We start from the raw sequence: 54,751 nt of genomic DNA, 5'->3' as shown, positions 1-54,751 counted from the left end.
CTGCCTCGACCTCTGCGGCCTCTACGTCGCCCAGAAGTACTGTCCGCACTGCACCGCGCCCCACTCGCGCATCCCGGTCCACGGCCCGGCGGCCACCGCCGCGCGCATGGCAAGTGCCTACGGACTCGGCGAACCCGAGGGCATGACAGGGGAGTTCGACTTCCGCACGATGACCGACCGCGAGCCGTTCGAGGTCGGCCCGTTCACCATCACGCCGTTCCGGGTCAACCACCCGGTCGAGGCGTTCGGGGTGCGGGTCGAGGCCGACGGCAAGGTCCTGGCCTACACCGGCGACACCGACACCTGCGACGCCCTCCTGCCGCTCTGCCGCGACGCAGACCTGGTGCTCGCCGACTCCGCCTTCGTCGAGGGCCGCGACGACGCGAGCGGCATCCACCTGACCGGGCGTCGCGCGGCCCGGGCTGCGGTGGACGCGGGCGGGGTGCGCCGGCTCATGCTCACCCACCTTCCCCCGTGGAACGACCCGGACGTATGCCGTGCCCAGGCCGCGCAGGTCTGGCCCGGCGAGGTGGAGCTCGCGGCGCCGGACACGTCATACCAGCTCTGACCCCCGTCGCGCCGTCGCCCTAACCTTGGACGCATGACTCGACACGACGGCCGCGCGGCCGACCAGCTCCGCGACATCCGCATCACCCGCAACTGGCTCGACCACGCCGAGGGGAGCGTGCTCGTGGAGTTCGGTCGCACCCGTGTGCTGTGTGCCGCCTCGTTCACCGAGGGTGTGCCGCGTTGGCGCAAGGGCAGTGGCCAGGGATGGGTGACCGCGGAGTACGCCATGCTGCCCCGCGCCACCAACACCCGATCGGACCGCGAGTCGGTCAAGGGCCGGATCGGCGGCCGCACGCACGAGATCTCCCGGCTCGTCGGGAGGAGCCTGCGCGCGGTCATCGACACCAAGGCACTGGGGGAGAACACGATCGTGCTCGACTGCGACGTGCTGCAGGCCGATGGTGGCACGCGCACCGCCGCCATCACCGGGGCCTATGTCGCCCTCGCCGACGCGATCGAGACCGGGCGCGCCAACGGCGCGATCTCCCAGGCCGCGCAACCGCTGACCGGATCGGTGGCCGCCGTCAGCGTCGGGGTGGTCGCCGGGACGCCGGTGCTCGACCTGGACTACCCCGAGGACTCCACCGCCGACACCGACATGAATGTCGTCATGACCGGCGACGGCAGGTTCGTCGAGGTGCAGGGCACCGCCGAGGCGGAGCCCTTCGATCGCGAGGCCCTGGGCGCGCTGCTCGACCTCGCGGCGACCGGCTGTGCCCGGCTCACGCAGCTGCAGCAGGCATCGCTCGGCGAGGGGCGGTCGTGACCCGCGTCGTCCTGGCGACCCGCAACGCGCACAAGGTCGAGGAGCTCGACGCGATCCTGCGCGACCTCGTCGGGGAGCTCGGTCTCGAGGTGGTGGGCGTGACCGCCTTCCCCGACGTGGAGGACGTCGTCGAGTCGGGCGTCACCTTCGCCGAGAACGCCACCCTCAAGGCCGTGGCCGTGGCCCGGGAGACCGGCCTGCCGGCGATCGCCGACGACTCCGGCCTGGCCGTGGACGTGCTCGGCGGTTGCCCAGGGGTCTTCAGCGCGCGGTGGTCGGGCACCTCCGGCGCGGACAAGGACCGCCGCAACAACGAGCTGCTGCTCGCGCAGCTGTCGGACGTGCCGGACGAGCACCGGGCGGCCGGGTTCGTCTGCGCTGCCGCGCTGGCGCTCCCGGACGGCAGCGTGCGCGTGCGCGAGGGCCGGATCCCGGGCCGCCTCGGCCGCGAACCCCGTGGGTCGGGAGGCTTCGGTTACGACCCCTTGCTGATCGTGGACGGCGGTGACCGCACCCTGGCCGAGTTCTCGCCGGAGGAGAAGAACGCGGTCTCCCACCGCGGCAACGCCTTCCGTGCGCTCGCCGAGGACCTGCGCGAACTGTTCGGCGCAGATGCCTCCCGAGAAGGCGGTCGATGAGGGGTCCTCGGCCTCCTGCCGTCGGCTCGACAGTGTGGGTGCGCGCGGCGGCCTGTTCCCGGACGAGCTGGAGCGTGGGATCCTGAGGGGGTGAAGCGCTCCTGGGCACCTGCGCTCGCTGGCGTGGTCGCGGGCGTGGTCACGGTCGGTGCCGCCACCTTGCTGGCGGGGGTGCTGTCGAGACTGGCGACGTCGAGCAGCACCGCCTCGCCGGTGGTGGCCGTCGGCGGCGCGTTCGTGGACCGGACTCCGCCCTGGCTGAAGGACTTCGCCGTCAACGCCTTCGGCACCCGCGACAAGCTGGCCCTCTTCGTCGGCATGGGTCTGGTGCTCGCGATCCTCTGCGCCCTGATCGGATGGTGGGGCGCGCGACGACCGGTCGCGGGACTGGTCGCCTTCGCCCTGCTCGGTGCGGTCGGCGCCGCAGCCGTGCTCAGTCGGCCCGGCTCGGCCGGTGGCGACGTCATCCCGACCGTCGTGGGGACGCTGCTCGGCCTCTGGACACTCAGCACGCTCTGGGGCCGAGCGGGGACGCGCGCCGACGTGGTCTCCCGTGGCGGCGCCGGGCAGTCGCTGCTCGACCGCCGGGGGTTCCTCGCGATGGGAGGTGTGCTGGCGGCGCTGGGCGTGGTGGCGACAGCCGCCGGCCAGCGGTTCGGCGGACGCACCCAGCAGGTCCTCGCCGCCAGGGAGAAGCTCCGCGTCCCGCGCGTCGCACACCCGGTCAGGGTGCCGTCGTCAGCCCAGCTGTCGGTGCCCGGGATCAGTCCGTATGTCGTGTCGGGACAGGACTTCTACCGCATCGACACCGCGCTGGTCGTCCCGCAGGTCGATCCGGCCACGTGGCGGATCCGCGTGCACGGGATGGTGCGCCGGGAGGTCACCCTGACCTGGGACCAGCTGCTCGCCAAGCCGATGCAGCAGCAGCTGACGACCCTCACCTGCGTCTCCAACGAGGTGGGTGGGGACCTGGTCGGCAACGCGGTCTGGACCGGCTGGCCGGTCCGCGAGATCCTGGCCGAAGCCGGGGTCGAGCCAGGCGCGGACATGGTGCTGTCCCGCAGCGAGGACGGGTGGACCGCGGGCACGCCGCTCACCGCGCTCACCGACGACCGCAACGCCCTGCTCGCCGTCGGGATGAACGGTCGGCCGCTGCCGCTCGAGCACGGCTTCCCGGTGCGTCTGGTCGTGCCCGGCCTCTACGGCTACGTCTCGGCCACCAAGTGGGTGGTCGACCTCAAGCTGACGACCTTCGCGCGGGACATGGGCTACTGGACCGACAAGGGCTGGTCGGCCCGTGGCCCGATCAAGACGGCCTCGCGCATCGACGTGCCGCGCAGCGGCGCCACCGTGGACGCCGGCACGGTCGCGGTCGCCGGAGTGGCGTGGGCGCAGCATCGTGGCATCGACAAGGTCGAGGTCCGGGTCGACGACGGACCCTGGCGGCAGGCCAGGCTCGCGGCCGAGCCGTCGATCGACGCCTGGCGCCAGTGGGTCCTGCCCTGGGAGGCCACCCACGGCAGCCACACCCTCTCGGTGCGTGCCACGGACGGCGACGGCAACCTCCAGACCTCGGCGCACGCGATACCGGCGCCCAACGGGGCCAGCGGCTGGCACACCGTCACCGTCACGGTGCGCTGAACCGCAGCTTCACCGATCCCCGCCCGCGCCAGATCGCCCAGTCACTCGTCCGGTCTGACGCGACCGCGGGCAGCCTTGGTCTGGGAGCGGATCCGCTTGGCCTGCAGGCGTCTTCGTTGCGAACTGCGCGTCGGCCTGGTGGCGCGGCGTGCGGGCGGTGGAGGAGCGAGCGCCTCGCGCATCAGCGAGGCGAGCCGTTGCCGCGCAGCGACCCGGTTCTGGTGCTGGGAGCGGTGCTCGCTCGCGATGATCAGGACCACACCATCCGGGAAGCGGTCGCCCAGCCTGACCAGGGCGCGGGCCCGTTGCCGGTCGTCCAGTGCGGTGGACTCGCCCACGGCATACCGCAGCTGCACCTTGGTGTCGCTGGTGTTGACCTTCTGGCCGCCGGGTCCGGAGGACCGGGCGAACTGTTCCTCGAGCTCGGTGGCGGGCAGGACGAGCCCGTGGGGCAGGCCCGGGCCGGCGCGGACGGCCAGGTCGTCTCCCGGCCGGCCCACCGCCGTGCGCTTGGCAGGAATCATGATGTCCACCCTCGTCACCCGTGCGGAAGAAGGGACTCGAACCCTCACGCCCGAAGGCACAGGAACCTAAATCCTGCGTGTCTACCAGTTCCACCACTTCCGCGCGGACCCGATGCTACGCAGGTGCGGCGCCTCGCGTGGTGGGCACCCGGCATACCGGCCTCCATCCTCGCCGCTGTCGGCTCCAAGGCCGTATGGCGGCGGCGTCCGCTCAGGCGTCCAGCTTCAGGGCCTTGCGCAGCGAGGCGACGTGGCCGGTCGCCTTGACGTTGTAGCGGGCGAGCTCCACCGTGCCGTCGGTGCCGACGACGATGGTCGAGCGGATGACGCCGGTGACCTTCTTGCCGTAGAGGGTCTTCTCGCCGAAGGCGCCGTAGGAGTTCATCACGGCCTTGTCCGTGTCGGAGAGCAGGGGATAGGTCAGCCCCTCCTTCTCCTCGAACTTCTTCAGCTTCTCCGGCTTGTCCGGGCTGATGCCCACGACGTCGAAGCCTTCGCTCCGCAGCCGGTCCAGGCTGTCGCGGAAGTCGCACGCCTCCTTGGTGCACCCCGGCGTCATCGCCGCCGGGTAGAAGAAGATGATCAGCCGCCGGCCGGCGTAGTCCGACAGCGACACGGCGCGGCCGTCCTGGTCGTTCAGCGTGAAGGCTGGGGCGGGCTGTCCCGTGTCGAGGCGCGGCATGGTTCCTCCATAGGGTGTGGGGCCGGATGGTGTTCTCGCTGCGTGATGACACCGTCTAGTGTGCGTTATGGTCGCACCAGCCTCTTGAAGGGACCCGAGACATGGCCAAGGACAGTGAGCAGGGCACCAGGTCCGTGAGCGAGATCGAGTCCGACATCGCGGCGGCCCGCCAGCGACTGGCGGGCACGGTGGACGAGCTCGCGTTCCGGGCCCAGCCCAAGGAGATCGCGCGGCGGCAGAAGGAGGCCGCACGGCTCAAGCTCGACGAGGCGACCCGTGCGCCGGACGGCGAGCTGCGCACCGAGCGGATCAGCGCCATCCTCGGGGCCGTCTCCGCAGTGCTGGTCGGGATGGGTCTGTTGCGTCGTCGGCGTGGCTGACTCCCGCGGCACGGCAGGTGAACGCCTGCCGATCCGGATGCTGCACGACCGGGTGCTGGTCTCCCTCGAGGACGAGGCGGGTGAGCGCCGGTCGGGCGGCGGCATCGTCATACCGGCGACCGCGAGCGTCGGCAAGCGCCTGGCGTGGGCGCAGGTGGTGGCCACCGGCCAGAACGTCCGCCAGGTGCAGGTGGGTGACCGCGTGCTCTTCGACCCCGAGGACCGTGGCGAGGTGGAGCTGCACAGCAAGGAATACGTCCTGCTCCGCGAGCGGGACATCCACGCCGTCGCGGCCCCGCGCGTCGACGACGGCCAGACGGGCCTCTACCTCTGAGGGGATGGTTGCCCCAGACCCTCGGCCTGCCCGGGCCCGGCCTTGGCTCGCCGACTCCGTGCGCAGCGCCGCCGGGGATCAGCCCACCGTGGGCAACGACTCCGGAGGTCAGCCGACCTGGGCCCGCGCGGCAGTGAAGGCCTCCACACACCTGCGCACGTCGTCCTCGCTGTGGGCCGCCGACATCTGCACCCGGATGCGGGCCTTCCCGACCGGGACGACGGGGAACGAGAACGCGATCACGTAGACGCCGTGCTCGAGCATGGCGTCGGCGATCGCGGCGGCCTTGCGGGCACCGTCCTCGCCGGCGAACATCACCGGGATGATCGCGTGGGTGCCCGGCAGCAGCTCGAACCCGGCCTCCGTCATGAGCGTGCGGAAGAGCTCGGCGTTGCGCCGCAGTGCTTCTCGGCCCTCGTCCGAGGTGCGTGCCAGCTCGATCGCCTTGATCGAGCCCGCGGCCACGGTCGGGGCGACGGCGTTGGAGAACAGGTAGGGGCGCGAACGCTGGCGCAGCAGGTCGACGATCTCCTGGTGCGCTGCGACGTAGCCGCCCGATGCGCCGCCGAGGGCCTTGCCGAGGGTGCCGGTGAGGATGTCCACCCGGTCCATGACAGCGAAGTGCTCCGGCGTGCCGCGGCCGCCTTCGCCGACGAAGCCGACGGCGTGCGAATCGTCGACAAGCACCATGGCGCCGAATTCGTCGGCCAGGTCACAGATCTCATCCAGCGGTGCGAAGTAGCCGTCCATCGAGAAGACGCCGTCGGTGACGATGAGCTTGCGCCGCGCGTCGGAGGCGGACTCGAGCTGGGCCCGCAGGTCCGCCATGTCGGCGTTCTTGTAGCGGAGCCGGCGGGCCTTGCACAGCCGGATGCCGTCGATCAGCGAGGCGTGGTTGAGCTCGTCGGAGATGACCACGTCGTCGGCGCCGAGCAGCACCTCGAAGACGCCACCGTTGGCGTCGAAGCAGGACGAGTAGAGGATCGTGTCGTCGGTGCCGAGGAAGTCCGAGATCGCGGACTCGAGCTGCTTGTGCAGTTCCTGCGTCCCGCAGATGAAGCGGACGGACGCCATCCCGAAGCCCCAGTCGTCAAGCGCCGCAGCAGCGGCCGCCTTGACGTCGGGGTTGTCGGCGAGACCGAGGTAGTTGTTGGCACAGAAGTTGAGTGCGTCCGCCTTGGCCGTGGTGATGTGCGCCGACTGTGGCGAGGTCAGCCGCCGCTCGTCCTTGAACAGGCCCGCGTCGCGGATCTCCTGCAAAGTGGTGCCGATCTCGTCCTTCACTGATCCATACATCGGTGCCCTTTCGTCGTCGCTCTGGTCGTATGCCGGGTGCGTGCCGAGGTGGTCAGCTCCAGTCGAGGACGACCTTGCCACACTGCCCGGAACGGGCCGCGTCGAATCCGTCCTGCCACTGCTCGGCGGGGAAGCGGTGGGTGATGACCGACGCGACGGCGTCGCGCAGCCGGTCCGAGGTCTGCAGCATCGAGCTCATGGCATACCACGTGTCATACATCTGCCGGCCGTAGATGCCCTTGATGGTGATCATGTGGGTGATGACGCGGCCCCAGTCGATGGGGAAGGGGTCCTTCGGCAGGCCGAGCATGGCGATCCGTCCGCCGTGGTTCATGTTGGCCAGCATCTCCTCGACGGCCGACGGGTTGCCGGACATCTCGAGGCCGATGTCGAAGCCCTCGCGCATGCCGAGCTCACGCTGGGCCTCGGCCACCCGGCGCTCGGCGACGTTGACCACGAGGTCGGCGCCGGCGCCGCGGGCGAGGTCGAGACGGTAGTCGCTGACGTCGGTGACGACGACCTTGCGGGCGCCGACGTGCCGGGCCACGGCCGCGGACATCACCCCGATCGGGCCGGCGCCGGTGACGAGCACGTCCTCGCCGGCGAGGGGAAAGCTCAAGGTGGTGTGGACCGCGTTGCCCAGCGGGTCGAAGACGGCCCCGAGGTCCGGGTCGAGGTCGTCGGGCTGGACCCACACGTTGCTCGCGGGGATCACGACGAAGTCGGCGAAGGCACCGTCCCGGTTGACGCCGACGCTGTTGGTGCGGATGCACAGGTGGCGGCGCCCGGCCCGGCAGTTGCGACAGGTGCCGCAGACCACGTGTCCCTCGCCGGAGGCCTTCTGGCCGACCTGCACCGAGTCGACGTCCGCCGCCACCTCGACGACCTCGCCGAAGAACTCGTGGCCCAGGACCAGTGGCGGGCGCACCGTGGAGGCGGCCCAGTCGTCCCACTGCTCCAGGTGCAGGTCGGTGCCGCACAGGCCCGCCCGAAGTACCCGGATCTTGACCTCGCCGGGGCCCACCTCCGGCTCGGGCCGATCCACCAGCTCCAGGCCGGGGCCGGCCTCGGGCTTCACGAGTGCTCGCATCGGCGCTTCCTCCAGGGACGAGTGGTCGGGTCTATCGGGTCGATCGGAATGCAGGGATCACGCTACCGTCGCGTGCTGCGCCGGCTCAGGTGGCGCGGCCCCGGTCGAAGTGGACGACCGCGCTGTCGGAGGGCCTGGTGGTCACGGATGCCGGTGACGGACCGCGGGCGCCGCTCGGCGAGAATGGCGCCACGCGCCGGGGCGCGGACCGATGGTACGAACCTGCTGGAGGCAGACCGATGACGCTCGCGCTGACCAACGCCCGAATCGTTCTGCCCGAGGGCGTCGTGGACTCGGTTGCGCTGCGGGTCGACGGCGACCGGATCGTCGAGGTGGCCGACCGTCCGGCACTGGGCGACACGGCATTGGACCTCGGCGGCCGGTGGCTCGTCCCGGGGTTCGTCGACACCCATGTCCACGGTGGTGGCGGCGAGAGCTTCCAGTCCGGTGAGGCCGAAGCGGTCCGCCGGGCCGTGGCCCACCACCGGTTGCGGGGGAGCACCACGGTGGTCGCGAGCCTGGTGTCCCGCCCCGTTGGCGAGATGGTCGAATCTGTCGCTCGGCTGCGCGAACTCGTGACCGACGGTGTCGTCGCCGGTGTGCACCTCGAGGGACCGTTCCTGTCCGAGGGCCGCTGTGGTGCCCATGACCCGGCGCTGCTGCGTGACCCGGACCCCGAGCTGGTGCGGCAGCTGCTCGACGCGGGGCGGGGCGCAGTGCGGATGGTGACGATCGCGCCTGAGCGCGCAGGTGGGATCGCTGCGGTCCGCGCCGTCATCGCAGCCGGCGCGGTGGCAGCTGTCGGCCACACCGACGCGACGTATGCCGTGACGCGCGAAGCAATCGGTGCGGGCGCCACCGTCGCCACGCACCTGTTCAACGGAATGGCTCCCTTGCACCATCGGGAACCGGGCCCGGTCCTTGCCCTGCTCGACGATGAGCGGGTGACCGTCGAGCTGATCCACGACCACGAGCACCTGAATCCCGCAGTCGTGCGGCATGTCTTCGCCGTGGCGGGTGGCCGCACCTCCCTGGTCAGCGACGCCATCTCCGCGGCAGGTCTCAGCGACGGCGACTACCTGCTCGGAGGCCTCGGCGTCGTGGTCCGTGACGGAGCCGCGCGGCTCGCCGAGGGTGGCGTGCTCGCCGGCAGTACGGTCGATGTGCACCGGGCGTTCGTCAATGCCGTGCGTGACGGCATCGCCATTGCGGACGCGGTCGCCTCGGCCGCGTCCACGCCCGCACGCGCACTCGGACTGGACCACGTCGGCTGTCTCACGCCGGGATTCGCAGCCGACGTGCTCGTTCTCGATGACGACCTCGAGATCGTGGCGGTGATGAAGGACGGCGGCTGGTTGGGGGACGCCCCGCAGCGCTTCTAGGCCGGCACAGGGAGGAAGAGCCTCCGGATCGGTGATCCCGCTCGCGGGTGGCGGAGGCCCCGGCCACCGGGCTCGGCGCGCTGGAGGCGGAGACTTTTCCCCTTAGGGGACGCGACCGGTGAGCCTCCGCTGCTGACACGGTCCCGAGGGAGCGGGCGGTGGCACCCCAGGATTCGACCATCCGGGACTTTGGGCCCTGACCACCCCGTGGCCGTGGGGAGATGGTGGGTCTGAGGCATCAGGAGCCCATCCCTTCGGTGGTTCCGTCCAATGAAGGAGCAGGTCATGACAACCTACGGCGACTCACAGGTTCCGTCGCTCGGGACGGACCATCGCGGTTCAACCGTGTTGTCGTTCGACGAATGCTTGCGACGTCTCCGCGAGGTTCCCGTCGGCCGGCTTGGACTTCGTAGCGGCGGTGACATCGTGATGCTGCCGGTCAACCACTTCGTCAGCGGGACGACCGTCTCCTTCCGTACGGACTGGGGCTCCAAGCTCGAGGCCCTTCCGAACGGAGCTCCGGTGTCCTTCGAAGCGGATGACTTCGACGAAGCGTCCCGGACCGGGTGGAGCGTGCTGGTGAAGGGCGTCGTCGAGTGGATCGAGGATGGCACGGAGTCGGAGGCGCTGGATCGGACGGCGCCTGTCAGTTGGCTTCCAGCAACCGCAGACGCGGTCTGGGTCAGGATCTGGCCGGAAGAGGTGACCGGCCGGGAACTGACGCCACCGTCTCGGGCCGTGACCCCTCCGCTGAGGTGACGTATGAGGCGACCGGCACCGAACGCGGACGGCCAACGCGCAACAGGCGTTCCTCGTGATGGAGTGCGCCGTCAGGGACTCGAACCCCGAACCCGCTGATTAAGAGTCAGCTGCTCTGCCAATTGAGCTAACGGCGCGCGAGGCGAAACATTAGCAGGATCGGGCCCCGGTTAAGAAATCGAGGGGTGTGCGCGAACCGTGGATGTCGGGAGCAGGCTGCAGGTGGATCGTCCGGACGCCGCCTGCCCGCCGCCGACGACGCGGTAGGTGACGGTGTAGGTGCCGCCGCCCAGGTGGCGCCGCAGCGGGAGCACGACCCGGCGGCCCTCGACGGACGCCGACCCGCTTGCGACACCTGCCCCCGTGCTGTCGGTCACGGTCACGACCGTCGCGGACGCGACCACGTCCTCGTTGAAGATCAGCACGGCGGTCTGCGGCTCTGCCGTGAGCACAGCACCGGCCGCGGGGGTGAGGCGCACTAGCCGAGGGTGGGCCGAGGCGGACTCGGCCGAGTAGACCATCACCGCCGCGACAGCGAGCAGCACGAGTGCGGCGAACCGGAGCGCGGTGCGGGTGGTGTCCAGGGGCAGGGGGCGAAGGTCCGCAGACATGACCATGAGTGTCCCGATCGCGGATGTGAGGACGCTGAGAGCGGCCCGCGGGCGACGAAGGGGCCCGGTGCTCCCGGGCCCCTCGTTGAGTGGGGTGAGTGACGGGACTTGAACCCGCGACATCCGCGACCACAACGCGGCGCTCTACCAGCTGAGCTACACCCACCATGAATGACGCGCCCCGGCCGGGATGGCCTGCGCGGGACGCGGTCAGCGGCGACCATGCTACCCGGTCGCGGGCCGTGGACCGAACCGGGGCGTCAGGCCTCCACCGGGCCGATCTCGTGACGGTCGCGGATCACCTTGGCGGTGTCGGAGTCCGGGCCCGGCGGCGGCACGAAGACGGCCTCCCGGTAGTAGCGCAGCTCGGCGATGCTCTCCCGGATGTCGGCCAGGGCTCGGTGCCCGCCGGCCTTGCGCGGGGCGGCGAAGTAGGCGCGGGGATACCAGCGCCGGGCCAACTCCTTGATCGAGGAGACGTCGATGATCCGGTAGTGCAGGTAGGACTCGAGCTCGGGCATGTCCCTGGCCAGGAAGCCCCGGTCGGTACCGACGGTGTTGCCGCCGAGCACCGCCTTGCCCGGCTCGGTGACCCACTCGCGGACGTAGTCGAGCACCTGCGCCTCCGCGTCGGCCATGGAGATGCCCTGCTCGAGCTCGGCCAGCAGGCCGCTGTTCGTGTGCATCTCACGGACGAAGTCACCCATCTGCTCGAGGGCCTCGGCGGGCGGCTTGATGATCAGGTCCACGCCGTCGCCGAGCTGGACCAGCTCGTAGTCGGTCACCAGCGCCGCCACCTCGATGAGGGCGTCGGCGCCCAGGTCCAGCCCGGTCATCTCGCAGTCGATCCAGACGATCCGGTCGGTCAGTGCTCGCTCGTTCACGGTCTCAGCCACGGCAGCCACCTTAGAGCCACGTCGGCTACTCTGCGGCCCCATGACCTGGTCTGCGCCCGAAGGGCAGGCTCCTGGCCCATCCGCGGGACCGGCCGGCGCACTGACCCGCGGGCGCAGCCAGGTGCTGCGGACCTGGCTGCGCGTGTCGCTCACCGTGATCGGTTTCGGCGTGTGCGCCGCGGTGCTGGTCGCCGCGATCGGTCACGAGGCCGGTGTGACGGCCACCCTTGTCGGCCTGGTTCTCGCGGTGCTGCCGCTCGGTGTGGTCGTGCCGGCGTTCCTCTGGCTCGACCGGTTCGAGCCCGAACCTCCGCGACTGCTGCTGCTGACCTTCCTGTGGGGCGCGCTGGTCGCCAGCACGGTGGCCCTCGTCGTCAACACCTCGACCATGATGCTGCTCTCGCGGGCGGGAGCGGACGCCATGACGATCGGGGCGATCGCGGTCGCGCCGGTGGTCGAGGAAGTCCTCAAGGCCTCCGCGCTCGTGGTCATCCTCCTCCTGCGGCGGCGCGAGGTGGACAGCGTCGTCGACGGCATCGTCTATGCCGGCATCGCGGCCGCCGGCTTCGCCTTCGCGGAGAACATCCTCTACCTCGCTCGTGCCTTCCACGACTACGGCGGCGATGGGCTGGTCTTCACCTTCCTGCTGCGCGGCGTCATGGGGCCCTTCGCCCATCCGCTGTTCACCTGCTGCACCGGCCTGGCCGTCGGCATCGCGGTCACGACACACCGGAAGGTCCTGCGCGTGCTGGTGCCGGCGGCCGGGCTGATCATCGCCATCGCCCTGCACAGCTTCTGGAACCTCACCGCGGCAGCAGGCGCCTCCGGCTACGTGCTCCTGTATGCCGTGCTGCAGGTGCCGGTCTTCCTCGCCTTCGTGACCGCGGCCATCTTGATCCGCCGGCACGAGGGCCGGGTCATCGGGCGACACCTCGTGCCGTATGCCGATCGCGGCTGGCTGAGCCCGGGAGAGGTCACCATGCTGGCGTCGATGCGCGAGCGGCGCCGAGCGCGCACCTGGGCACGGCTGGGGGGAGGCCGGACGGCGCTCACGGCGATGGAGGCCTTCCAGGACACCGCGAGCGAGCTCGCCCTGCTGCGGCGGAGGATCAACCGAGGGAAGGTCGACGCGTCCATGCTCGCGACCGAGCGTCTCCTGCTGGACCGGCTGATGGCGGGCCGCACCGCCTTCCTGGGGCACACGCCATACTGAGTGCCCGAGCGAGTCGCCGCCGCTACCACCGCAACCGGTCGTCGAGGTGGGCTCCCGCGGCGCGCACCGCGGCGTCGGCGTCACGGGCCGTGAGGGCGGTGACGATCGGTCGGTGGTCGACCCACTCCGCCTGGGCGAGGTCGGGCCCGCTCCACCTCGCGAGGGACTCCTCCACGGCTCCCGCCACGTCGTTGTAGAGCTGCACCAGAAGCGGGTTGTGACTCGCGGCCACGAGCAGCGCGTGGAAGGCCGCGTCGTCGGCCGCCCAGCCCGCGGCGTCGTTGCGGTCCCAGGCCGCGTCGCGGCGTTCGAGCGCCTTGGACAGGCGGGTCAGGTCGGCGCGGGTCCGACGCTGTGTGGCGAGTCGTGCCGCTTCGACCTCCAGGGCCCGTCGCACCTCGGTGACGTGACGCACCTCCGAGTCCGCGAGCAGCCGCCGCACCGGGCCGGACACGCTGCTGGTGGAGACCACGAAGGTGCCGGCGCCGTGCCGGACGTCGAGGACCCCCAGGTGGGCCAGCGCCCGCACCGCCTCTCGGACCGTGTTGCGCCCCACGCCGAGCGCAGCAGCGAGGTCGGCCTCCGCAGGGATGCGCTCGCCGACCTCCCACTCGCCGGACTCGATCAGCCTGCTGAGCTGCTCGATGGTCTGCCCGACCAGGCCGTGACGCTGGGTGGTCTCGAGCGGCATCGGTGTTCCTCCAGACATCCGGTCATCCCATGTCTTGCTACCCTACGTCAGTGCCCGTCCCGACCCCGTTGCCTCGTCGCCGTGTCGCCGCCCGGCCGCGGAAATTGGCCTGGGCCCTGGTCATGACCGTGCTGGTCGCCCTCAACCTGCGCGCCGCGGTCACCAGCCTCGGGCCCGTGCTCCCTCGTGCCAGGACTGAGCTCGGCCTCGGGGCCTCGGCAGCCAGTTTCGCGACGGCCGCCCCGGTGCTCTGTTTTGGCCTCTTCGCCCTCGTCAGCCCCTGGCTCGCCAAACGGCTCGGGCTCGACCGGGCCATGGCGCTGGCGGTGCTTGTCTTGGTGGCCGGCCTGTTCGGTCGTCCGGTGGCCGGCGAAGCGGCACTGCTGGTGGGCACGGTGCTGTGCTGCATCGGTATCGCGGTCGCGAACGTGCTGCTGCCTGCCGTGGTCAAGGAACGGGCCCCGAACCGCATCGGCTTGGTCACGGGCGCCTACACCGCCGCGCTGGCCGGCGGGTCCGCCCTGGCTGCTGCGGTCTCGGCGCCCTTGGCCGACAGCTTCGGCGTGCGCATGTCGCTGTGGGCCTGGACGGCGCCCGCCCTGGTGGCCCTGGTGGTCTGGGTCCCGCACCTGTGGGCCCGGCAGGGGCCCGACGTTACTCCCTCCAGGGCGCGGTCGGACATCCCGGAAGCCGGCACGGCGTCGGTCTGGCGCAGCCCGGTCGGCTGGGCCCTGGCCGGCCTGTTCGGCGCGCAGGCCACCACGGCATACGTGACGATGGGCTGGCTCCCCACGTTGCTGCAGCACCGCGGGATCGGCGAGACCCAGGCGGGGCTGCTGCTCGCCGCGTCCATCCTGGTCAGTGTCCCGGTCTCGGCCGTGGTGCCGACGATGGCGGCGCGGCGCTATTCCCAGGTGGGCCTGATCACCGTACTCACGATGAGCGCCTTCCTGGGCCTGACAGGCCTCACCTTCGCTCCGACGTGGGCCTCCTGGGCGTTTGCCGCCGCACTGGGGATCGGCAACGGCGTCTTCCCGCTGACGCTCACCCTGTTCAACATCCGCGGCCGCAGTCCTTCGGAGACCCAGTCGCTGTCGGCGATGGGGCAGGGCGTCGGCTACCTGCTCGCCGCGGCGGGTCCGTTCGCCTTCGGCGTGGTCGGTTCGATGACCGGCGACTGGCGGTTGCCGATGTTCGGGCTCTTGGTGGTCGTCCTCCTCCAGGTGGCTGCCGGGCTGGTGGCCGGCCGCCCCCGGAGCCGCCCGGCTGCCCCTGGCAACGCAACCGTGGTCCTCGAGGCGGGGGACCGTGCCGGCTCGTGCTGATGAGGCACCTGGCTGGCGGCGAGGATCCGGTTGCGGCGCGCTCGGCGCTGGCCCAGATCAGGGTCAGCTGCGCTGGTGCGGGTCGAGGACGAGCGGACTGCGGGTCAGCAGCACGACGCCCAGGACCATCAGGGCCAGGCCGGCGGCACCGGCGGCGAGCGAACCCGGGTTGGTGCGCAGGCCCTGGCCGAACAACACCGTCGACAACAACAGGCCGGTCACCGGCTCGGCCAAGGTGAGGGCCGGGAGGGACGCGCTGAGATCGGCCGTGCTGAAGGCGTTCTGCGCGAAGGTGAGCCCGATGGCGGCGGCGCCGACCACGCTCCACAGTGGCCAGGAGACGAGCTGGGTGAGGAGTCCCTGCCCGAGCCGGCGGATGAGCTGCTGAGTGAGCACGTCCTGCATACCGAACGTGGCACCGGCGGCCGCCGCCAGCATCAGTGCTCGCACGCGCGCCCGGCGATTGATGGCGAAGGCGACGATGAGACCGACCACTAAGGCGACGGCGCCACCGCCCAGCAGGATCGGCCATGCTCCGACGAGGACCGTGCCCGTCCGGTGCGGCCGATCGAGTCCGAGCAGCAGGGCCAGTCCCGCGATCATGCTGACCGCCCCGATCCAGTCGCCCCGCTGCAGCCGACGACGGCTCCACAGCGCACCGAGGGGCAGGGCGAAGAGCACGTTGGTGGCGAGGAGGGGTTCCACGACGACGAGGCTGCCGAGTCCGAGAGCGGTCGCGCCGAGCAGCTGGCCGCACACCATCGTGGCGATCCCGGCCAGCCACATCGGTCGTCGCAACAGCACCAACAGCAGCCCGGGCCGCAGCGGGGCGCCGCTCGGCACTTCGGCGGCCTGGTGCTGCTGGAGCACGAATCCCAGGGCGAGGAGCATGGCAGCGCCGAGCCCGACCGCGATGACCACCTCAGCCTGCCGATCGTGGGCCATCCGGGCGCCGGTCCTCGCCCAGACCGATGTCCGGTTCCTGCCCCGACGATCCCACCTCGGAGGCGACATCGGAGCGGCTCAAGGTGAAGGTGCCCCAGGCCACCCCGGCGGCCGCGGCGATCTCGAGCACGATCCATCCGCCGCCGCGCACCTGCTCGGCGAACATGGTGACGCCGAGCAGGATGGCCACGACGGGATCCGCGAGGGTGACGCCCGGTTGCACCGCAACCAGGGTCCCGGCCTGCAGGCCCAGCTGCAGCAGAACCATGGCCGCGATCCCCGCCACCGGCACCAGGTAGGTCTCCCACCGGGCGAGGATCGACCAGGTCAACCCCTCGGCGAGGGTGGCGGACATGAACACGGCGGTCAAGGCGAAGCAGACGCCTGATCCGATGCCGAACAGTGCCGCTCCACGGGCGGATCCGACGAGCTGGCCAGCGACGAAGAGCACCACGACCGTCAGAGCGCTGAGACCAGCTCCCAGGGCCCAGCCCAGCCCGCCGACCTTGCCCGGGTGTCCACCACCCGGTTGCAGCGAAAACAGGAACAGGGCCATCCCCGCCGCCATGGCCACGATCGCCGCCCAGTCCCGGCCGCCGAGGCTGCGCCGGAACACCCGCGAGGCGAGCAGCAGCGTGACGGGGAGCTCCAGGGCCATCAGGGGCTGGACGACGGAGACCTCACCCATGGACAGTGCAGCCGCCTGCAGGACGAAGCTGACGACGATGGCACCGATCCCGAGCAGCCATACGGGCTGGCGCAGCAGGTGAAGGAGCGCGGTCGCGCGGCTCTCGTCGGTCCTGGCCTCACGGCGGTTGGCGATCCGCTGCAGCACCGACGACAAGGCGTTGATCGCCGCGGCCAGGACGGCCAGCAGCACGGTCAGCATGAGACCGACCGGCTCGCGTGGGCACACGGCAGTGCCGGCGTTGCCGCCGCACTGCTCCGGATACCCAACGAGTGATCACCGCCTCCGACGACCGGACCGCGTCCGGAAGGTCGTCGATCTCCTCGTGGTTACCCCCGCACGGACCACGAAAACCTCGCACTGCCGTCGACGCCGTGCAGCACCCGGGGCATGACGGTGCTTGGTTAGACTGCTCGGGCCGACGCCGTCGAGGGCGCGGCGACCAGCCCTCGTAGCTCAGCTGGATAGAGCAAGAGCCTTCTAATCTCTAGGTCGCAGGTTCGAGTCCTGCCGGGGGCGCCATCCACAGCACCTTGGCGCGAAATGCTGCCGCCGAGGAGCCGCGGTGATCGACTCAGTGGGTGTGCGGGATCTCGCCGATGGCGCCCAGCATCAGCGTGGAGTGCGCGTAGGCTCCGCCGGCCCGCATCTCGGCGGCGACCCAGACCGCCTCCATGATCTGCTCGGGAGTCGCGCCCTTGGCCTTGGCCAGCTTGCTGTGCCCGGTGATGCAGTAGGGGCACTGCGTCGTGTGCGCGACCGCGACGGCGATCAGCTGCTTGGTCCGTTCGTCCAGCGCGCCCTCGGCGAAGGCCGCCTTGCTGAAGGCGTCCCAGGCCTCGGTGATCTCGGGTGTGAGCTCCCGGCGGCGCTCGGCCACGGCGGGCGTCGCCTTGGGGTAGAGGTCGTCCGCCATCACTTGGCTCCTGCCATGTCGGCGGGCAGGTCGAGGCCATCGAGACTGGCCGGATCGGAGCCGAGTCCGACCGCCAGCCGGTTCCAGCTGTTGATCGCGACGATCGCGAAGGTGAGTGCCGCAACCTCCTCCTGGCTGAACAGCGCAGCCACCGCGTCGTAGGCGGTGTCCGGTGCACCCCGCTCGCTGAGCAGGGTGAGCGTCTCGGCCCACTCCAGGGCGGCCCGTTCTCGCTCGGTGTAGAACGGCGCTTCACGCCAGCCGGCGACGGTGTCCAGCCGCGTCAGGCTCTCCCCGCGCGCACGCGCGTCGCGGTGGTGCATCGCCAGGCAGAACCCGCAGCCGTTGATCTCCGAGACCCTGATCCGGACCAGCTCGGCCAGCGCCGGCTCCAGCGACGTCTTGGCGAGCTCCTGCTCGAGCCGCGTGAGTGCGGCGACCCCCTTGGGAAACTTCTCGGCGTAGTTGACGCGTGTCATCGCGGCTGCCTCTCAGCTGACTCGGTGCGGACCCTCTGGCCCCCGACAACTCCATCCTCCCGCTGAAACTGCTCGCGGGAGAAGTGAAATAGCCCACTCGCCGGGGGCGGTGAGCTATCCGGCGACGCGCTTCTCGATGAGTCGGTCGATGCCGGCGAGGACCGCCTCGAGTCCGAACCGGAACTCGTCCTCGCCGCCGTCGTCGTCCTCGAGCGCTCCGGAGGCGAGTGCCGTCGCCAGGTGGGGAAACCGGTCGGGATCGAGCACCCGACGCGTCCGCGCGGCGTAGCCGAACTCGCCCTGCTTCGCAGCCGGGGTGTCGAAAGCCCCCATCAGCTGGACCTGTCCACGGACGTAGACCTCGGCGAGCAACAGTGACGACAGCTTCTCCTGCTCGCTGAGCCCCGTGCTGTGCAGGGCGGTGAGGCCCTCCTCCAACCAACCAGTCAGGTTGGGTGTCAGCGGCGGCTCGCCGATCGGGATCTGCAGGATCCACGGGTGGCGGACCAGGGCCGCCCGGTTGGCCTCGCACCAGTGGATCAGCCATGGGCGCCACTGCGTGCGCGGCCCACCCGCCGGGGGCGCGCCATACGCCTCGTTGAGCATGGCCAGCACCAGGTCGTCCTTGGAGTCGACGTAGCGGTAGAGCGACATCGTGGTGAAGCCGAGTGCCGTGGCGACCTTGCTCATCGAGAGCGCGGCCAGTCCCTCCTCGTCGGCGATGCGCACCGCCGCCGCACCGATGTCGTGGATGGTCAGCGCGGGTCGTGGCCCACGGCGCTGTCGCTCGTCGATCCCCCACAGCAGGGCCATGCCGCGGGGGAGCAGGTCGTCCTGCGTGCCGTCCATCGTGCCTCCCGGAGCGGGTGTGGAGCTCCACCGTATATGCCGTAGACAGATTCGCGGCACAGTGGTCATACTTCCGTCTACAGCACACACAGTATATGTCGTACGCAGATGAAGGAGACTCCTCATGACCGCCGTGACACCCATGCCATCCCCACCGCCCGGCGCGGGCGCCATCACCAGGGCGGGGCGCCGGGAGTGGATCGCCCTGACCGCGCTGATGCTGCCCCTGCTGCTGGTCTCGATGGACGTGTCGGTGCTCTACTTCGCCGTACCGTTCATCAGCGAGACGCTGGAGCCGACCAGCACCCAGCAGCTGTGGATCTTCGACGTCTACGGCTTCGTCCTGGCCGGCCTGCTCGTCACGATGGGTTCGTTGGGCGACCGCATCGGGCGGCGCCGGCTGCTCCTGATCGGCGCGACCGCCTTCGGCCTCGCCTCCGTCGCCGCCGCGTATGCCCCGAGCGCCGAGGCGCTCATCCTCGCCAGGGCGGTGCTCGGCGTGGCCGGAGCGACCCTGATGCCCTCCACGCTGGCGCTGCTGCGCAACCTCTTCCACGACCCCGGCCAGCGGGCCAGGGCCATTGCGATCTGGACCGCCGTGACGTCGGCCGGCGTGGCGGTCGGCCCGATCCTCAGCGGGATCCTGCTCGAGCACTTCTGGTGGGGCTCGGTCTTCCTCGTCAACACACCGGTGATGGTGATGCTGCTGGTCGTGGCGCCCTTCCTGATCCCCGAGTTCCGGGACCGGGCGGCCGGTCGCTTCGACCTGCTCAGCTCGCTGCTCTCACTCGCGGCCGTGCTGCCCGCCATCTACGGCGTCAAGCAGCTCGCGGCGCACGGGTTCGCGGTGTGGCCGGTCGTGAGCCTGTTGTGCGGGCTCGTGGTGGCGGGGCTCTTCGTGCGCCGGCAGCACGCGGCCACGCACCCGATGTTCGACCTGCGGATCTTCCGGTCGCCCGGCGTCAGCGGTTCCCTGGTGGCCAACCTCACCGCCATGTTCGCTCTGGTCGGCTTCGCCATCTTCACGACGCAGTACCTCCAGTCCGTACTCGGGATGAGTCCCCTGCGGGCCGCGCTGTGGAGCGTCGTGCCCTCCCTCGCCGTCGCGGGCGCGGCGCCGGTCGCGGTGCAGCTCGGCGCGCGGGTCGGGCGCCCCCGGGTGATGAGCGGCGGGTTCGCCGTAGCCGCGGGCGCGTTCGTGGTGCTGAGCCGGGCGCGGGCCGACTCCGGCCTGGTCGTGGTCCTCGTGGGCGCCGGGCTGCTCGCCGTCGGCCTGGTCGCCGTGCTGACCCTCGTCACGGACACGGTGGTCGGCGCCGTCGAGCCGGAGAAGGCGGGTGCGGTCTCCGCTCTCATGGAGACCGCGAGCGAGTTCGGCGGCGCGCTCGGCATGGCGGTGCTCGGCAGCATCGGCGCCGCCGTCTACCGGACCCAGATGGGTGACGCGCTCCCCGCCGGGTTGCCTCCGGGCGCCGCCGACGAGGCGACCCAGACCCTGGCCGGCGCCACCGTCACCGCGGCGCACCTTCCGGGCGGCGCCGGAGACACGGTCCTGGCGGTGGCCCGCGACGCCTTCACCCAGGGCATGTCCGCCGCGGCCCTCGCCGGAGTGCTCCTGATGGCCGCCGCCGCCGTGCTGCTGCCCCGCCTGTTGCGTGGCGTGGGCCACGTTGTGAGGTAAGGCAACCCTATGTCAGACTGCCGGACGGCATACGCCCGTCGCCTCGTCCGAGGCGGACGTCTCGATCTGGTGAGGACGGACCCGTGCTCGGGAACTATCTCGTCGGCCTGCGTGAGGGGCTCGAGGCCTCGCTCGTCGTGGTCATCCTCGTGGCCTACCTGGTCAAGTCCGGACGCGCCCAGCTGCTGCCCCGGATCTGGGGAGGGGTCGCCCTCGCCATCGGGGTCTCGCTGGGCTTCGGGGCGCTGCTCACCTTCGGCCCCCGCGGGCTGACCTTCGAGGCGCAGGAGTTCATCGGCGGGACGCTGTCGATCATCGCGGTCGGATTCGTGACCTGGATGATCTTCTGGATGGCCCGGTCGGCGCGCGGCCTGTCCGGCGAGCTGCGTGGACAGATCGACAAGGCCGCCGACGGTGGCCGGATGGCCCTGGTGCTCGTCGCCCTGCTGGCGGTCGGCCGCGAGGGCCTCGAGACGGCACTGTTTATCTGGGCCGCCACCCAGGCAGCCGCCACCGGAGCCGGGTCGACGACGGCCCCGCTGATCGGCGCGGCCCTCGGCATCGTGACCGCGGTGCTGCTCGGCTTCCTCATCTACCGCGGCGCCCTCAAGCTCAACTTCGGCAAGTTCTTCGCCTGGACCGGGGGCTTCCTCATCCTCGTCGCGGCCGGAGTGCTGTCGTATGGCGTCCACGACCTGCAGGAGGCGCGTTTCCTGCCCGGTCTGCACGACCTGGCGTTCGACGTCAGCGGCACCATCGATCCGAGCTCGTGGATCGGCACCCTGCTCAAGGGCACGCTCAACTTCTCTCCGGCCACGACCTGGCTGGAGGCAGCGGTCTGGGTGCTCTACGTCATACCGGTGATGTTCCTGTTCCTCCGGACGATCCGGCGCACCCCGCCGCCCCGCACCGCCTCGACCGCGCCGAAGCCGGCGTCGACCACCTCCCAAGGAGCCTCCGCATGAAGCGCCGACTCGTGACCTCCTCGCTGGCCCTCGCCGTCGCCGTGCCGCTGATGGCGGCCTGCACCAGCAACAGCCCTTCCTCGGAGGGCGGCAGCACCGACAGCCCTCGCGAGATGGCCGTGACCTCGACCAACGACGCCTGCGACGTGTCGGCGCAGAAGGCGCCGTCGGGCAACCTCGTCTTCAACGTCAAGAACGACGGCAGCAAGGTCACCGAGTTCTACCTGCTCGCCGAGGACGGGCTGCGGATCATCGGCGAGGTGGAGAACATCGGGCCCGGCCTGACCCGCGACCTGGTCGTGAAGGCACCGCCCGGCGACTACTTCACCGCCTGCAAGCCCGGCATGGTCGGCGACGGGATCCGGGACGCCTTCACCGTCACCGACTCCGGTGAGCCGGCGCAGGTCACCGGCAAGGACGCCGAGCTGGTCAAGGCGGCCAACGAGCAGTACGCCAGCTACGTCAAGGACCAGACCGAGCAGCTGCTCGCCAAGACCAGGAAGTTCGTCTCCCTCTATGAGGCGGGCAAGGACGAACAGGCCCGAGCGCTGTATGCCGATGCACGCGTGCACTGGGAGCGGATCGAGCCGGTCGCCGAGTCCTTCGGCGACCTCGACCCCAAGATGGACCTGCGCGAGGCGGACCTCCAGGAGGGCCAGAAGTGGACCGGCTGGCACCGCATCGAGAAGGACCTGTGGCCGCCGAAGTCCGGCTACCAGCCGATGACGGACGCCCAGCGCACAGCCATTGCCGACCAGCTGCTGAAGGACACCAAGGACCTCTACCAGCGCACCCGCACCATCACCTTCACCGCCGACCAGATCGGCAACGGCGCGAAGGGCCTGCTCGACGAGGTGGCCACCGGCAAGGTGACCGGCGAGGAGGAGATCTGGTCGCACACCGACCTGTGGGACTTCCAGGCCAACGTCGACGGCGCCCGCGTCGCCTGGGAGGGACTGCGGCCGCTGCTGAAGAAGGACAACCCGGAGCTCGACCAGCAGATCGACCGGCGCTTCACCGCTCTGCAGGACCTGCTGGACGCGCACCGGAAGGGCGACGGCTTCGTCTCCTACACCGAGCTCGACAAGACCCAGGTCCGGAAGCTGTCCGACGCCGTCAACGCCCTGTCCGAGCCGCTGTCGAAGCTCACCGCCGCCGTCACTCTCTGACCTGCCAACCCTGACCCGCGACCCTGGCCGGCTGACTTTCGAGGAGGTCCCATGGCCCCGTCCACCGAGCACCCCGGGCAGCCGGGACACTCCGGCGACTCACGGGAGCCCGCCGACTCCGGGCAGAGCGCCGGCTCCGGGGCGCGCGACGTGCGGGGGGTGTCGCGCCGTCGCTTCTTCGGGCTCGCCGGCGCCGGTGCGGCGGTCGGCGCCGCGGCGGGCTTCGCGGGAGGGCTCGGCACCGGGCGCGCCACGGCCGACGACCCGCCGACGTCGTCGGTGCCGGACGGCTACCCCTTCCACGGGACCCACCAGGCCGGCATCGTCACCCCGGCACAGGACCGGCTGCACTTCGCGGCGTTCGACGTCACCACCGACTCCCGTGACGACCTCGTCGCGCTGCTGCAGGACTGGACCGCCGCGGCCGCCCGGATGACCGCCGGTCAGCCGGTCGGTGACCAGCCCCTGCCGTATGACGCGCCCCCCAGCGACACCGGCGAGGCCACCGGTCTGCCGCCGTCGCGGCTGACGCTGACCTTCGGCTTCGGTCCGAGCCTGTTCCGCGACGCGGACGGCAGGGACCGGTTCGGCCTGGCACACCGCCAACCCCAGGCGCTGCGCCGGCTGCCGCACTTCCCGGCCGACAACCTGTCGTCCGAGCGCAGCGACGGTGACCTGTGCGTCCAGGCCTGCGCCGACGACCCGCAGGTCGCCGTCCACGCGATCCGCAACCTGGCACGAATCGCGTTCGGCACGGCGGCGATCCGCTGGGCGCAGCTCGGTTTCGGCCGCACGTCGTCCACTTCCCGCAGCCAACAGACGCCCCGCAACCTCTTCGGCTTCAAGGACGGCACGGCCAACCTCAAGGCGGAGGACACCTCGGCGGTCGAGAAGTTCATCTGGGTGGCGGACGGCGACGACCCCCGCGCCGAGTGGATGACGGGCGGCTCCTACCTCGTGGCCCGGCGGATCAACATGGTCATCGAGACCTGGGACCGGTCGTCGCTGCGGGAGCAGGAGAACATCGTCGGCCGCGACCGCGCGGAAGGCGCTCCGCTGTCCGGCGGCACCGAGTTCACCGAGCCGGACTTCTCCCTCAAGGGCAGGGGCGGCACACCGCTGATCCCCCTGGACAGCCACGTGCGTCTTGCCCACCCTAGCCAGAACCACGGGGTGCAGATGCTGCGCCGCGGCTACAACTTCACCGACGGCAACGACGCCCTCGGGCGGCTGGATGCCGGGTTGTTCTTCATCGTCTACGTCCGGGACCCGGACACCCAGTACGTCCCCGTCCAGAACAAGCTGTCGCGCGACGACGCGATGATGGAATACCTCCAGCACACCGGCTCAGCGCTGTTCGCGGTGCCGCCCGGCGTGCGCAGGGGCGGTTACGTCGGGGAGCCCCTCTTCGCTTGAGCCCCGCTCGCCTGCGTCGCCCGGCGGGTCAAGTTGAGCGAACGGCCCCGGACAGGGCAGGCTGCACCGTGTGACCGACACCGCGCAGGACAGTCGACTGCTGCACGCGGTCCAGTCCCTGCGCGGCGCCGTCGAGGCGGCCCGGCTGCCGCTGGACGTGCCCGGCGCGACCGACGCGCGCCGCTCGCAGTCGAGCCTGCTGCGCCAGCTCGACGACTACGTCATCCCCAGGCTGGCTGCCCTCGATGCGCCGTTGCTCGCGGTCGTGGGCGGGTCAACCGGAGCGGGCAAGTCGACGCTCGTGAACTCGATCGTGGGCCACGTGGTCAGTCGCAGCGGGGTGCTGCGTCCGACCACCCGCGCCTCGGTGCTGGTCCACCACCCCGAGGACGAGCGCTGGTTCACGGGCACCCGGGTGCTCCCCGGACTCGGCCGGCTCACGGGCGCCGAGGGGCCGGACGACGACCCGTCGTCGGTCCGGCTCGTGGCCTCCGACGCCCTGCCGCCCGGGCTGGCCCTGCTCGATGCCCCCGACATCGACTCCGTGGTCGAGGCAAACCGCGACCTGGCCCGGCAGCTCCTGTCGGCTGCCGACCTGTGGCTGTTCGTCACCACCGCGGCGCGCTACGCCGACGCGGTGCCGTGGGACCTGCTGCGCGAGGCGTCCGACCGGGGCACCTCGGTGGCGATCGTGCTCGATCGGGTGCCGCCGGAGGCGATGGAGGAGGTCAGGGGTCACCTCGCGTCGATGCTGGCCGAACAGGGCCTGGGCACGGCACCGGTCTTCACCGTGGTCGAGACCGCGCTGGTCAACGGGTTGCTTCCCGAGACCGAGATCGGACGGCTCCGCTCGTGGCTGCAGTCGCTCGCGCAGGACGCCAAGGCCCGTGCCACGGTGATCAAGCGCACGCTCACCGGCGCCCTCGACTCGCTCGGCGACCGCGCCGGCCTGCTCGCGGCGGCAACCGCTCAGCAGGAGAACGCGATCGAGGGACTCCGGGCCAGCGCGGCCACCGCGTATGCCGATGCGCTCGCCGGCGTCTCGGAGGGTATGAGCGACGGTTCGCTGTTGCGGGGAGAGGTGCTCGCCCGATGGCAGGAGTTCGTCGGGACGGGGGAGTTCCTGCGCCAGATCGAGGCCGGCGTGAGCAAGCTCCGGGACCGCGTCACCGCCTTCTTCCGGGGTCGTCAGGTGCCCTCGGAGGACCTTGGCGAGGCGCTCCAGACCGGTGCGGCCGCGCTGCTGGTCTCGCACTCCCAGGGCGCCGCCAGCGCCGCGGCCCGCCGGTGGCGCAGCCTGCCGGGAGGGCCGGCCCTGCTCGAGCGCCACCCCGAGCTGGCGAAGACGACACCCGGCAGCGACGCGGCCGTGGAGCGCTTGGTGCGCGACTGGCAGGGCGGCGTCCTCGAGCTGGTGCGCAGCGAGGCGGGCGGCCGACGCAACACGGCACGCGTCCTCGCCTTCGGCGTCAACGGCATCGCGGTCATGCTGATGCTGCTCACGTTCAGCGCGACCGCCGGCCTGAGTGGGGCCGAGATCGGGATCGCGGGTGGCTCGGCGGTCCTGGCCCAGCGGCTGCTCGAGGCCGTGTTCGGCGACCAGGCGGTGCGCGAGCTCGCGGCCAAGGCGCGCCGCGACCTCCTGGCCCGGACCGAGGCGCTGTATGCGCAGGAGCGCTCCCGCTTCGACGCGGCGCTGGACGATGTGCGGGTCGACCCCGAGGCCGCGGCCCGGCTCTCCTCGGCCGCGCGCGCGGTGGAGACGGCGCGATGAGCACGTTGCTGAGGGGCCGCCGCAGCCAGGAGGCGACCTCGCGTGAGGGCCTCGAGCGGCGCGCCGCCGGGCTCACCGCTGCGCTCGAGGTGGGAGGGGACCGACTCGATCCGCGGGCGGCGGCGCAGGCCACGGAGGTTGTCGAGCGGGTCGGCGAGCGCACTTCGATCGTCGGCAGCCACACCGTGGTCGCGCTGGCCGGTGCGACCGGCAGCGGCAAGTCCAGCCTCTTCAACATGCTGGTGGGAGAACCAGTCTCAGCGATCGGTGCACGACGCCCCACCACGTCGACGCCGACCGCCGCGATCTGGGGAGACGAGTCGGCCCAGGCCCTGCTCGACTGGCTGAAGGTCGGACGACGGCACCACGTGCCGGCCCGAGAGGGGGTCGACGCCGCCCAGGGCGAGCTCGACCTCGACGGTCTCGTGCTGCTCGACCTGCCCGACTTCGACTCGCGTGAGTCCGCGCACCGCGTCGAGGCGGATCGGGTCCTCGGACTGGTCGATGTCTTCGTCTGGGTCACCGACCCACAGAAGTATGCCGACGCCCGCCTGCACGACGAATACCTCACCGCGCTGGCCGGCCATGACGCCGTGACCCTCGTGGTGCTCAACCAGGCCGACCGCCTTTCGGTCGACGACGCGGAGGCGTGCGCGGCCGACCTCAAGCGGCTGCTCGCCGCCGACGGCGTCAAGGACGTCGAGGTCTTCCTGACCTCCGCCACCACCAGTGCGGGAGTCGTCAGCCTGGAGCACCGGATCAGCACGGTGGTCAAGGGCCACCACGCCGCCGAGCAACGGCTGGTGGCCGATGTCCGTGCGTCGGCGGAGCGGCTCCGCGAAGGGGTGGCCGAGCAGGAGGTGCGCCTCGGGAACCGAGCCGACCAGAGGCTGGTCGAGGCACTGGGTCGAGCGGCGGGCATACCCACGGTCCTTGCGGCGGTGGAGCGCGACTACCGCCGTTCGGCCACTGCTCACACGGGCTGGCCGTTCACGCGGTGGGCGAGGGGGCTGCGGCCCGACCCGCTGAAGCGGTTGCGGCTGGACCGGTCGCGGGACAGGAAGGCCACCGTGAGCGCCACGGACGTGCGACTGGTGCTCGGGCGGTCGTCCCTGCCGCCGGCGTCACCGGCTGCCCGATCAGCCGTCGACCTCGCGACCCGCGACCTCGGTGACCGCGCCGGCGAGGGGTTGCCGGACCGGTGGGCGGAGGCGGCGCAGGAGGCGGCCTCGCCCCCCGACGACCGGATGGCGGACGCGCTCGACCAGGCCGTCATGCAGACCTCCCTGCGGGGGCGGACCCCGTGGTGGTGGAGCATCGTCGGCCTCCTGCAGTGGCTGCTCGCGGCGGTCGCCGTCGCCGGGCTGGTGTGGTTGCTCGTGCTGATGGCCATGGGCTGGTTGCAGCTGCCCGAGGTCGACACCCCGCAGTGGGGCCCGTTGCCCTATCCGTTGCTCATGCTCGCCGGGGGAGTCCTGATCGGGCTGGCGCTCGCGGCGCTCGGCCGGGTGCTCGGACGGGTCGGCGGCCGGCGCAGACGTCGGCTCATCGAGAAGCGGCTGCACGAGGCGATCGACACGGTCGCCCGAGAGCGCATCGTCGCTCCGGTGCAGCAGGTGCTCACCGACCATCGCGAGACCCGCGAGCAGCTCCAGATCGCCCGCGGCTGACCCGGCTGTGTTGTGGGCGACACGTCGCCCTGACGGACAGCCGGGAGCCTCGGCGTGCACGTCCCACCACGATCCACAGCGGCTGCCGACCGGCCCCACCGTCCACACCCGCTCCCTGCCGCCTTCCCGGCTGCCCGCGACCGGCTCATGGTGGTCGCGACCCGTCAACCGGCGGGCGACCGACCCAAGAGGTGGACGAGATGAACGAGATCTACGTGACCGTCAACGGCAACGTCGTGGGCGACCCGCAGGTGCGAGCGACCCGAGCCGGCGTGCCGTTCGTGACCTTCCGGCTGGCATCCAATGTGCGCCGGCTCAACCGCGAGACGGGGGAGTACGTCGATGCCGAGACCAACTTCGTGAGCGTGTCGGCCTTCCGGTCGCTCGGCATCAACCTGGCCAACTCGATCAAGAAGGGCGACCCGCTGGTCGTCTACGGTCGCCTGCGGGTCAACCAGTGGGACAACGGGGAGCGGAGCGGCACGTCCGTGGAGGTCGAGGCCTACAGCGCCGGCTTCGACCTCACCCGGGGAGAGGCGAGCTTCGAGAAGGTGGCGCGACCGCAGCTGCGCAGCGCCGGCCAGCTCGGCGACCCCGCGGTGCAGGAGGCGCGTGAGCAGGTCGAGGGGCTTGCGGGCACCGGTGGAGGCGACCACGTGCCGGAGGGTGGGGGCCACGGGCAGACCGACGGTGTCGATCCTGTGGGAGGACTGGAGATGCCTGAACCCGTCGGCGCCTGACCCTGACGGGTTCGTGCCGCCGCGACGGATTTAGCCAGACCGGTCCGGGCCGATAACCTGAGAGGCATGGCCGAGTTCATTTACACCATGTCCAAGGCGCGCAAGGCGCACGGCGACAAGGTCATCCTCGATGACGTGACGATGTCGTTCTACCCCGGCGCCAAGATCGGCGTGGTCGGCCCGAACGGGGCCGGCAAGTCGACGATCCTGAAGATCATGGCGGGCCTCGACCAGCCGTCCAACGGGGAGGCGCGGCTCTCGCCCGGCTACACCGTCGGGATCCTGCTCCAGGAGCCCCCGCTCAACGAGGACAAGACCGTCCTCGGCAACGTCGAGGAGGGCCTCGGCCAGATCAAGGCCGACGTCGACCGGTTCAACGCGATCTCCGCCGAGATGGCCGAGCCCGACGCCGACTTCGACACGTTGATGGCCGAGATGGGCAAGCTGCAGGAGAAGATCGATGCAGCCGACGCCTGGGACCTCGACTCCCAGCTCGAGCAGGCGATGGACGCCTTGCGCTGCCCGCCGCCGGACGCCGACGTCACGGTGCTCTCCGGCGGTGAGCGCCGGCGAGTCGCCCTGTGCAAGCTGCTGCTGTCCAAGCCCGACCTGCTGTTGCTCGACGAGCCGACCAACCACCTCGACGCAGAGAGCGTGCAGTGGCTCGAGCAGCACCTCGCGAGCTACCACGGCGCCGTCCTCGCCGTCACGCACGACCGGTACTTCCTCGACAACGTCGCGGAGTGGATCGCCGAGGTCGACCGCGGCCGGCTCTACCCCTACGAGGGCAACTACTCCACCTACCTGGAGAAGAAGCAGGAGCGCCTGCAGGTCCAGGGCAAGAAGGACGCCAAGCTGGCGAAGCGGCTCAGGAGCGAGCTGGAGTGGGTGCGGTCCAACGCCAAGGCGCGGCAGACCAAGAGCAGGGCCCGCCTGTCACGCTACGAGGAGATGGCGGCCGAGGCCGAGCGCACCCGCAAGCTCGACTTCGAGGAGATCACCATCCCGCCGGGCCCACGGCTCGGCAGCACCGTCATCGAGGTCGACGACCTCAAGAAGGGCTTCGCCGACCGGGTCCTGATCGAGGGCTTGAGCTTCACCTTGCCGCGCAACGGCATCGTCGGCGTGCTCGGGCCCAACGGTGTCGGCAAGACGACCCTCTTCAAGACGATCGTGGGGCTCGAGGATCCCGACGACGGCAGCGTCAAGGTCGGCGAGACGGTCAAGATCTCCTATGTCGACCAGAGCCGTGGTGGGCTCGACCCGAAGAAGAACCTGTGGGAGACGGTCTCGGACGGGCTGGACTACATCCACGTCGGCAACGTCGAGATCCCGTCGCGGGCCTACGTGTCGCAGTTCGGCTTCAAGGGCCCCGACCAGCAGAAGATGACCGGTGTGCTGTCCGGTGGCGAGCGCAACCGCCTCAACCTCGCGCTCACGCTCAAGCAGGGCGGCAACCTGCTGCTGCTCGATGAGCCCACCAACGACCTCGACGTCGAGACCTTGGGTTCCCTGGAGAACGCGCTGCTCGACTTCCCCGGGTGTGTCGTGGTCACCAGCCACGACCGCTGGTTCCTCGACCGGGTCGCGACCCACATCCTGGCGTGGGAGGGCACCGACGAGGACCCGGCGAACTGGTACTGGTTCGAGGGGAACTACCAGGCCTACGAGGCCAACAAGGTCGAGCGCCTCGGCCCCGAGGCCGCCCGGCCGCACCGCGTCACCTACCGCAAGCTCACCCGCGACTGAGACGTGGGGTGCCGTGCCCCACCAGGTGGGGCACGGCACTCCGGCGACCGTCAGGAGTAGCGGCGCAGCTCGCGTCGAGCCAGGGACCCCCGGTGCACCTCGTCGGGGCCGTCGGCCAGGCGCAGGGTGCGGGCCGACGCCCACAGGTGCGGCAGGATGGTGTCCCGGCAGACGCCGGCCCCGCCATGGACCTGGATGGCGTCGTCCACGACCTGCTGCACCATCAACGGCACCGCGATCTTGATCGACTGGATCTCGGTGTGGGCGCCGCGGTTGCCGACGGTGTCCATCAACCAAGCGGTCTTGAGCACCAGCAACCGGGCCTGCTCGATGTTGACCCGCGCCGAGGCGATCTGGGTCTGCACGGCTCCCTGCTGCGCGATCGGCTTGCCGAAGGTCGTGCGCGACAGGGCCCGGCGGCACATCAGCTCGAGGGCCCGCTCGGCCATGCCCACGAGCCGCATGCAGTGGTGGATCCGACCGGGACCGAGCCGGGCCTGCGCGATGGCGAATCCCTCGCCCTCACCCTTGACGATGTTCCCGGCCGGGACCCGCACGTCATCGAACGCCACCTCCGCGTGGCCGCCCCGGGGTGCGTCGTCGTAGCCGAAGGTGTGCAGCGGACGGACCACGCTCACTCCGGGCGTGTCCCGCGGCACGAGGATCATCGACTGCCGACGGTGCCGGTCGACCGTCGCGTCCTCGGGGTCGGCGCTCTGGCCCATCACGATGAAGATCTGCGCGGCCGGGTCCATCGCTCCGGTCGACCACCACTTGCGTCCGCTGATGACGTAGTGGTCGCCGTCCCGTCGGATCCGGGTGCGGATGTTGGTGGCATCCGAGGACGCGACATCCGGCTCGGTCATGCAGAAGGCGGAGCGGATCCGGCCGTCCAGCAACGGTTCCAGCCACTGCTCCTGCTGCTCCGGCGTGCCGAACTCCGAGAGCAGCTCCATGTTGCCAGTGTCCGGAGCGGCACAGTTGACGGCCTCGGGTGCGAGCGCCGGTGAACGGCCGGTGATCTCGGCGAGCGGCGCGTACTGCAGGGTGGTCAGTCCGGCGCCGCGTTCACCCGGCAGGAAGAGGTTCCACAGTCCCCGGCTGCGGGCCTCGGCCTTCAGGTCCTGCACGATCTGTGGGCGGGAGAACTCGCGGTCGGTGCCACGGCTCGCGAGCACCTGCTCGTCCAGCACCGGCTCGGCGGGGTAGACGCACTCGTCCATGAACGCCGTGAGCCTCTCGGCGAGCTCACTGGCGCGCGCATCCGTGGCGAAGTCCACGATCACTCCTGGGGTAGGCGGGCCCCCAGCATACGAAGGCGGCGCGGCTGGGTGGCGGCGCCGTCGGGTGGCCCGGCCTGCGATGCCACGCGCCGGTCAGCCCCGGGCACGAAACCAGAAGCGTCGCATGGTCAGCGTGATGTCCCGCCCTGCCGTGTCGCGGTGCAGCGTGAGGAGAGGATCGGCATACGCCTCGACCGAGAAGTCGTCGGGCGCGTCCCACGGCACCAGCGTCAGGTAGGCGACCAGCGCGGCGACGTCCCGGAACCGGTAGGAGCCCGACCACTCACAGCTCTCCTCGACGACCAAGCCGGCGGCGCGGACCTGGTCGACGAGCAGGTCCATCAGGTCCGCGGGATAACTCGGCTCGCCGCCGAGGAGATGGTGCAGCTCGTGGGCATCGTCGCCGCCGACCTACTGGGTGAGGAACGTGCCGCCGGGGGCGAGCACCCGGCGCACCTCATCGGCCACGAAGGCGTCCCTCGGTCGCCACGGTGTCGTCCGGCAGCACGTCGACGAACCTCAGGAGCTGCTCGCCCCCGCCGGTCCCCATGTCGACCACGTGACGCGCCGCCGACAGGGCGTCGCGGGTCATCGCCGCGAAGTCCCATGGTGGCTCCTCCTCGACCATCCGATCGGCGAGGTGACTGAAGTTCCAGCCCTCCACCAGCGCCTCGGCCCGCCACTGCGCCAGCAGCTGCTGCTCCTCGTCCTGCGGGGCCGGGTCACTCATGTCGCGACCCTGGGACGGGGATCAGTCGGCCGGGCCGCCCGCCACGTAGATGACCTGCCCGGAGACGAACCCGGCCTCCTCGCTGGTCAGGAACGAGATCGTCGCGGCGATGTCCTCCGGCTGCCCGACCCGCCCGACCGGCACCTGCTGGGCCACGCCCTCGGTGAACTCCTCGAAGCTGATCTTCATCCGCTCGGCCGTCGCCCGCGTCATGTCGGTGGCGATGAAGCCCGGAGCCACCGCGTTGGCCGTCACGCCGTAGCGCCCGAGCTCGATGGCCAGCGTCTTGGTGAAGCCCTGCATGCCGGCCTTGGCCGCCGAGTAGTTCACCTGACCGCGGTTGCCCTGGGCGGAGGTCGAGGAGAGGTTGACGACCCGCCCCCACTTCGCCTCGACCATGTGCGCCTGGACGGCCTTGGTCACCAGGAAGGCGCCGCGTAGGTGCACCGAGAGCACCGCGTCCCAGTCGTCCACTGTCATCTTGAACAGCAGGTTGTCTCGGATGATGCCCGCGTTGTTGACCAGGATCGTCGGCGCGCCGAGCTGCTCCACCACACGGGCGACCGCCGCCTCAACCTGGGCGGGATCGCTCACGTCGGCACCGATGCCGACGGCCCGGCCACCCGCGTCCGTGATCGCGGAAACGGTTTCGGTGCAAGCGGGCTCGTCCAGGTCGATGACCGCGACGGCGTGCCCGTCAGCGGCCAGCCGACGGGCGGTCGCGGCGCCGATGCCGCGCGCTGCTCCGGTCACGACGGCGACACGTGGGGTGCTGGTCATGTTTCCTCCTGGTCGGGATGGGTCGGTATGCCGTGTGGTCAGGCGAGTCTCGCCAGTCCAGCGGCCACCAGCGGGGCGACGGCCTCGCCGATGCGGTCGAAGCCGCTGCCCACCGTCTGGCCGTGGACGTAGCGGTAGTGGATGCCCTCGAGGATCACCGCGAGCTTGTAGCAGCCCAGAGCGATGTACCAGGGGAGGGGAGTGAGGTCGAGACCGGACTGGTCCGCATACCGGTCGAACAGCTCGCTCATCGGCGGGAACCCGTTGTGCGGCCCCATGCCACCCTCGATGAGACCGATCACCTCCGGCACCGGGTCGGCATACACCGGCAGCAGCCCGAGGTCGCACAGCGGGTCACCGAGCGCGGCCATCTCCCAGTCGATGACGGCCAGGACGTCGGTGCCGCCGCGTTCGACGATGAGGTTGTCCAGCCGGTAGTCGCCGTGCACGATGGTGGCGCGCTGACTGGGCGGGATGTCGGTCGCCAGCCGCTCGGCGAGCTGCTCGATCCCGGGGATGTCGCGTGACCTGGACTGCTCGAGCTGGCGGGTCCATCGGCGCACCTGCCGCTCGGTGAAGCCCTCGGGTCGCCCGAAGTCGCCGAGGCCCACCTGCTGCGGGTCGACCCGGTGCAGCTCGCCGAGGATGTCGATCAGGCGGTGGGCCAGGCCGGCGCGCTCCACGGCGGAGAGCCCGGCCAGGTCGTGGTCGTCGCGCAGCACGTCGCCGTCGACCTCCGCCATGACGTAGAAGGACGACCCGATGATCGAGTCGTCCTCGCACAGCGTCACCATTCCGGGCACCGGCACGGCGGTCGCGGCGAGGGCGTCCATGACGCGGTACTCGCGGGCCATGTCGTGCGCCGTCGCGAGCACGTGCCCGAGCGGCGGGCGGCGGACGATCCAGCGGTTCGTGCCGTCGGTGACCCGGTAGGTCAGGTTGGACTTGCCGCCGGTGACGAACTGCGCGGTCAGGCTCGCGGGGCGACCGCCTGTCCAGGGCGCGAGGTAACGCGAGAGCGCGTCGAGGTCGAGGCCGTCCACCATGCCCGGCAGCCTACTGAGCGGGCGTGGGCGAAGACACGGCCCCACCGCGCCGTGGCTCAGAACTCCTTCAGCCGGACCATGCCCTCCTGCGCCACCGTGGCCATCAGGCTGCCGTCCTGGCCGAACATGCGGCCCACGGCGAGACCGCGGCCGCCGGAGGCCGAGGGCGAGTCCTGGGTGTAGAGCACCCAGTCGTCGGCACGCGGGGCGCGGTGGAACCACATCGCGTGGTCCAGGCTGGCCGGCCGCAGCCGAGGATCGGACCAGGCGATGCCGTGGCGGCGCAGCACCGGCTCCAGCAGCGAGTAGTCGGAGCAGTAGGCGAGCACCGCGGCGTGCAGCAGCGGGTCGTCGGGCATCGCCCGGGCGGCCTTGAGCCACACGCTCTGCCGGGACGCGCGCTGCTTGCCGGGGGTGACGTAGAGCGCGCCCTCGACGTGGCGCAGGTCGATCGCCTGGCGGTTGGACCAGTGCTCGGCGACGGGGTGCTCGATGCCCTCGAGCTCCTGCGCGGTGGTCGGCAGCTTCTCCGGGTCGGGCGCTGCGGGCATCGGGTCCTGGTGGTCCAACCCTCCCGCCTGCTCCTGGAAGGAGGTGATCATCGACAGGATCGCCTTGCCGTGCTGGATGGCGTGCACCCGCCGCGCCGAGAACGACCGGCCGTCACGCATCCGCTCGACCGCGAAGCGGATCGGGTGGTTCGAGTCGCCAGGACGCAGGAAGTAGCCGTGCAGTGAGTGGATCCGCCGGGGCCCGTCCCCGTCGTCCACTGCTTGCATCGTGCGGCCGGCGGCGATGATCGACTGCGCCAGCACCTGACCGCCGAAGGCCCGGCCGTGCGGCTGCGGCTGGCTGCGACCGATGAAGATGTCGGCGGCGGAGTCGGCGAGGTCGGACTCGGGGTCGTCCGGCGCGTCGATGCTGATCCGGGCCGAGCCGGCCCGGGTCAGGTCGAGCACGTCGAGCAGGTCGTCGAACGGGTCGAGCTCGGCCTGGTTCTGGTCGTCGGTGGTCACTCCGGAGACGATATCGACCGGCTGCCATGATGTCGTCATGAGCCATGACGCCGGAACCGCTCACCCCTACGCCGTCAAGGTCCCGCTGCGGTGGTCCGACCAGGACGCCTACGGGCACGTCAACAACGTGCAGTTCCTCCGGCTCCTCGAGGACGCCCGCGTGATCGGGTTCGAGGAGTGGTTCGGGGTGGAGCGCTCGATGCTCAACGAGGGGGTGCTGGTCGCCCGCCACGAGATCGAGTACCTGGCGCCGCTCGACTTCCGCTCCGCGCCCGTGGCCGTGGCCATGTGGGCCACGAAGCTCAGCGGCGCCAGCTTCGACCTCGGCTACGAGGTGCGCGACCCCGAGGAGGTGGGCACCGGGCTGTATGCACGGGCCGAGACGACGCTCGTCGCCTACAACTTCGCGACCGCGAGCCCACGGCGACTGCGTCCCGACGAGCGCCAGATCCTGCAGCGATATGCGGGTGACCCGGTCGGCTTCCGGTGGCGGGGACGGGCGACGCGCGCATGACGGAGCTGCACTTCGCCGACGCCGAGACGCTGGACGACCTGGCGACCTTCGTGGCCCGGGCCCGGTCGGCCGATGCCGACGCCGCCATCCGCCTGCAGGCCGCTGGTATGTCGCTCGCTGCCTACGTCGGGGTGCTCCCCGGGCGTGGGTTGCTGGCTGAGGGAGCGGTGATCGGGCTGCGCGTCATGCCGTTGGCCGTGGCCGCGGACCTGGACACGACGGTGCCGCTGTCGGGCATCACCGACCGGCTCGCTCGGCGCGATGGCAAGGGAGGCGCCACGCTGCCGGTGCCTCCGACGACGGTCCATGCCGGTTGGGCCGCGGTCGCCCCGCCGCGCTCTGGTTGGGAGCTCTTGGGCACGGTCCCGACGGAGGACCTCAAGGCCGTTGCACTGCAAGGGATCCAGGAGATCGCGGAGGGTGCGCCCGAGGGCTCGGGCAGCCGGGCGGTGGCCGGCCTGCGCAGGGCCGTGTGGGATCGCGAGGCCCCGACCAGGCCGCCGGTCGTCTCGGGGGCGGCCTTCGCGGCCCATGTCCTCGGCTTCCTCACCTCGGCACCCGTGGCGCAGGTCTTCGGCAACGAACGGTGGCTCCGGCTGTCGACTCCGGCCGGTCATGTCCTGGTCCGCTGACAGCATCACCCACCCCTTTCGCTAGTTGCGGCGAGAAGGCGTCAAATAGTGCGCCTTCTCGCAGCAACTAGCGAGAGTCGGGGGAGGATCGGGGCGGCGCGAGTCGACGTCGGGTGGTGAAGTCCCGGGGCCGGCCGGTCAGGGGATCGGTGAACGAGATCCGGTGAGCGAGCAACCGCAACGGGTGGCGGAGGTCGTCGGGCTCCTCGGGGAGCAGGTTGGGGTAGAGGCGGTCGCCGACGATGCCGATCCCGAGTGAGCCGAGGTGGGCTCGCAACTGGTGCATCTTGCCTGTTCGTGGTCGCAGCCGGTAGAGCGCGTGCTCGCCGCGCCGCTCGACGAGCTCGACCCGGGTCTCCGCGTTGGCCGCGCCCGGCTCCTCGCGGACCCGCAGGTGGGTGCGCGAGGAGACCAGGCGGCTGCGCACCGTGACGGGCAGCCGCAGGTCAGGGTCGAACGGCGCGATCGCGTGGTACTCCTTGCGCACCTCCCGGCGCTCGAAGAGCCGCTGGTAGGCGCCGCGGGTCGACGGATCGACCGAGAAGAGGAGCACTCCCGCGGTGGCCCGGTCGAGCCGGTGGATGGGCACCAGCGAAGGCAGGTCCAGCGCGACCCGCAGGCGCACGAGTGCCGACTCCACGACATACCGGCCGCCTGGGGTGGTGGGCAGGAAGTGCGGCTTGTCGGCGACCAGGAGGTGCGCGTCGCGGTGCAGCACGTCGACCTCGACCGGGATGCGTGTTTCGGCCGGCAGGTCGCGGTAGTACCAGATGAAGTCGTGGTCACCGAGTGGCGTGCCGGCAGAAAGAGGCTCGCCTGTGCGCCCGACCACCTCGTGCCGATCGAAGCGCGACCGGAGATCCTCCGGGTCGAGGTGGGCGAACCGCTGCTGCACATACGCCAGGACCGTCGGCCACGGCCCGGACTCCGGCAGCCGCAACCGGGTGGCGTTGACGCCGTCGCGGATCGGCAGCGGTGACCTCATGGCCACCGGTGGCCCCCGCGGCTCATCGGCCGGCGCTCCCCGGGAGCAGCGCAGCGTGTTCGGTGTGGGACAGGTAGTCGCGGACCGTGTCGCGGCTGCGCGTCAGGCAGGCGATGCGGGCGTCGAGCGCCTCGAGTTCGCCGGCCAGGACCTCGGCGAAGTCGCGCGTGCACCGCTTCGTCCACCCGCTGGCCACGGGGTCCTCCATCTCCAGGACGATCCGGATGAGTCGCGTGGGCAACCCGGACCGGATCAGGTCCCGGACCATCGTGACCCGATCCACGTCATCCTCCGTGAACGCGCGGTACCCGTTGCCGGACCGTTGCGGGGCGAGCAGTCCCTGGTCCTCGTAGTAGCGCAGCATCCGGGCCGGAACGCCCGTGCGGGCGGACAGGGTGCCGATCTTCATCGCGTGCCTCCCTTTGGCGCTTGACCTTCACACTGATGTCAGACTTTACCGTGCTGGCATGAACGATCGCAGCCCGATACCGGCCCTGCTCGCCCTGGCCTTCGCCACCTTCACGACCGTCACGGCGGAGATGATCCCGGCGGGCCTGTTGCCGGGCATGACCCGTGAGTTCGAGGTCTCCCCGGCCAGGATCGGGCTGCTCGTGTCGGTGTGGGCGTTCACCGTGGCCGCGACCAGCCTGGTCCTCGTCCGGCTGACCGCTCGGATCGAGCAACGGACCCTGATGATCGCGGCGCTGGCGCTGCTGGCCGCCGCCAACGTGGCGACGGCGACGGCTCCGACCTACGCCATCGCCCTGGTGTCGCGGGTGGGAGCCGCAGCGGTGCACGGGCTCTTCTGGTCGATCGTGATGGCCTACACCTCGCGCCTCGTCGCACCGAGCCAGCTCGGCAGAGCCGCGGCGGTGGTGCTCGCGGGCCCGACCATCGCGGGGGTGGTGGGGATCCCGCTGGGCACCATGGCCGGAAACGCCATCGACTGGCGGGTGACGTTCTGGGCCGTGGCCGGCCTGATGGGCCTGACCGGCGTGACGCTGTGGCGACTGCTGCCACGGGTTCCTGTGGCCGGTCGAGAGGGCGGGAGGCCGGGTGGCTGGGACGCGAGCGCCCGCCCAGTGCTCCTTCTGGCCCTCGTCGGGGCGACCGTGCTGGTGGGCCACTTCGTGCTCTACACCTACATCGCGCCGGTGCTGACGGGACTGGGTGGCTTCGCGACCTCGTCGGTGGGTCCGGTGCTGCTCCTCTACGGCCTCGGCGGGGTGGCCGGGGTCGGTGTCGCGGGCACGGTGGCCGACCGCTGGCCGGGGCGGTCACTGGCATGGACGGTCGCCGTGTTCGTCGCGAGCACGGCCGGTGTCGCCCTGATCGGTCGCGACCGGGTGATCGGCATCGTCGCGATCGTGTTGTGGGGCACGGCGATCGCGGTGCTGCCGGTGTTGGTGCAGACGATGCCCGGCGCGCCCAACGCACTCACTCCGCGGGACGGAGCCAGACTGCCGTGTCGGTGGGTAGCTGCCCATCCGCCGTCGCCGGCCCGCTCGCGATGAGCACCTCCCAGCCCTCCGGGACCGGCACCGCGCCGACGCCGAGGTTGACGAGTACCTGGACGGAAGCCCGGCCGTCCGCCGCGTTGACCAGTGCGACGACGTCGTCGCCGTAGCCGTCGATCCGCGACAGCGACCCGGACCCGAGGCGCAGGTCACGACGGGCAGCCAGCAGTGCGCGGTACAGCTCGAGCGTCGAGCCGGCCACTCCCCGTTGGCGATCCACGGCCAGTGAGCCGTAGATCTCCGGCTGGGGGAGCCAGGTGCGGTCGCTCGGGCCGAACCCGTATGACGGTGCGTCACCCTCCCAGGGCATCGGCACCCGGCAGCCGTCCCGCCCACGCTCCTCGTGGCCCGACCGCTCCCACGTCGGGTCCTGCCGGGCCTCCTCCGGCATGTCCGTCGAGTCGGGCAGCCCGAGCTCCTCGCCCTGGTAGAGGTAGGCCGATCCCGGCAGCGCGAGCATCAGCGTCGTGGCCGCGCGGGCGCGCTGCAGGCCCAGGGCTGCGTCGGGCTGCGGGTCACCGATCCCGATCCCGTTCGGTCGCCTCTCGCCGACGGGGAGGCCGAGTCTGGATGCGTGGCGCACGACGTCGTGGTTGGACAGCACCCAGGTCGTCGGCGCGCCGACCGCATCACCTGCCGCGAGGGAGTCCTCGATGCTCTCGAGCAGATCCGAGGCTCGCCACGGGGCTTGCAGGAAGTCGAAGTTGAACGCCTGGTGCATCTCATCCGCCCGGACATAACGGGCCGCCCGCTCGGGTGAGTCCACCCAGGCCTCGGCGCAGAGCACGCGGTCGTGTGCCGGATCGTGGCCCGGGGTGTCGACCGGGTTGTAGGAGTTCAGCACCCGGCGCCATTCGCGATAGACCTCGTGAACGCCGTCCTGGTCCCACATCGGCGGGTGCTTGCCGCCGTGGTCGTGATCCACACCGTCGGCGTCGCCGAGCATGTGCAGCGGTTCATCCCAGTCGGGCAGCCCCTCCGCCTTGATCAGACCGTGCGCGACGTCGACCCGGAAGCCGTCGACGCCCCGGTCGAGCCAGTAGCGCAGGATGCTCTCGAACTCGGCTCGGACCTCCGGGTTCTCCCAGTTGAAGTCGGGCTGCTTGGGATCGAAGAGGTGGAGGTACCACTGACCGTCGGCGACCCGGGTCCAGGCCGGCCCGCCGAAGACGCTCTCCCAGTTGTTGGGTGGCTGGGCGCCGTCGTCGCCGAGGCCGTCGCGGAACACGTAGCGCTCCCGCTCCAGGCTGCCGGGACCGGTCGACAACGCGGACTGGAACCACGCGTGCTCGTCGGAGGAGTGGTTGGGGACGAGATCCACGATGACTCGCAGACACAGGCCGTGGGCGGCCTCGATCAGGGCGTCGACGTCGGCGAGCTTGCCGAAGATCGGGTCGATGTCGCGATAGTCGGCCACGTCGTAGCCCGCGTCGGCCTGCGGCGAGGTGTAGAAGGGCGACAGCCAGATGGCGTCCACCCCGAGGTCGCGCAGGTAGGGCAGCCGGACCGTGATGCCGGGCAGGTCGCCGACGCCGTCACCGTCCGAGTCGGCCCACGAGCGCGGGTAGATCTGGTAGATCACCGCGTGGCGCCACCAGGCGGAGTCGTCGTCGGCACGGTGCAGCCGGACGCCGGCAGCCGGCGCCAGGATGCGCCCGAGGGCATCAGTGGTCTCAGCAGTGGTCACGGGCAGCCATTGTGGTTGGCCGTCCCCCGAATCGCGAAACCGGCACATTCCCTCACCCTCGGAACCGGGTGGGGCAGGACGTCCGGGTGGCCGCGATCTGGGGACAAGGGTCCTCCCACGGCGGGTGCCGCTCAGTCGTCGGGGGCGTTGACCAGCGAGTGCGCGGCGCGGTCGAGGTAGTCGCGCAGGACCAGGTCGTTGGCCGGCGGCAGCTCGAGCGTGTCGACCGCGGCCAGCATGTGCGCCAGCCACCGGTCCCGCTGGGTCGGCGTGACCTGGTAGGGCACGTGCCGCATCCGCAGCCGGGGGTGGCCGCGCTGTTCGGAGTATGTCGTGGGCCCGCCCCAGTACTGCTCGAAGAACATCCGGAGCCGCACCTCGGCCGGCCCGAGGTCCTCCTCCGGGTAGATGGCGCGCAGCTCGGGGTCGCCGGCCACGCCGAGGTAGAACTCGTGTACCAGCTTGACGAACGTCTCGTGCCCGCCGACCTGCTCGTAGAACGTCTCTCCCGTCACGGCGCCAGTCTCGCAGGGGCGGCCACGCGGCACGGGCGGCCCCCCGGCGCGAGGCCCCAGGTAGTGGTGGGAACCTGTCGGTGATGTCCGCACCTGCCTCCACCGGCCGCGGGAACGACCTCCCGTGAACATGCCGGGCCCCGGCCACATGTCTGGTCCGATGTGGCAGCCGACCGCGCCGCCCGACCTCGGCCGATTGGTGGCCTGGCACCCACAACCGGTGCCCGTGCTGCCCCTGCTCTGCCTGCTCGGGGCCCTGCTCTACGGATGGGCGGTCTGGCGGTTGCGCCGCAGGGGCGACGACTGGCCGATCGGTCGCACGGTGAGCTGGACCGTCGGGCTGTTGCTCGTCGTCGGCGTGACCGGCACCGGCGTGGGCGGCTACTCGATGGCGTTGTTCAGCGTGCACATGCTGCAGCACATGGTGCTGAGCATGCTCGCGCCGATCCCGCTGCTCATGGGGGCGCCGATCACGCTGGCCCTGCGGGCACTTCCCTCCGGCCGGGGCCGGCGGGGTGCGCCCCGTCGGGTGCTGCTCGCGCTGCTGCACAGCCGCTTCGCGCGGGTGCTGAGCTCGCCGGTCGTGGCGGTCAGCCTGTTCCTGCTCAGCCTTTACGGGCTCTACTTCACGCCGGTGTTCGACTGGGCCATGAGCGGGTTCGTCGGGCACACGGCGATGCTGATCCACTTCGTCGCGGTCGGCATGCTGCTGTTCTGGGGGCTGCTCGAGGTGGACCCGGTGCCGCACCCGATGCGGCCCCCCTTCCGCATCGTCGAACTGTTCGTCACCGCGCCCTTCCACGCGTTCTTCGGGATCGCGTTCATGACGAGCAAGGACGAGGTGGCCGGCTACTTCGCCCACCCGATGGCGTCGTGGCACCTCGGGGCGCTGGCCGACCAGCGGGTCGGGGGAGCGATCGCGTGGGCCTTCTCGGAGGTCCCGACCCTGCTGGTGGTGATCGTCGTCGTGGTGCTCTGGGCCCGCAGCAGCGACCGGGAGGCGAGGCGCGTGGACCGCAGGGCGGACCGCGACGGTGACCAGGAACGGAACGCCTACAACGCGTGGCTGGCGGGCCTCGGCCAGCCCCACCGACAGGGGCACGCATGAGACGTGGGCAGGCCCGTCATACCGTGGATCCGTTGTGAACTCACCCCACCGCGCCCCAGGCACCGCCGTCCTCGCGGTCGCTGCCGGGTGCCTGCTCGCCAGTTGTTCCAGTGCGGGCGCGAGCCCGTCCGCGACGCCGGGCACGACCGGGCCCACCGCGCCCGGCCACAACGTCGGCACCCAGGTCGACGTGCCACTCACCGGGGCGTTGCAGCACCTGCAGCTGCGCGACTCCACCGGTCGCCAGCGCTCCCTGGGCGACTTCCGCGGCAAGGTGCTCGTGCTCGCACCCGGTATGACGTTGTGCCAGGACAGCTGCCCGATCGACACCGCCGGGCTGGTCGCCACGGCCCGACAGGTGGACCGCGCCGGCCTGCGGGACAAGGTCGAGTTCGTCACGGTCACCGTCGACCCCCGCCGCGACACGCCCGCGCAGCTGGCGGCCTACCGCAAGCTCTTCAAGCCCGCGCCCGCCAACTGGCTGACCCTGACGGGGAGCCAGCACGACGTGATGGCCTTGTGGCACACGCTCGGGGTCTACGTGAAGAAGGTCAAGGGCGACCAGCAGCCCCCGCCGAAGAACTGGCGCACCGGCCAGCCGCTCCGCTACGACGTCGACCACTCCGACGAGGTCTTCTTCTTCGACGCCCACCAGCACGACCGGTTCGTCCTCGAGGGGATGCCGCACGTCAACCACTCGGCGAAGGTGCCGGCGTCCCTGCTCGCCTTCATGGGCAAGCAGGGTCGCGCCAACGTCGCGCACCCGATGGGACCCGTCTGGACCGTCCCGCAGGCCGTGCACGTCGTCAGCTGGCTGACGGGCGAACGCATCCCCATCTGAGCACGCTGCCCGGGCTCGGGTGGTTCAGGACTGTCCCGGGTCGGTGGCGGTGGTGCGGTGCGCACTCACGGCGGGCCCGTCGAAGAGCGAGCGGAGGTCGTCGGCGTGCCCGGGCCGGGCGAGCACGGTCACCTGGTCCCCGACCTCGAGGTGCACGGCCCCGAGCCCGAGGAGCATCGCGTCGGCGCGTCGAACCGCCACCACGATCACACCTTCGGGAAGGACCCGCTCGTCCAGCCGGTGGGCAACCAGGCTCGAGCCGGGACCCACCTGCACGTCCAGGATGCCGGCGTTGGACGCCACCCGGTTCATCCGTCTCGCGTCGGCGCGCAGGGCCTGGTGGTAGGCACGGACGATGTCGCTGAAGGCCAGGATGCCGCGGACCTTGCGGGAGTCGTCGAGCACCGTGAGCCAGTGCGTCGTGGCCGGCAGCGCGTCGATCGCCGCGTCCAGGGTCGCGCCCACGGACGTCGACGGAGCGGTCGCGTCGACCCGGTGACCCAGGGAGTCGTCCGGATGCTGCTGCGCCGGGCCCCGCAGCTCCTGCAGCCGGACGGTCCCGACGAAGTGCTCCTCGGCGTCGATCACCGGCGCGCCGCGAAGCTGTCGTTGCTCCAACCGGGTGACGGCGTCGCGCAGCAGGTCGTCCTCGCGGAGCACCAGGCGCGGGCGGGCCATGGCCTCTGCCACGGGCACCCGGCCGAGCATGGGCAGCCCGAGCTTCAACCGGGCTGCCGCGGCCTCCTCCCGGTTGCTCAGCTGCGAGCGATAGATCGTCTGGTCGAAGTGGCGGACGATGAGGTAGGCCAGGCCCACGGCCACCATGGCGGGCGCCAGGATGGTGAGACTCCCTGTCATCTCGGCGACCATGAGCATGATGGCCAGCGGCGCTCGTGCGATGCTGCCGAAGCAAGCCATCATGCCGACGATCACGAAGGGTGCGGGGCTGTGGGGAACCCCGGGGGCGAAGGCCTCGAGCAGCCGCCACACCGCGGCGCCGGTAAAGGCGCCGATGACCATGCCCGGGCCGAAGATGCCTCCCGACCCGCCGGATCCGATGGACAGGGCGGTCGACAGGATCCGGGCGAAGGGCAGCAGCAGGATGATCCAGAGCGGGATCCCGAGCAGCCCGTCGCGGGTCAGGGAGGTCTGCACCCATCCGTAGCCGGTGCCCAGGACCTGGGGGATGGCGAGGGCGAGCAGTCCCACGGACAGACCGCCCACGGTCGGCTTGAGGATGGTGTTGCCCGGCAGCCGTTTGAACAGGCCGGATATCCCGTAGAACGCCTTGCTGTAGACCAGTCCGACCAGTCCGGCGACGACACCGATGACGGCGAACCAGGCGAGCTGGACCGGCTGGTTGAACTCGTAGCCGGCCGCGGCATACCCGAACATCGGGGAGAAGGTCTCGAGCAGCCCGAAGACCGAGTACCCCACGATCGACGTGACCAGTCCGGGCACGAGCGCCTCGACCTCGAAGTCGTCCTTGTAGACGATGTCGGCCGCGAGCACGGCACCTCCCAGCGGCGCACCGAAGATCGCGCCGATGCCGGAACCGATGCCCACCGAGACCGCGATGCGGCCCTCCTCCGGCGAGAGGTCGAGCGTGCGTGCCAGCAGGGAGCCGAAGCCTGCCGAGATCTGTGCGGTCGGGCCCTCTCGCCCACCGGAGCCGCCCGAGCCGATGGTGATGGCCGAGGCGACCAGCTTGACGATGACCGCACGGGTCCGGATCATCCGCGGGTTGCGGTGCACCGCGTCGATCGCCGCATTGGTGCCGTGTCCCTCGGCCTCGGGCGCGAGCCAGGTGACCAGCAGGCCGGAGAGCAAACCACCGAGGGCGACGACGAGCGGAACCGCCCACCAGCGCGTGAAGTGACCCGAACTCGATCGCCCGCCCTCGGACGACGGCAGCGGAACCGCGTAACCGCCGATGCCCTCCAGCAGCAGGTGACCCGCTGCCTGGAGCGCCAGGTAGAACACGACCGCGCCCAGACCGGCGATCACCCCGATGACCGTGCCGAGGACGACCCACTTCTTCAGGTAGCTGCTGCGCCTCACCCAGCCACCGGCGGCCGCCCCGACCGAGCGCAGCCGCACCTGGACGAGGGTCATCGTCCGGCGTTCCCGTCGGGCCGGCGCTGCTTCGCCGATGGTGCCTGCCGTGACGGCCGGGTGCGGTCGCTGGCGTGGGCCGCCTGGACGAGCAGCCCGAGAGCGTGCGCGAGCTCGGCCTGCGCGTCCGCCGGGATCGCCGTCAGCAGGTGTCCGACCTCGCGGGTGCGCCGCTGGGTGCTCTGCTCGATGAGGGCACGGCCCTCGGGTCGCAGGGTGAGCCTGACCTGGCGTCGGTTGGTCCGGTCCGCCACCCGGTCGACCAGCTTCTTGGTCACCAGCCGGTCGCACATCCGCGTGGCTGTCGACGGGACCACGCCGAGCGCCTCGGCGAGGTGGGACACGGTCATCGTGTCGTGCATGTCGAGCAGCACCAGGGCCCGGAACTGCGGCATGGTGACCTCCGGCTCCAGCCCGGCCAGGGCGCCGGCCGCCACCGCCACGAACACCCGGTTTGCGGCCAGCACCGCGTCGACCACCTCGGCCTGGCCGGCCAGGACGCTGGCGGCGTCGTCGTCGGCCAGCTCCGCGGCGACGGACTCCGGAGGCGAGGGGGGTTCACTCACGACTCGAGCATAGTGCAACTTTTGCATGGTGCACGAGTCGCCGCGCGGCCCGGGATCAGGTGGACCGCGAGGCGTCACCGTACGGGCCGAGCAGCTGGGGCCCCCGGATGCCGGCACGGTCGAGGGCGACCTTGACCCGCTCGCGGATCTCCCGCACCACGCCCCACTGCTGGTTGGGTGCGCACTTGGCGAAGACCCGCAGCGTCATCGTGCCGCCGGACACCGACTCGACCCCGGCGGGCGTGGGTTCTTCGAGCAGCTTTCCCTGGAACGCCTCGTCGTCCTGCAGGCCGTGCACCGTCTCGCGGATCACCGACATCACGTGCTCGACGTCCTCGTCGTAGGCGACCGGGATGTCGACGATGCCGGTCGACCAGCCCTGCGAGATGTTGCCGATGCGGATGATCTCGCCGTTGCGGATGTACCAGACCACGCCGCTGGAGTCGCGCAGCCGCGTCACCCGCAAGGTGACGTCCTCGACCGTGCCGGTCGCCTCACCGGTGTCGACGATGTCACCGACGCCGTACTGGTCCTCGACGATCATGAACAGGCCCGACAGGAAGTCCTTGACGAGCGCCTGCGCGCCGAATCCGAGTGCCACGCCGCCGATCCCGGCCGAGGCGAGCAAAGGTCCGAGGGGCACGCCGAGCTCGGCCATCACGGTCAGCAGCGCGATGGTGAAGATGACGAACGTCGTGACGCTGCGCAGCAGGCCGCCCATCGTGGCCGCACGCTGGCGGTGGCGCTCCCGGTTGAACCCGGCCGCCTCCTCCAGGAGGCGTATGCCGCGTAGTGACCCGAGGCGCGCGGTGCGGTCCTCACGGGCGGCCGCGCGGTCGATCGAGGTCTGCACCACCCGTCGGATGGCGCGGTGGATCAGCCAGCGCAGGATGACCGCGCCCACGATGACCCCGACGATCACCAGGGGAGCGCCCGTGATCTGCTCCCACACCTCCCGAGAGGTGACGGAGGCGAGCTGGGGGACCGAGCCGGCATACGTCATACAGGGCATTGTGGCGAACGGGTGCGCCGATCGCGGGGACCCCCCGCGTGAGAGGCTACGGCCCGTAGCCCCCGTCACCCGGAAAGGGACGTGCTGTGCCGACCACCGCACCCTCGCCAGCTCTCGTCGAGCTGGCCCGCGTCCACGGCGTTGCCACCGAGTACTGGAGCTGGCAGGGCGAGCACGTCCTCGTCAGCGCCGCGACCATCGTGGCGGTCCTGGCCGCGCTCGGGGTCGACGCCAGCGACCACGACAGGGCAGCCAAACGCCTTGCCGAACACCGCGACTCGGAATGGCGCCGGGTGTTGCCGCAGACCGTCGTGACCCGCGTGGGCGTGCCGCGGCAGGTGGCCGTCCACGTGCCGCACGGGTCGCGCGTCGAGGCCTCGGTCGAGCTCGAGGACGGTGGCGTGCGGCTCATCGCGCCGGTCGACCGCTGGGTCGAACCCCGCACCGTCGCGGGCGTCCTGACCGGTGAGGCCACCGTCGAGCTGCCGGGCGACCTGCCGCTGGGGTGGCACGTCCTGCGGGTGGAGACCGACGGCGGCCCCTCGAGCACCACGCTCGTGGTGACGCCGCAGCGCCTCGAGCTGCCCAAAGCCGTGCAGCGCGACCGGGTCTGGGGCGTGATGACCCAGCTCTACTCCGTGCGCTCCCGTCGGTCCTGGGGCATCGGGGACCTCGCCGACCTTGCCGACCTCGGCGCGTGGGCCGCCGGCCACGGCGCCGACTTCGTGCTGGTCAACCCGCTGCACGCAGCCGAGCCGATCGCTCCCATGGAGGCGTCGCCCTACCTGCCGACCACGCGACGCTTCGTCAACCCGATGTATCTGCGGGTCGAGGACGTGCCCGAGGTCGCCTACCTGTCCGCCGCCGAACGCCAGCTGGTCGAGTGGCACGGCGACGACGCGCGTCGGCTCTCCGAGCAGGACGCGATCGACCGGGACGCCGCGTGGGCGGCCAAGCTGCCGGCGCTGCGCATCGTCTTCCGCCAGCCCCGGACGGCCCGGCGCGAGCGTGCCTTCGAGTCGTTCCGCGCCCGGGAGGGACAGGGACTGGTCGACTTCGCGACGTGGTGCGCGCTCGCCGGCGAGCACGGCCTGCCGTGGACCGCGTGGCCCGCGGAGCTGCAGGACCCCCGGAGTCCCGCAGTGGTTGCCGCGCGCGACCGGCTGCCCGAGGAGGTCGAGTTCCACTGCTGGCTGCAGTGGATCGTCTCGGAGCAGCTGGCCGCGGCCCAGCGCGAGGTCGGGGACGCCGGGATGTCGGTGGGGGTGGTCCACGACCTCGCCGTCGGCGTGCACCCCCAGGGCGCGGACGCCTGGGCGCTCGGCGACGCCCTCGCGACCACCGTCAACGTCGGCGCGCCCCCCGACCAGTACAACCAGCTCGGCCAGGACTGGAGCCAACCGCCCTGGCGGCCGGACCGGCTCGCGGAGCTGGGCTACGCGCCATACCGGGAGATGCTGCGGACCGTGCTGCGCGACGCCGGCGGCCTGCGGGTGGACCACATCATCGGACTGTTCCGCCTCTGGTGGGTGCCGAAGGGGCGTTCGGCTGACGAGGGCACCTACGTGCGCTACGACCACGAGGCCCTGGTGGGCATCCTCGCGCTCGAGGCGCATCGTGCGGGCGCACTGGTCGTGGGGGAGGACCTCGGCGTGGTCGAGCCGTGGGTGCGCGACTACCTCACCGAGCGGGGGATCCTCGGCACGTCGATCCTGTGGTTCGAGAAGAACGCCGGGGGTGCACCGCTGCGGCCCGAGTCCTACCGCGAGCTGTGCCTCTCGACGGTGACGACGCACGACCTGCCGCCCACGGCCGGCTACCTCGACGGGGTGCACATCGACCTGCGAGCAGAGCTGGACCTGCTGACCCGGCCGGTCGAGGAGGAGCGGATCGAGGACGAGGCGGCGCGCGAGCGGGTGCTGCAGATGCTGCGCGACCGGGGTCTGCTGCGGGCCGGAGCCGACCTGCCCGCCCAGGTCGAGGCGCTGCACCGCTTCCTCACCTGGACCCCGAGCCGGCTGCTCGGGGTCTCGGTGGCCGACCTCGCGGGTGACCGGCGCACGATCAACCAGCCGGGCACCGACAAGGAGTACCCCAACTGGCGGCTGCCGCTGGCCGGCCCCGACGGGCAGCTCGTCCCGCTCGAGGAGCTGGTGGACTCGGCCTGGGCGCGGCGCCTCGCCCGCAGCCTGGGCGGCCGCTGAGCCGGACGAGCCGGCCCCGTGGGGACACGCGTTTTGACCGGGTGCTGCCAGACTCGGCCCGTGACCAAAACATTGCTCCCCGACGCCCGGCGCGGCCGGGTGCTGGTCCGGCGACCCGGCCCTCACCTGGCCCGAGGTCTGCTCACCCACCTGGAGCGCCGCCCGGTCGACGCCGACCTCGCGCTCGCCCAGTGGCACGCCTACGTGGCCGCGTTCCAGGAGCACGGCTGGCCCACCATCGAGGTCGACCCGGCCGACGACTGCCCCGACGCGACCTTCGTCGAGGACACGATGGTGGTCTTCGGCGACCTGGCCGTGATCGCCCGGCCGGGTGCACCGGAACGCCGGCCCGAGACCGACGGCGCCGAGCTCGCCGTCGCGTCCCTCGGCTACCGCATCGCGCGGATCACGGCGCCCGGCACGCTCGATGGCGGGGACGTGCTCAAGCTGGGTTCGACGATGTACGTCGGCTCGGGCCAGCGCACCAATGTCGAGGGGATCCGTCAGCTCGCCGACATCGTCGCGCCCGAGGGCGTCGAGGTCGTCGCGGTGCCCATCTCGCAGGTGCTGCACCTGAAGAGCGCGGTGACTGCCCTCCCGGACGGCACGCTGCTCGCCTACCTGCCGGGCCTCGACCGACCCGACCTGTTGCCGGAGCTCACCCCGGTGCCCGAGCGGCACGGCTGGCGGGCGATCCTGCTGGGTGGCGACAAGCTGCTCATGTCCACCAGCGCGCCCCGGACCGCGCAGCTGATCGCCGACCGCGGCTTCGAACCGGTCCAGGTCGACGTCAGCGAGCTCGAGAAGCTCGAGGCGAGCGTGACGTGCCTGTCGGTCCGGCTCCGAGAGCCGCTCACGGCCCCGTCGAGGTGAGTGGACGCCACGGACGAGCGGGTATGACGGTGGGCCGGCAGATCTGCCGGCCCACCGCCATACCCGGGTGGCTCAGCCGCGACGGGCGTCGCACTCCTGCGCCACGAGCGCCCGGCTGACGTCGTCGCGGGCCTCGGCCAGCGTCCGGCGCAGGCCGGAGCTCGCATCGGGGTGGGCGTCGAGCCAGGCCTGTGACGCGTCCCGCAGCTCGGCGCTGGCCAGAGACGTCGGGTAGAAGTAGGTCACGATGCCCTCGGCGATCGCGTGGGTGCGTGACGCCCAGACCTCCTCGAGGGCGGCGTGGTACTTCTCGACGTAGGGGCGCAGCAGGGCCGCGTCGTGCACCCGCCGGAACCCGAACGCGAGCGCGCTGATCATCTGGTTGGGCAACCCGTCCTGCTCGATCGCCTGGGCCCAGGCGTCGGCCTTGGCGTCCGGCGTGGGGCGGGCGGCGAGGGCCCGTGCGGCCCGCTCGCGTCCGGTCGCGGTGTCATCGCGCTCGCGCTCGGCCTCGATCTCGGCGGCGTCGGCGGCGCCCGCGGCCGCGAGGCTGGTCAGCAGCGTCCAGCGCATCTCGGTGTCCACCGCGAGGCCGTCGAGCACCGTGCTGCCCTCGAGCAGAGCGCGGACGTGTGCGACGTCCTCGTCCGCACGGGAGTAGAAGGCGAACGCCGACGTGAGCTGCAGCTGGGCGTCGCTGCCGGGCTCGGCCGCCGCCATCAGCGCCCGCAGCCGCGAGGTGACCATGGCCAGCGTTGCCTCGCGGTGGTCGCGGGCGACGTACTGCATCGCGGTCACCTGCAACTGCCCCAACAGGGTGCGCAGCAGGGTCGAGTCACTCTCGCCGGGCAGGGTCTGCAGGACCATCTCGATGAAGTCGCGGCCCGGCAGCTCCGCGTCGCGCGTCATGTCCCACGCTGCCCCCAGCACCAGGGCCCGCGGCAGGCTCTGCGTGAAGCCGCGGGGGTGGGTCACCGCGGTGGCGAGTGACCGCTCGTCGAGACGGATCTTGGCGTAGGCGAGGTCGTCGTCGTTGACGAGCAGGAGGTCGGGCTGGGCGAGCCCGACGAGCTCCTTGACCTCGGTGCGTTCGCCGGCGACGTCGAGCTCGAACCGGTCGGTGCGCACCAGCTGGTTGCCCTGCAGGGAGTAGAGCCCGACGGCCAGACGGTGCGGGCGCAGCGTCGGGAAGTCGGGCGCCGCCGTCTGCCTGATCGCCGCCGCGGTGATGGTGCCCTCCCCGTCGACCTCGACCTCCGGGCGCAACGTGTTGACGCCCGCGGTCTCGAGCCACTGCTGCGACCAGGCGGACAGGTCCCGCCCCGACGTCTGTTCCAGCTCCCCGAGCAGGTCGGCGAGGGTGGTGTTGCCCCACGCGTGCTTGGCGAAGTAGGCCCGCAGCCCGGCCACGAACGGCTCGCGGCCGACATACGCGACGAGCTGCTTGAGGACCGAGGCACCCTTGGCATAGGTGATGCCGTCGAAGTTGACCTCGACGTCCTCGAGGTCGCGGATCGGCGCGACGATCGGGTGGGTCGAGGACAGCTGGTCCTGGTTGTAGGCCCACGCCTTCTCGGACGTGCCGAACGTGGTCCAGGCCGTCTCCCACTGGGTGGCCTCCGACTGGGCGGTCGTCGAGGCCCACTCGGCGAACGACTCGTTGAGCCACAGGTCGTTCCACCACTGCATCGTGACCAGGTTGCCGAACCACATGTGTGCCAGCTCGTGCAGGATCGTCAGCGCCCGGCGCTCGATCATCGCGTCGGGCACCTTGGCCCGGAAGACGTAGATCTCGTTGAGCGTCACGGCTCCGGCGTTCTCCATCGCGCCCATGTTGTATTCGGGGGTGAAGATCTGGTCGTACTTCGCAAACGGGTAGTCGACGTCGAACTCGCTCTCGAAGAACGCGAATCCTCGCTTGGTGCAGTCGAACACGTTGGGCGCGTCAAGGTGCGGCGTCAGCGACCGTCGGCAGAACAGCCCCATGGAGACCGGCCCCTTGCGCGTCTGCACCTCGTCCCGGATGACGTCGTAGGGCCCGGCAATCAGGGCGGTGATGTATGACGAGATGCGCGGGGTCGGCTCGAAGGTCCATGTCGCGTCGTCGGAACCCTCGACCGGCGTGGGGGAGGGGGTCGGCTGGCCCGAGATGACCTGCCAGTGGCCGGGAGCCGTGACCGTGAAGGCGAACTCGGCCTTGAGGTCGGGCTGCTCGAAGACCGCGAACATCCGGCGGGAGTCGGCGACCTCGAACTGCGTGTAGAGGTAGACCTCGTCGTCGACCGGGTCGACGAAGCGGTGCAGCCCCTCTCCAGTGTTCATGTAGACGCCGGTCGCGTCGATCGTCAGTTCGTTGTGGCTGCGCAGGTTCGGCAGCGTGACGCGGGCGCCGTCGAGGTGAGCGCCCGGGTCGAGCTGCTCGCCGTTGAGCACGATCTCCTGCACCGAGTCGGCGATCAGGTCGATGAACGTGTCCGCGCCCTCGCCGGTCGCGTCGAAGGTGACCTTCGTGGTGGTGCGGAAGGTCTTCGGACCCGTCGTGAGGTCGAGGGACACGTCATACGAGGCGACGGAGACCAGGGCGGCACGCTCCTGGGCCTCGACGCGGGTGAGGTTCTTGCCGGACACAGGTCATCTCCGTGGACGGGGGGCAGAGCGTGGACCCGGCCATGATGGCACGCGGGGCCCCGCCCGCCTCACCCCTTTCCCCCGGCGTCCCGACGACTGGCAAGATGGATCGGGTGACCACTTCTGACACCCGCCCCGCCCAGTCCTCCCCCCGCAGTCAGGCCGAGATGTGGTTCGACCCCGCCTGCCCGTGGGCCTGGATGACATCGCGCTGGCTGATGGAGGTCGAGAAGGTCCGCGACATGGACGTGACCTGGTCGGTCATGAGCCTGTCGGTGCTCAACGAGGGCCGTGACCTTCCGGCCGACTACCGCGACATGCTCGACCGCTCCTGGGGCCCGGTCCGGGTCATCATCGCGGCCGCCCGCAAGCATGGCGCCGAGGTCATCAAGCCGTTGTATGACGCGATGGGCACCCGCATCCACTACCGCAAGATCGACGACCGCGCGGTGGTGATCGCCGAGTCACTGGCGGAGTGCGACCTGCCCGCCGAGCTGGCGCGGTTCGCCGACACCGACGAGGTGGACGAGCAGTTGCGGGCCAGCCACCAGCGCGCGATCGACCTGGTCGGCGACGAGGTCGGGACCCCGGTGATCTCGGTCGAGGGGGTGGCCTTCTTCGGGCCTGTCGTCTCGCCGGCGCCGACGGGCGAGGCCGCCGGGCGGCTCTGGGACGGCTGCCTGCTCGTGGCCGGCACCGACGGCTTCTTCGAGCTCAAGCGCACCCGCACCGTGGGGCCCATCTTCCCGATCCACGACGGCCCCCACTCCTGACCCGCACCCGGCAGCCCACCAGGAAGGCAGGCACATGATGCGTGTCCACATCGGCGGTGACCACGCGGCATACGAGCTGCAACGAGCGCTCGTGTCGTTCCTGACCGACGAGGGTCACGAGGTGGTCGACCACGGGCCGGCGGAGCTGGACCCCGAGGACGACTATCCGGTGTGTGTGTTGCGCGCCGCCACCGCCGTGGCAGGGGATCCCGGGTCGCGCGGGATCGTGCTCGGTGGCTCGGGGAACGGCGAGCAGATGGCTGCCAACAAGGTGGCCGGTATCCGCGCCGCGCTGTGCTACAACACCGAGCTGGCCAGCCTCGCCCGGCAGCACAACGACGCGCAGGTGATCTCCATCGGCGGCCGGATGAACACGGTGGAGGAGGCCACGGCGATGGTGCGTGTCTTCCTCACGACACCGTTCAGCGGCGAGGAACGACACCGGCGGCGGATCGAGATGGTCTCGCGCTACGAGGTGGACGGGGCGCTCCCTGGCGAACCGGCCACGTGAGAGGGTCAACGCCGGGATACTGGACGGTAAGAAGTGGGTAAAGCGGCGTCCTTCTGCGGCGCCACGTGGCTAGCCTGACTTTGTGATGACACAGTTGGAGGTGGTAGCGGCGCGCCCAATGACGTTCGGGACCCGCCAGCGCGTCGTCTCGCGCCTCCGACGCCACGAGCACGTCTGGATCTCGACCACTCTCGTGCTCATCGCGCTCGCCGCGACCTGGGGGATCACGCGGTGGCCCGCGGTGGTGCCCTGGTCGTCGTTCGTGCCGCTCGCGGTGGTGGCGGGCCTGTTCCTGCCGCTGGGGATGATCCGCGGGGTCTACCTGGTCCTGGTCGCCTGCTTCACCGTCGCGGCGGTGCTGAAGTTGCACGACAAGGAGAGCCTGTGGGGCTCGATGGTCATCCTGCTCGTGGTGATGGCGTTGATGGTCACCGTCGCGAGGAGCCGCGCGCGGCTCGGCGTCCAGGGGTCGCTGGGGGAGTCGATGCTGGTGGACCTGCGCGACCGGCTGCAGGCGCACGGCGAGCTGCCCGACCTGCCGACGGGCTGGTATGCCGAGAGCTCGGTCATGCCTGCGCACGGAGACTCCTTCTCGGGAGACTTCGTGGTCGCCAACCGCACCCGCGACAACCGGCTCGAGGTCGCCCTGGTCGATGTGTCGGGCAAGGGGGTCGGCGCCGGGACCCGCTCACTGCTGCTGTCGGGTGCCTTTGCTGGCCTGCTCGGCGCGATGGCCCCCACCGAGTTCCTGCCCGCGGCCAACGACTACCTGCTGCGGCAGCGCTGGCACGAGGGGTTCGCCACCGCGATCCACTTCGCCGTGGAGCTCGACACCGGCGACTACTGCATCGGCAGCGCCGGTCACCCCCAGGCGGTGCGCTACCACGTCGGCTCGGGCCGATGGGACGTCGTCGACGAGGGCCGGGGGCCGGTGCTCGGCGTCATGGAGACCTCGGCGTTCCCGCGGGTCATGGGTCGGATGGAACGTGGCGACGCGCTGCTGCTCTACACCGACGGTGTCATCGAGCGGCGTGACCTGGACCTGTCCATCGGGGTCGACCGGATGCTCGGCGCGGCCGAGCGGCAGATCGCCCGAGGTTTCGAAGGAGCCGCCCACCGGATCTGCGCGACGTCGGCGGCCGGGGAGGACGATGACCGCGCGGTCATCATGATCTGGCGCCGCTGACGAGGAGCCCGGTCTCGTCCAGCTCCAGGTCGGCGGTGACGCGGTGGAGCGGTGGAGCGGGTGACGAGAATCGAACTCGCGTAGCCAGTTTGGAAGACTGGGGCTCTACCATTGAGCTACACCCGCGTGCGGCACCGCCGTGGGGGCCGGGCCTGCGAGGGGTTAGCCTAGTGCCGCTCTCGCGAGTTCCCGAAATCGCCCCCGCACGGGGGCGCTCGGCTCCGCGGGGCCACCACGGGCTGTGGCGTAGTTTGGTAGCGCGCTTCGTTTGGGACGAAGAGATCGCAGGTTCAAATCCTGTCAGCCCGACCAGTGCGATGTCTCGCGACACCGTTGACAGGTGTCGCGAGACATCGTTGCATTCAGGGTCTTGTTTTGCGAGGGCCTGGT

54 protein-coding genes and 6 tRNA genes (1 of these 60 cut by a window edge) are annotated in these 54,751 nt (G+C 71.1%); 30 read left to right on the top strand and 30 right to left on the bottom strand.

The annotated features are described in order from the left end of the window. The 4 genes from FCN22_RS14955 to FCN22_RS14940 all read left to right on the top strand — a co-directional run. A protein-coding gene (locus FCN22_RS14955) for an MBL fold metallo-hydrolase (RefSeq protein WP_137122357.1) crosses the window boundary here: on the top strand, positions 1-568 show its 3' portion. 203 nt of this gene lie to the left of the window's left edge; only the last 568 of its 771 coding nucleotides appear in the window; the start codon falls outside the window, past its left edge; it ends in the stop codon at positions 566-568. Positions 569-601: 33 nt separating this feature from the next. Next, positions 602-1,336 carry a ribonuclease PH gene (gene rph, locus FCN22_RS14950; RefSeq protein ID WP_137122356.1) on the top strand — a complete coding sequence of 245 codons (735 nt, stop codon included), beginning with the start codon at positions 602-604 and terminating at the stop codon, positions 1,334-1,336. Then, the gene (gene rdgB / locus FCN22_RS14945; protein WP_137122355.1) at positions 1,333-1,974 is read left to right on the top strand and encodes an RdgB/HAM1 family non-canonical purine NTP pyrophosphatase; all 642 of its coding nucleotides are present in this window, start codon (positions 1,333-1,335) and stop codon (positions 1,972-1,974) included. Before rph ends, rdgB begins: the two co-directional genes overlap by 4 nt. 90 nt (positions 1,975-2,064) lie before the next feature. Further along, positions 2,065-3,615 (top strand): molybdopterin-dependent oxidoreductase, encoded by a 1,551-nt coding sequence (locus FCN22_RS14940; protein WP_137122354.1) that lies wholly within the window; start codon positions 2,065-2,067, stop codon positions 3,613-3,615. A gap of 41 nt (positions 3,616-3,656) precedes the next feature. On the opposite strand, the gene arfB is transcribed toward FCN22_RS14940, so the two are convergent. From arfB to bcp, 3 genes are all read right to left on the bottom strand, one after another. Then, a complete protein-coding gene (gene arfB / locus FCN22_RS14935; RefSeq protein ID WP_137122353.1) occupies positions 3,657-4,139 on the bottom strand; it encodes an alternative ribosome rescue aminoacyl-tRNA hydrolase ArfB in 483 nt (160 codons plus the stop codon). A gap of 21 nt (positions 4,140-4,160) precedes the next feature. Then, a tRNA-Leu gene (locus tag FCN22_RS14930) sits at positions 4,161-4,242 on the bottom strand. Between the two features lie 108 nt (positions 4,243-4,350). Next, on the bottom strand, positions 4,351-4,821 hold the full coding sequence (bcp, locus tag FCN22_RS14925; protein WP_137122352.1) for a thioredoxin-dependent thiol peroxidase: 471 nt from the start codon (positions 4,819-4,821) through the stop codon (positions 4,351-4,353). Positions 4,822-4,922: 101 nt separating this feature from the next. On the opposite strand from bcp, the gene FCN22_RS14920 reads away from it, so the two are divergent. Beyond that, positions 4,923-5,201, top strand: a complete 279-nt coding sequence (locus tag FCN22_RS14920) for a DUF3618 domain-containing protein (protein ID WP_137122351.1) — start codon at positions 4,923-4,925, stop codon at positions 5,199-5,201. 37 nt (positions 5,202-5,238) lie between these two features. Next, positions 5,239-5,535: a GroES family chaperonin gene (locus FCN22_RS14915; protein ID WP_137122372.1), complete on the top strand. Its 297-nt coding sequence runs from the start codon at positions 5,239-5,241 to the stop codon at positions 5,533-5,535. A 108-nt stretch (positions 5,536-5,643) separates the two neighbouring features. Here FCN22_RS14915 and FCN22_RS14910 read toward each other — a convergent pair whose 3' ends face one another. Both FCN22_RS14910 and tdh read right to left on the bottom strand, forming a co-directional pair. After that, complete coding sequence (locus FCN22_RS14910) at positions 5,644-6,831, bottom strand: glycine C-acetyltransferase (protein WP_137122350.1); 1,188 nt, start codon at positions 6,829-6,831, stop codon at positions 5,644-5,646. Between the two features lie 52 nt (positions 6,832-6,883). After that, positions 6,884-7,921: an L-threonine 3-dehydrogenase gene (tdh, locus tag FCN22_RS14905; RefSeq protein ID WP_137122349.1), complete on the bottom strand. Its 1,038-nt coding sequence runs from the start codon at positions 7,919-7,921 to the stop codon at positions 6,884-6,886. A 239-nt stretch (positions 7,922-8,160) separates the two neighbouring features. Between tdh and nagA the strand changes: the two genes are divergently transcribed. Both nagA and FCN22_RS14895 read left to right on the top strand, forming a co-directional pair. Beyond that, positions 8,161-9,303, top strand: coding sequence for an N-acetylglucosamine-6-phosphate deacetylase (gene nagA / locus FCN22_RS14900; protein ID WP_137122348.1), 1,143 nt, complete (start codon positions 8,161-8,163; stop codon positions 9,301-9,303). Between the two features lie 285 nt (positions 9,304-9,588). Further along, complete coding sequence (locus tag FCN22_RS14895) at positions 9,589-10,062, top strand: pyridoxamine 5'-phosphate oxidase family protein (protein WP_162308225.1); 474 nt, start codon at positions 9,589-9,591, stop codon at positions 10,060-10,062. 64 nt (positions 10,063-10,126) lie between these two features. Here the strand turns inward: FCN22_RS14895 and FCN22_RS14890 are convergent. From FCN22_RS14890 to orn, 4 genes are all read right to left on the bottom strand, one after another. Beyond that, positions 10,127-10,199 (bottom strand) — tRNA-Lys (locus FCN22_RS14890). A gap of 33 nt (positions 10,200-10,232) precedes the next feature. Further along, positions 10,233-10,673 carry a copper resistance CopC family protein gene (locus tag FCN22_RS14885; protein WP_162308224.1) on the bottom strand — a complete coding sequence of 147 codons (441 nt, stop codon included), beginning with the start codon at positions 10,671-10,673 and terminating at the stop codon, positions 10,233-10,235. Positions 10,674-10,763: 90 nt separating this feature from the next. Then, positions 10,764-10,839, bottom strand: a tRNA-His gene (locus tag FCN22_RS14880). A gap of 94 nt (positions 10,840-10,933) precedes the next feature. Then, entirely contained in the window at positions 10,934-11,569 is a 636-nt protein-coding gene (gene orn, locus FCN22_RS14875) for an oligoribonuclease (protein WP_274381604.1), read from the bottom strand. Positions 11,570-11,609: 40 nt separating this feature from the next. Between orn and FCN22_RS14870 the strand changes: the two genes are divergently transcribed. Beyond that, positions 11,610-12,782, top strand: a complete 1,173-nt coding sequence (locus tag FCN22_RS14870) for a PrsW family intramembrane metalloprotease (protein ID WP_162308223.1) — start codon at positions 11,610-11,612, stop codon at positions 12,780-12,782. Positions 12,783-12,804: 22 nt separating this feature from the next. On the opposite strand, the gene FCN22_RS14865 is transcribed toward FCN22_RS14870, so the two are convergent. Continuing rightward, positions 12,805-13,473: a FadR/GntR family transcriptional regulator gene (locus FCN22_RS14865; protein ID WP_137122344.1), complete on the bottom strand. Its 669-nt coding sequence runs from the start codon at positions 13,471-13,473 to the stop codon at positions 12,805-12,807. Between the two features lie 50 nt (positions 13,474-13,523). On the opposite strand from FCN22_RS14865, the gene FCN22_RS14860 reads away from it, so the two are divergent. Further along, positions 13,524-14,798, top strand: a complete 1,275-nt coding sequence (locus tag FCN22_RS14860; RefSeq protein WP_162308222.1) for an MFS transporter — start codon at positions 13,524-13,526, stop codon at positions 14,796-14,798. Positions 14,799-14,861: 63 nt separating this feature from the next. On the opposite strand, the gene FCN22_RS14855 is transcribed toward FCN22_RS14860, so the two are convergent. Continuing rightward, positions 14,862-15,743, bottom strand: coding sequence for a DMT family transporter (locus tag FCN22_RS14855; protein WP_137122342.1), 882 nt, complete (start codon positions 15,741-15,743; stop codon positions 14,862-14,864). Next, positions 15,721-16,632, bottom strand: coding sequence for a DMT family transporter (locus tag FCN22_RS14850; protein WP_137122341.1), 912 nt, complete (start codon positions 16,630-16,632; stop codon positions 15,721-15,723). The genes FCN22_RS14855 and FCN22_RS14850 overlap by 23 nt, the downstream gene beginning before the upstream one ends. A gap of 244 nt (positions 16,633-16,876) precedes the next feature. Here FCN22_RS14850 and FCN22_RS14845 point away from each other — a divergent pair. Further along, positions 16,877-16,953 (top strand) — tRNA-Arg (locus tag FCN22_RS14845). A gap of 52 nt (positions 16,954-17,005) precedes the next feature. Here the strand turns inward: FCN22_RS14845 and FCN22_RS14840 are convergent. The 3 genes from FCN22_RS14840 to FCN22_RS14830 all read right to left on the bottom strand — a co-directional run bounded on the left by FCN22_RS14840 (position 17,006) and on the right by FCN22_RS14830 (position 18,675). Then, complete coding sequence (locus FCN22_RS14840; RefSeq protein WP_137122340.1) at positions 17,006-17,347, bottom strand: carboxymuconolactone decarboxylase family protein; 342 nt, start codon at positions 17,345-17,347, stop codon at positions 17,006-17,008. Next, entirely contained in the window at positions 17,347-17,826 is a 480-nt protein-coding gene (locus tag FCN22_RS14835) for a carboxymuconolactone decarboxylase family protein (protein ID WP_137122339.1), read from the bottom strand. Before FCN22_RS14835 ends, FCN22_RS14840 begins: the two co-directional genes overlap by 1 nt. A gap of 114 nt (positions 17,827-17,940) precedes the next feature. Beyond that, entirely contained in the window at positions 17,941-18,675 is a 735-nt protein-coding gene (locus FCN22_RS14830; protein WP_202911598.1) for a TetR/AcrR family transcriptional regulator, read from the bottom strand. Positions 18,676-18,799: 124 nt separating this feature from the next. On the opposite strand from FCN22_RS14830, the gene FCN22_RS14825 reads away from it, so the two are divergent. From FCN22_RS14825 to ettA, 8 genes are all read left to right on the top strand, one after another. Continuing rightward, positions 18,800-20,356 (top strand): MFS transporter, encoded by a 1,557-nt coding sequence (locus FCN22_RS14825; RefSeq protein WP_137122338.1) that lies wholly within the window; start codon positions 18,800-18,802, stop codon positions 20,354-20,356. An 83-nt stretch (positions 20,357-20,439) separates the two neighbouring features. Further along, positions 20,440-21,321 carry an iron uptake transporter permease EfeU gene (gene efeU / locus FCN22_RS14820; RefSeq protein ID WP_137122337.1) on the top strand — a complete coding sequence of 294 codons (882 nt, stop codon included), beginning with the start codon at positions 20,440-20,442 and terminating at the stop codon, positions 21,319-21,321. After that, the gene (gene efeO, locus FCN22_RS14815; RefSeq protein ID WP_137122336.1) at positions 21,318-22,490 is read left to right on the top strand and encodes an iron uptake system protein EfeO; all 1,173 of its coding nucleotides are present in this window, start codon (positions 21,318-21,320) and stop codon (positions 22,488-22,490) included. The genes efeU and efeO overlap by 4 nt, the downstream gene beginning before the upstream one ends. Positions 22,491-22,541: 51 nt before the next feature. Continuing rightward, a complete protein-coding gene (gene efeB, locus FCN22_RS14810; RefSeq protein ID WP_137122335.1) occupies positions 22,542-23,906 on the top strand; it encodes an iron uptake transporter deferrochelatase/peroxidase subunit in 1,365 nt (454 codons plus the stop codon). Positions 23,907-23,976: 70 nt separating this feature from the next. After that, complete coding sequence (locus tag FCN22_RS14805) at positions 23,977-25,680, top strand: P-loop NTPase family protein (RefSeq protein ID WP_162308221.1); 1,704 nt, start codon at positions 23,977-23,979, stop codon at positions 25,678-25,680. Then, the gene (locus FCN22_RS14800; protein ID WP_137122333.1) at positions 25,677-27,350 is read left to right on the top strand and encodes a GTPase; all 1,674 of its coding nucleotides are present in this window, start codon (positions 25,677-25,679) and stop codon (positions 27,348-27,350) included. The genes FCN22_RS14805 and FCN22_RS14800 overlap by 4 nt, the downstream gene beginning before the upstream one ends. A gap of 200 nt (positions 27,351-27,550) precedes the next feature. Next, entirely contained in the window at positions 27,551-28,090 is a 540-nt protein-coding gene (locus FCN22_RS14795; protein WP_137122332.1) for a single-stranded DNA-binding protein, read from the top strand. A 66-nt stretch (positions 28,091-28,156) separates the two neighbouring features. Next, positions 28,157-29,839: an energy-dependent translational throttle protein EttA gene (ettA, locus tag FCN22_RS14790; RefSeq protein WP_137122331.1), complete on the top strand. Its 1,683-nt coding sequence runs from the start codon at positions 28,157-28,159 to the stop codon at positions 29,837-29,839. Between the two features lie 50 nt (positions 29,840-29,889). On the opposite strand, the gene FCN22_RS14785 is transcribed toward ettA, so the two are convergent. The 6 genes from FCN22_RS14785 to FCN22_RS14765 all read right to left on the bottom strand — a co-directional run bounded on the left by FCN22_RS14785 (position 29,890) and on the right by FCN22_RS14765 (position 34,694). Then, a complete protein-coding gene (locus tag FCN22_RS14785; protein WP_137122330.1) occupies positions 29,890-31,119 on the bottom strand; it encodes an acyl-CoA dehydrogenase family protein in 1,230 nt (409 codons plus the stop codon). Positions 31,120-31,215: 96 nt separating this feature from the next. After that, positions 31,216-31,464 (bottom strand): hypothetical protein, encoded by a 249-nt coding sequence (locus tag FCN22_RS21925; protein ID WP_202911597.1) that lies wholly within the window; start codon positions 31,462-31,464, stop codon positions 31,216-31,218. A gap of 115 nt (positions 31,465-31,579) precedes the next feature. Next, positions 31,580-31,852 (bottom strand): hypothetical protein, encoded by a 273-nt coding sequence (locus FCN22_RS21920; protein ID WP_202911596.1) that lies wholly within the window; start codon positions 31,850-31,852, stop codon positions 31,580-31,582. 21 nt (positions 31,853-31,873) lie between these two features. Beyond that, positions 31,874-32,632 carry a 3-oxoacyl-ACP reductase FabG gene (gene fabG / locus FCN22_RS14775; protein WP_137122329.1) on the bottom strand — a complete coding sequence of 253 codons (759 nt, stop codon included), beginning with the start codon at positions 32,630-32,632 and terminating at the stop codon, positions 31,874-31,876. 38 nt (positions 32,633-32,670) lie between these two features. Next, complete coding sequence (locus FCN22_RS14770; RefSeq protein ID WP_137122328.1) at positions 32,671-33,678, bottom strand: phosphotransferase family protein; 1,008 nt, start codon at positions 33,676-33,678, stop codon at positions 32,671-32,673. A gap of 56 nt (positions 33,679-33,734) precedes the next feature. Beyond that, entirely contained in the window at positions 33,735-34,694 is a 960-nt protein-coding gene (locus tag FCN22_RS14765) for an acyl-CoA thioesterase (RefSeq protein WP_238384754.1), read from the bottom strand. 37 nt (positions 34,695-34,731) lie between these two features. Here FCN22_RS14765 and FCN22_RS14760 point away from each other — a divergent pair, with 37 nt between their 5' ends. Together FCN22_RS14760 and FCN22_RS14755 are read left to right on the top strand one after the other, a co-directional pair. Continuing rightward, positions 34,732-35,208 (top strand): acyl-CoA thioesterase, encoded by a 477-nt coding sequence (locus tag FCN22_RS14760; RefSeq protein ID WP_137122326.1) that lies wholly within the window; start codon positions 34,732-34,734, stop codon positions 35,206-35,208. Beyond that, complete coding sequence (locus FCN22_RS14755; RefSeq protein ID WP_137122325.1) at positions 35,205-35,840, top strand: DUF8185 domain-containing protein; 636 nt, start codon at positions 35,205-35,207, stop codon at positions 35,838-35,840. Before FCN22_RS14760 ends, FCN22_RS14755 begins: the two co-directional genes overlap by 4 nt. Before the next feature lie 67 nt (positions 35,841-35,907). Here the strand turns inward: FCN22_RS14755 and FCN22_RS14750 are convergent, their stop codons facing one another. After that, a complete protein-coding gene (locus tag FCN22_RS14750; protein ID WP_137122324.1) occupies positions 35,908-36,825 on the bottom strand; it encodes a pseudouridine synthase in 918 nt (305 codons plus the stop codon). Positions 36,826-36,847: 22 nt separating this feature from the next. Beyond that, entirely contained in the window at positions 36,848-37,234 is a 387-nt protein-coding gene (locus FCN22_RS14745) for a MerR family transcriptional regulator (protein ID WP_137122323.1), read from the bottom strand. 58 nt (positions 37,235-37,292) lie between these two features. On the opposite strand from FCN22_RS14745, the gene FCN22_RS14740 reads away from it, so the two are divergent. Further along, positions 37,293-38,339, top strand: a complete 1,047-nt coding sequence (locus FCN22_RS14740; protein WP_137122322.1) for an MFS transporter — start codon at positions 37,293-37,295, stop codon at positions 38,337-38,339. Here FCN22_RS14740 and FCN22_RS14735 read toward each other — a convergent pair. After that, the gene (locus tag FCN22_RS14735) at positions 38,263-40,029 is read right to left on the bottom strand and encodes a glycoside hydrolase family 13 protein (protein WP_373681325.1); all 1,767 of its coding nucleotides are present in this window, start codon (positions 40,027-40,029) and stop codon (positions 38,263-38,265) included. The genes FCN22_RS14740 and FCN22_RS14735 overlap by 77 nt on opposite strands. A 131-nt stretch (positions 40,030-40,160) precedes the next feature. Further along, on the bottom strand, positions 40,161-40,544 hold the full coding sequence (locus FCN22_RS14730; RefSeq protein ID WP_238384753.1) for a globin: 384 nt from the start codon (positions 40,542-40,544) through the stop codon (positions 40,161-40,163). A 130-nt stretch (positions 40,545-40,674) separates the two neighbouring features. Between FCN22_RS14730 and FCN22_RS14725 the strand changes: the two genes are divergently transcribed. Both FCN22_RS14725 and FCN22_RS14720 read left to right on the top strand, forming a co-directional pair. Continuing rightward, entirely contained in the window at positions 40,675-41,652 is a 978-nt protein-coding gene (locus FCN22_RS14725; protein ID WP_238384757.1) for a cytochrome c oxidase assembly protein, read from the top strand. A gap of 34 nt (positions 41,653-41,686) precedes the next feature. Then, complete coding sequence (locus FCN22_RS14720; protein WP_162308220.1) at positions 41,687-42,493, top strand: SCO family protein; 807 nt, start codon at positions 41,687-41,689, stop codon at positions 42,491-42,493. A 24-nt stretch (positions 42,494-42,517) separates the two neighbouring features. On the opposite strand, the gene FCN22_RS14715 is transcribed toward FCN22_RS14720, so the two are convergent. Genes FCN22_RS14715 through FCN22_RS14705 form a run of 3 tightly spaced genes read right to left on the bottom strand, consistent with a single transcriptional unit; the run spans position 42,518 to position 46,177 of the window. Further along, positions 42,518-44,608 (bottom strand): chloride channel protein, encoded by a 2,091-nt coding sequence (locus FCN22_RS14715; protein WP_137122318.1) that lies wholly within the window; start codon positions 44,606-44,608, stop codon positions 42,518-42,520. Then, complete coding sequence (locus FCN22_RS14710) at positions 44,605-45,174, bottom strand: MarR family transcriptional regulator (RefSeq protein ID WP_137122317.1); 570 nt, start codon at positions 45,172-45,174, stop codon at positions 44,605-44,607. The genes FCN22_RS14715 and FCN22_RS14710 overlap by 4 nt, the downstream gene beginning before the upstream one ends. Positions 45,175-45,229: 55 nt before the next feature. Then, positions 45,230-46,177, bottom strand: a complete 948-nt coding sequence (locus FCN22_RS14705) for a mechanosensitive ion channel family protein (RefSeq protein WP_137122316.1) — start codon at positions 46,175-46,177, stop codon at positions 45,230-45,232. A 95-nt stretch (positions 46,178-46,272) separates the two neighbouring features. On the opposite strand from FCN22_RS14705, the gene malQ reads away from it, so the two are divergent. Further along, entirely contained in the window at positions 46,273-48,390 is a 2,118-nt protein-coding gene (malQ, locus tag FCN22_RS14700) for a 4-alpha-glucanotransferase (RefSeq protein WP_137122315.1), read from the top strand. Positions 48,391-48,450: 60 nt separating this feature from the next. Continuing rightward, positions 48,451-49,263 carry a dimethylargininase gene (gene ddaH / locus FCN22_RS14695; protein ID WP_238384752.1) on the top strand — a complete coding sequence of 271 codons (813 nt, stop codon included), beginning with the start codon at positions 48,451-48,453 and terminating at the stop codon, positions 49,261-49,263. A gap of 72 nt (positions 49,264-49,335) precedes the next feature. On the opposite strand, the gene pepN is transcribed toward ddaH, so the two are convergent. Continuing rightward, positions 49,336-51,891, bottom strand: coding sequence for an aminopeptidase N (gene pepN, locus FCN22_RS14690; protein ID WP_137122314.1), 2,556 nt, complete (start codon positions 51,889-51,891; stop codon positions 49,336-49,338). A gap of 104 nt (positions 51,892-51,995) precedes the next feature. On the opposite strand from pepN, the gene FCN22_RS14685 reads away from it, so the two are divergent. The 3 genes from FCN22_RS14685 to FCN22_RS14675 all read left to right on the top strand — a co-directional run bounded on the left by FCN22_RS14685 (position 51,996) and on the right by FCN22_RS14675 (position 54,361). Continuing rightward, the gene (locus tag FCN22_RS14685) at positions 51,996-52,664 is read left to right on the top strand and encodes a mycothiol-dependent nitroreductase Rv2466c family protein (RefSeq protein WP_202911601.1); all 669 of its coding nucleotides are present in this window, start codon (positions 51,996-51,998) and stop codon (positions 52,662-52,664) included. Between the two features lie 37 nt (positions 52,665-52,701). Beyond that, on the top strand, positions 52,702-53,175 hold the full coding sequence (locus tag FCN22_RS14680) for a ribose-5-phosphate isomerase (RefSeq protein WP_137122366.1): 474 nt from the start codon (positions 52,702-52,704) through the stop codon (positions 53,173-53,175). An 85-nt stretch (positions 53,176-53,260) separates the two neighbouring features. Next, a complete protein-coding gene (locus FCN22_RS14675) occupies positions 53,261-54,361 on the top strand; it encodes a PP2C family protein-serine/threonine phosphatase (RefSeq protein WP_137122313.1) in 1,101 nt (366 codons plus the stop codon). A 52-nt stretch (positions 54,362-54,413) separates the two neighbouring features. On the opposite strand, the gene FCN22_RS14670 is transcribed toward FCN22_RS14675, so the two are convergent. Then, positions 54,414-54,487, bottom strand: a tRNA-Gly gene (locus FCN22_RS14670). A gap of 109 nt (positions 54,488-54,596) precedes the next feature. Here FCN22_RS14670 and FCN22_RS14665 point away from each other — a divergent pair. Further along, positions 54,597-54,673 (top strand) — tRNA-Pro (locus FCN22_RS14665). Positions 54,674-54,751 lie beyond the last annotated feature (78 nt).

The sequence above is a fragment of the Segeticoccus rhizosphaerae genome (genome assembly GCF_005222685.1).
Classification (GTDB): domain Bacteria; phylum Actinomycetota; class Actinomycetes; order Actinomycetales; family Dermatophilaceae; genus Segeticoccus; species Segeticoccus rhizosphaerae.
The sequence above is the reverse complement of the archived record's forward strand: the minus strand, read 5'-3'. Positions and strand labels throughout refer to the sequence as shown.

What these genes read in the sequence shown, in the direction of transcription:
- FCN22_RS14825 (WP_137122338.1), top strand. Translation starts at nt 18,800, where the DNA reads ATGACCGCCGTGACACCCATGCCATCCCCACCGCCCGGCGCGGGCGCC.
- FCN22_RS14685 (WP_202911601.1), top strand. Translation starts at nt 51,996, where the DNA reads ATGGATCGGGTGACCACTTCTGACACCCGCCCCGCCCAGTCCTCCCCC.
- FCN22_RS14740 (WP_137122322.1), top strand. Translation starts at nt 37,293, where the DNA reads ATGAACGATCGCAGCCCGATACCGGCCCTGCTCGCCCTGGCCTTCGCC.
- FCN22_RS14705 (WP_137122316.1), bottom strand. Translation starts at nt 46,177, where the DNA reads ATGACGTATGCCGGCTCGGTCCCCCAGCTCGCCTCCGTCACCTCTCGG.
- FCN22_RS14800 (WP_137122333.1), top strand. Translation starts at nt 25,677, where the DNA reads ATGAGCACGTTGCTGAGGGGCCGCCGCAGCCAGGAGGCGACCTCGCGT.
- FCN22_RS21925 (WP_202911597.1), bottom strand. Translation starts at nt 31,464, where the DNA reads ATGGACCTGCTCGTCGACCAGGTCCGCGCCGCCGGCTTGGTCGTCGAG.
- FCN22_RS14840 (WP_137122340.1), bottom strand. Translation starts at nt 17,347, where the DNA reads ATGGCGGACGACCTCTACCCCAAGGCGACGCCCGCCGTGGCCGAGCGC.
- FCN22_RS14915 (WP_137122372.1), top strand. Translation starts at nt 5,239, where the DNA reads ATGCTGCACGACCGGGTGCTGGTCTCCCTCGAGGACGAGGCGGGTGAG.
- FCN22_RS14770 (WP_137122328.1), bottom strand. Translation starts at nt 33,678, where the DNA reads ATGGTGGACGGCCTCGACCTCGACGCGCTCTCGCGTTACCTCGCGCCC.
- FCN22_RS14865 (WP_137122344.1), bottom strand. Translation starts at nt 13,473, where the DNA reads ATGCCGCTCGAGACCACCCAGCGTCACGGCCTGGTCGGGCAGACCATC.
- efeO (WP_137122336.1), top strand. Translation starts at nt 21,318, where the DNA reads ATGAAGCGCCGACTCGTGACCTCCTCGCTGGCCCTCGCCGTCGCCGTG.
- FCN22_RS14750 (WP_137122324.1), bottom strand. Translation starts at nt 36,825, where the DNA reads ATGAGGTCACCGCTGCCGATCCGCGACGGCGTCAACGCCACCCGGTTG.
- FCN22_RS21920 (WP_202911596.1), bottom strand. Translation starts at nt 31,852, where the DNA reads ATGAGTGACCCGGCCCCGCAGGACGAGGAGCAGCAGCTGCTGGCGCAG.
- FCN22_RS14755 (WP_137122325.1), top strand. Translation starts at nt 35,205, where the DNA reads ATGACGGAGCTGCACTTCGCCGACGCCGAGACGCTGGACGACCTGGCG.
- FCN22_RS14850 (WP_137122341.1), bottom strand. Translation starts at nt 16,632, where the DNA reads ATGCTGACCGTGCTGCTGGCCGTCCTGGCCGCGGCGATCAACGCCTTG.
- FCN22_RS14855 (WP_137122342.1), bottom strand. Translation starts at nt 15,743, where the DNA reads ATGGCCCACGATCGGCAGGCTGAGGTGGTCATCGCGGTCGGGCTCGGC.
- bcp (WP_137122352.1), bottom strand. Translation starts at nt 4,821, where the DNA reads ATGCCGCGCCTCGACACGGGACAGCCCGCCCCAGCCTTCACGCTGAAC.
- fabG (WP_137122329.1), bottom strand. Translation starts at nt 32,632, where the DNA reads ATGACCAGCACCCCACGTGTCGCCGTCGTGACCGGAGCAGCGCGCGGC.
- efeB (WP_137122335.1), top strand. Translation starts at nt 22,542, where the DNA reads ATGGCCCCGTCCACCGAGCACCCCGGGCAGCCGGGACACTCCGGCGAC.
- FCN22_RS14895 (WP_162308225.1), top strand. Translation starts at nt 9,589, where the DNA reads ATGACAACCTACGGCGACTCACAGGTTCCGTCGCTCGGGACGGACCAT.
- FCN22_RS14725 (WP_238384757.1), top strand. Translation starts at nt 40,675, where the DNA reads ATGCCGGGCCCCGGCCACATGTCTGGTCCGATGTGGCAGCCGACCGCG.
- FCN22_RS14835 (WP_137122339.1), bottom strand. Translation starts at nt 17,826, where the DNA reads ATGACACGCGTCAACTACGCCGAGAAGTTTCCCAAGGGGGTCGCCGCA.
- FCN22_RS14675 (WP_137122313.1), top strand. Translation starts at nt 53,261, where the DNA reads ATGACACAGTTGGAGGTGGTAGCGGCGCGCCCAATGACGTTCGGGACC.
- FCN22_RS14910 (WP_137122350.1), bottom strand. Translation starts at nt 6,831, where the DNA reads ATGTATGGATCAGTGAAGGACGAGATCGGCACCACTTTGCAGGAGATC.
- nagA (WP_137122348.1), top strand. Translation starts at nt 8,161, where the DNA reads ATGACGCTCGCGCTGACCAACGCCCGAATCGTTCTGCCCGAGGGCGTC.
- FCN22_RS14760 (WP_137122326.1), top strand. Translation starts at nt 34,732, where the DNA reads ATGAGCCATGACGCCGGAACCGCTCACCCCTACGCCGTCAAGGTCCCG.
- FCN22_RS14885 (WP_162308224.1), bottom strand. Translation starts at nt 10,673, where the DNA reads ATGTCTGCGGACCTTCGCCCCCTGCCCCTGGACACCACCCGCACCGCG.
- FCN22_RS14715 (WP_137122318.1), bottom strand. Translation starts at nt 44,608, where the DNA reads ATGACCCTCGTCCAGGTGCGGCTGCGCTCGGTCGGGGCGGCCGCCGGT.
- FCN22_RS14830 (WP_202911598.1), bottom strand. Translation starts at nt 18,675, where the DNA reads ATGGACGGCACGCAGGACGACCTGCTCCCCCGCGGCATGGCCCTGCTG.
- arfB (WP_137122353.1), bottom strand. Translation starts at nt 4,139, where the DNA reads ATGATTCCTGCCAAGCGCACGGCGGTGGGCCGGCCGGGAGACGACCTG.
- FCN22_RS14680 (WP_137122366.1), top strand. Translation starts at nt 52,702, where the DNA reads ATGCGTGTCCACATCGGCGGTGACCACGCGGCATACGAGCTGCAACGA.
- FCN22_RS14920 (WP_137122351.1), top strand. Translation starts at nt 4,923, where the DNA reads ATGGCCAAGGACAGTGAGCAGGGCACCAGGTCCGTGAGCGAGATCGAG.
- rph (WP_137122356.1), top strand. Translation starts at nt 602, where the DNA reads ATGACTCGACACGACGGCCGCGCGGCCGACCAGCTCCGCGACATCCGC.
- ettA (WP_137122331.1), top strand. Translation starts at nt 28,157, where the DNA reads ATGGCCGAGTTCATTTACACCATGTCCAAGGCGCGCAAGGCGCACGGC.
- FCN22_RS14745 (WP_137122323.1), bottom strand. Translation starts at nt 37,234, where the DNA reads ATGAAGATCGGCACCCTGTCCGCCCGCACGGGCGTTCCGGCCCGGATG.
- FCN22_RS14870 (WP_162308223.1), top strand. Translation starts at nt 11,610, where the DNA reads ATGACCTGGTCTGCGCCCGAAGGGCAGGCTCCTGGCCCATCCGCGGGA.
- FCN22_RS14795 (WP_137122332.1), top strand. Translation starts at nt 27,551, where the DNA reads ATGAACGAGATCTACGTGACCGTCAACGGCAACGTCGTGGGCGACCCG.
- tdh (WP_137122349.1), bottom strand. Translation starts at nt 7,921, where the DNA reads ATGCGAGCACTCGTGAAGCCCGAGGCCGGCCCCGGCCTGGAGCTGGTG.